We start from the raw sequence: 49,931 nt of genomic DNA on the forward strand, positions 1-49,931 counted from the left end.
CACTAAATATTATAGAACCAATAATTAAACCAGAATGGTTATCCCTACTCCGAGGAGTGGGGATTTTTTTTTTGCAAAATAGGAAATACTTTACAAAACTAATTTAATTAGTTTATAATCTAATTAAATTAGTTTATTGGGAGTGATAAAGTTGAAGGTTACTAAGTATGGAAATTTGTATCAAATTACCTTTTTGCCAATGCTTTTTCCAATTAATGCTTTTTTAGTTGAAGAAGAAGAGTATTTTATTGCTGTGGATGTGGGGGTAAAGAATTTTATTCCTGCATTTAGAAAAATAAGCCAGTTAGTTGGAAAACCAATTCATATGCTTTTATTGACTCATGCTCACGGCGATCATGTCAATGGTGTTCCCGCGTTTAGACAAGCATTTCCGAATGCGACAATTGGTATATCGAAGAGAGATGCTCGGTTGCTGAATAAAGATTTTACTTTAACGGAAAAAGAAGGTAAGGAAAAAATAAAAGGGGGCTTTCCTAAAGAGAAAATTCCGATTGATTTCACATTTGTTGAACAGGATAGTTTTGGTTCACTTGTAGTTATTTCCAGCCCAGGGCATACGCCTGGTTCAGTTTCTTTTTATGATTCAAACAGAAGAATGCTGATTGCTGGCGATGCGTTTCAGGAAAGAGGCGGGCTGGCAGTAAGTGGTGACTTTCGATGGCGTTTTCCTTTTCCTGCACTGGCGACTTGGGATAAAAAAAGAGCATGGTCTTCTGCCAAAAAATTAGCAGAGTTAAAGCCAAAATTAGTAGCAGTTGGTCATGGAAATACGCTGGTTGAGCCTATGGAAAAAATGCGAGAAGCGATTATGCGAGAGGAAAGAAAACTGTATGGGAAAAAAGATAACAACGGATAAAATACTAATAACCGCTATTGATTTAATCAATCAAAGAGGGGTAGATCAACTGACTTTAAAAGAGGTTGCCGCAACTTTAGGAATAAAGCCCCCCTCTTTGTACAATCATTTTGCGAATCTAGAGGCACTGATTGATTCAATCGCATTAAAAAGCATGACGGAACTTTATGACTTGTTAGTGACCGATATGATTGGATTGGCTGGAGTGGAGGCTCTGGAAAAAATTGCATTTACTTATCGAAACTATGCTAGGACACATCCGGGACAATACGAAGCTATTCAGCGTGTGTCCTTGTGGAAAAGTACAAAGACAATAGAATTATCTGAGAAATTGGTTCGGCTTTTTGAGAAAATCGTGCAAAACTATCTTCCTTTTGAAACGGAACAAATTCACTATATTCGCACTTTTCGCAGCTATCTGCATGGGTTTATTCTCTTAGAACTAGATGGCTCATTTGGAATGGAACAAGATATCGAAGAAAGTTTTAAGTATGGTGTAAATCAGCTATTAAAAAGTTTACAAATAAAAACACAGGAAAAAATTAGGAAATAAGAGAAGGACGGATACTATGCGAAACATAAAATTAACGATGGAATATGATGGGAAACGCTATTTGGGATGGCAAAGACTGGGAGATTCGGAGAAAACGATCCAAGGCAAGATCGAGAATGTTTTGACCCAAATGACCGGAGAAAAAATTGAGATCATTGGTTCAGGACGGACAGATGCCGGGACCCATGCTCGCGGACAAGTAGCAAATTTCAAATCAGCAACTACCATGACCGAGGCAGAGATGCTCGATTTTTTAAATCGGTATTTGCCTAGAGATATCGTGGTAAAGAAAGTCGAAGAAGCATCCGAACGATTTCATGCCCGCTACAATGCTTCTGGAAAACAGTACAGCTATTATGTATGGAATAGTCCGATTCCTTCTGCCTTTGAGCGAAATTACAGCTTTCATGTTCCACAAAAATTGGCGATCAATAAAATGAAGGAAGCCTGCGAAAAATTAGTAGGTACTCATGATTTTATCGGCTTTTCAGCACTTAAGAAAACTAAAAAATCAACGATCCGGACGATTCGCCAAATTTCAATTCAGCAAGAAGGCGGTCTGCTACACTTCACTTTTGAAGGAGATGGCTTTTTACACAAAATGGTCCGAATTCTTGCTGGAACTCTTATAGAAATCGGTGCGGGAAATATGGATATAGAAGCAATCGACGAAGTTTTTGAAACGAAGATTCGAAAAAATGCGGGAGAAACTGTGCCGGCACAAGGCTTGTTTTTGGATGAAGTATTTTATCATTGATAGAAGTATTGATTGCATCTCGTGTAGAAAGGAAGCGTAGAGAAAGTGAATGGCGCAAATCTGCCACTGGCTCAGCAAATAGCCTTGTTAGAAAAAATTGTAAAAGAAAATACCTTGTTGTTTCCGCTCCTCCAAAAGCTTGCCCAACTTGAACTTCCCAATTATTATGTCGGTGGCGGCAGCATCGTTCAAACGGTTTGGAATCATCTCTATAACAAACCGCTTCATTATGGTATTAAGGATATCGATATCGTTTATTTTGACGAGGATTTAAGGGAAGAAAAAGAAAAAGCTATTATGGCGATGCTTCGAAAAACAATTGGTGACTTCCCGGTAAAAATCGATATTGCAAATGAGGCAAGGGTTCATTTATGGTACGAAAAGGCATTCGGGTATCCGATTGCACCTTACGAAAGTGTCGAACAGGCAATCAGTACATGGCCGACGACCGCCACATCTGTAGGAATACGATTGGAGAAGGGGCAATTTGTCATCTTTGCACCATTTGGATTAAATGATTTGTTTTCGGGAACGATTCGTCCAAATAAGACCTTGATTTCAGAAGCAATCTACCAAAAAAAAGCCGAAGCTTGGCATCAGAAATGGCCAGAAACAATGGTACAAAAATGGTGAGTACTCGTTTTTTGTATAATTAGTAGCTGTTTTGGGCGTTTTCCTGCGCCATTGAGGGGGATTTTTTCTGCAAGAAAAACAAATTGCTGTCTTTGCTTTTTTGGCGCATAATGCCAGTAGATAAAAGTAGGGGGATAATTTCATGACGAAGACTCGTTTGGAAGCCATTACTGATGGCGTGACAGCAATTATCTTAACATTAATGGTTTTGGAATTACGGGCACCGATGACGACCAATTTGAAAGGGCTTTTGGACTTAAAAGAAGTGTTCATGACCTATACCATCAGTTTTATTTATATCGTAATTATTTGGAATGCCCACCATTATTTATTCAGTCGCGTAACAAAAATCAATCGAAGGATTATTTGGGCGAATTTTTTCTGGATTTTTTGGCTGTCTCTATGTCCTTTTGCGACAAGTTGGGTCAGTCGTGATTTTTCTGCCTTTTGGCCGGAATTTGTGTATGCAGTAATTTTTGCCATGTGGACATTTTCTTTTGCTCTAATCGGTTATGCGGCTGGAAAGGCAAATTCAAGAGTGAAAATAGCCCGCAAGCGAGATTGGCGCAATCGTTTGTCAATTGCGATCAATCTCCTTTTGCTGACGATTGTACCTTTTTTTCCTCCTGTTGCATTGATTGGACGTGGAATCGTCGCATTGTTTTGGGTTTTACCAGAAGGTTGGTTTATTCAAAAGAAGAATTAATTTTTCCTCGCCTTCCTATGTAAAATCAAGTATGCTAAATATAATCAAACAATTTGTTAAAGAATTTTTTCAAGGGGAATTAGTGAATGAAGAAAAAAATTTATTTTTTGTGTACTGGAAATTCTTGTCGAAGTCAAATGGCAGAAGGATACGGGCATCTGTTACTGCCTGCCGAGGAAGTAGAAATCCGCAGTGCCGGTATCGAAACTCATGGATTGAATCCACGAGCAGTCGCCGTCATGCTGGAAGATGGTGTGGATATTCGGCAGCAGACTTCTGATTTGATTGATCCGAATTATTTTGCCAATGCGGATTTGATCGTGACCTTGTGTGGTGATGCCAAGGATAAGTGTCCAGTAATCCCCCAATCCGCTACCCATCTGCATTGGGATCTGCAAGACCCGGCACGAGTGACCGGCTCAGAAGAAACGATTATGGAAGCTTTTCGCGAAACCAGAGACACAATCAAAGCTCTGGTCGCTGGATTAAAAGATTAAAAAAACGGGAAAGCTCGAAGTTGAGCTTCCCGTTTTTTTGTTAGGCGCCTTCCACCATATCACGTTTTTTATATCCAACGTAACCTAAAAGGATCAGAACCAAACTGATCGCAGTAATCGTGAGGAAGGTAGGCGCATCAAATTTTTCCAATGGCATTTGAGGTATCCAACTTTGGATAGCCGTTTTCATAAACCAATCAGGCAAATCCAAGATGCCGCCAAAATAATTCAGCATGAAGGAATAAGCAAGGTAGGCATAAATCAATTTTCCAACTTTAGGTGCCCAGCCTAGCGCAAGAGCAGCAAGACCTGCGCAGAATAAAACAGCAGGATAAAAATTAAATCCAGCAGCTAAAAAGTCCCCCATGTCCATGGAAGCACCATCTCCCATAGCCGCAAGTGCGGTACCGCCTAAACTACCGGCACTCAACAAGACACCAATCACGCTGGCGATAAGTGCCAAGGCAATTGTGGTCCAGTATAATTGTCCACGGGTGATCTTTGTTGAATACAGTTGGCTTAGATGCAGACGAACTTCTTCTGCAAATAGCTTGTTGATGATTGCAACTGGTAAAATCGTTGCTAAACCAGTCAGCACAATCATGATTGTACCGGTAAAGGATTCTTCAATCGAAGCTCCGGTTGCAGCAAACATTTGTTTCATCAAGTCGTTGCTTTCAAGGAAGGTTTGCATATCACCATAGATTGAGCCATAAGCAGCCCCCATGATAACAAAAGCAATCAACCAGCTAATCGTTACACCTTTGTTCAGCTTGATAAATAAGCCGTGAACAGAAAGCAGTGATTTTTTCGCGGTTGCCCGACCTTCTCGTTCAGGAAGATAACCAGCATTCATGTCACGACCTCCTTCAAGAGCAAAGGCGAGAAGGACCATCACCAGAATAAAAAGCAATCCCCAAAGCAATGGCAACCAATTATTTTCAGTAAAAGGATAGGTGAGATAGGTCCAGCTCATTGGGTTAAAAGCGGACAAATCTAGATTGGAAACATCGGTCCCCGCCCGCACAATGTACAACAAGCCGACGATACCAAGAGAAGCACCCGTTGCACCGGAAGAAGTCGGCATGATTTGCGCCATGACTAAGGCGATGACCGCCCCAAGGACACCGGAGAAGGCGATGGACAAACCGAAAAGTATCGCGCCGGTAGTTGTGATGGAATCCACACCGAAGCTGATCATTGCGCCGCTGATGACAACTGCCATCAAAAGATTGATCAAAATTGTTTCTGCTAAAACCGCTAACGAATTTGCCTGACGTCCTACACGGAAGGAGCGCACCAATTCAGTAAGACCTAAATCTTCTTCTTTGCGGGTGTGACCCACAACATGCAAGGCGGAAATAATCATTGCAAATAATCCACAAAACAGCAGCATTTCATGAGCGTACATGGCACCAATCGTGTAATCTGCCCCGTTTGTGATCGGTGTTGGACCTACCATCGAGATCATTGCCGGATTTTGCATGGTTTCAAACATACCGGCAGCACCTTGCCCTTTGGCGATTTCTTCAAAAGCAGGAACATATGCTCCGGAAAACAACCCAATTCCCAAAACCCAAAAAATAATTTTTTTCCAGTCACGTTTTAGGTACTGTACAAAAAGTACGCCCCAACGTGCAAATTTTTCATTCATCTTTTTTTCCTCCGTTCCACCACTTAGCCTTCATAATGACGCATGAATAAATCTTCAAGCGTTGGCGGCACTGATTCAAATTTTTTCACGCCTAATTTAGCAGCAGCCAGCAAAATGTCATTGATATATTGATTATCTGCTGAGAATTTAGCCTGGTGCTCTTTTTGTACAAAATCGTGGACACCTTGCAGAGAAGCTAAAGAAGACACATCGCCGTCTGCTGTTAAAGTAACAGTAGAACGGGTCAAGTGGCGCAATTCGTCCAGTGTACCTGTTTCCACCACTTTTCCTTGGCGGATAATTACGACTTTGTCAGCCAGACGTTCTACTTCACTTAAAATATGAGAGGAAAGCAGAATCGCTTTGCCGGCGTTTTTAATTTTTTCCACTTCATCTTGGAAGACTGCTTCCATTAGAGGATCAAGTCCGGAAGTTGGTTCATCAAAGATATACAAATCAGAATCAACGGACAATGCGGCAATCAAGCCGACTTTTTGACGATTTCCTTTTGAATATCCTTTGGCTTTTTTCTTAGGATCTAATTCAAAACGTTTGATCAGGTGATCCCGTTTGGCTTTGTCCCCGCCGCCATGAAGTTTAATGAACAAATCAATGATTTCGCCACCAGTCAGATTTCCCCAAAGAGCGACATCTCCGGGAACATAAGAGATTCGTTTATGAATATCCAAACTATCCTTCCAAACATCTTTGCCAAAGATTTCTGCCGCTCCGCCGTCACGATTGATAATGCCCAGTAACGTCCGGATAGTTGTTGATTTTCCTGCACCATTTGGTCCGATAAACCCAACCACTTCACCCGCACCGACTGTAAAAGAAACATTATATAGTGCTTGGAACTTTCCAAATTTCTTTTGCAAACCTTGTACTTTCACAATTTCTGCCATAACCCTATAACTCCTTTTTATTTCCAAATTTATAACGTGCTTTCCGGTTTGTCCCAAGAGAAAGATAAACAAAAAGAAAAATTATTGCGATAGATAGTTTATTTTCTTGCTTATTTTCCGTTGTTTTAAACTAAAGTTCATTTACAAGGTAGATAATATTCCTTTTTCATCGGATAGTCAACGGAAATACTATAAAAATAAAACTATTTTTCGCTTGATAGTTTATAACTTACTATATATAATAGGAATAGAAAACTTATGGACGAAATTAATGTTTAAAACCTTTATTTTATATCCATTAAATAGAAAGTTGGCATTCAAATGAATGGCTTTGAAAAACGAACGGAAGAAAAGAAGCAACAAGTGTTACATGCGACCTTTGAGCTGATGAATTCAAACACAGGAATCGAAAATGTGACGGTTGAAGAAATCGTCAAACAATCTGGAGTCAGCAAGGCGACGATTTTTAAGTATTTTGGTAATAAGGAAAACTTGATCAGCGAAGTATTCAAGGATTTTTTGAATCGGATGGGAGATACTGCCCGGCAGATCATGAAGGAAAACCGACCTTTTGAAGAAACGATTATTGCTATGAGTAAAAATAAGATTCATTTTTTTGAGAAGGTGAATAAACGATTTTATATCGATTTGATGGACCATGTCACTCAAAAAAAAGATGATGATCTCTCCACCTTGATGGAAGAATATAGTAAGGAAAGTTTTACGATTATGTTGGATCTTTTTCATCGGGGACGAAAAGAAGGCAAAGTTGCCTTGAAATATTCAGATGAATTTCTGTTGCTGTATTTTGAAGCTTTGGTGGAGGGAATTTCCAATCCACGGATTTATGCAAAAATCATGCCTTATACGCAGGAATGGACAGAAATGATTTTAAAGGGTATTGCACCGGACGAAGGGTAAAACAAAAAGGCGAAAACATTCTCGATTTTTCTTAGAGAGTGTTTTCGCCTTTAATTGTTACGAATCGTTTCTGAGAACAACCACCAGCCCGTTAGCATTGCTTTTCCCTGAGTTCGATTTGTTTGACACGACCGCCGATGCGTTGTGCAAACAGCTCTGATTGTCTTTTGTCAGAAAAAATCATCAGCTTTTCTGGCGACTTGTCCCGCGTACGATGACCGTCTTTTGCGATATAGCCGTGAAAGACTTTGACTGCATACATCCAGGTTCCCCCTTTTCTTTAGATTACTTCATATTATAGGAAAGCGGTTGAAAATATGCAAGATGTCTGCCTGTTATTTCTATGATATGCGCTTTTTTTAAGGTTTTTTGAAACTTTCAGAAAAAAATCAGTGCAATTTTGCGTATGTCGCAAAAATTTGGTGCATTTCCGGCTGGGTTTTCTTTAATTGAATTAGACGACCAGTTCCTCGATTCAAAAAACAGTGTTCACTGGTACCGGTGGTCAGAAGTTGTTCTTTAGTATTGTAAATCTCGTAACGAAAATCCAATCGAGTACCGGTATAGTTTTCGACAAAAATTGCAATGCGAATTGAATCACCGTAGCGAATCATCTGCTTGTACTGACAACTGACCGCTAAAACGGGAACGATGATTCCGGCGACTTCCAATTGTTGATAGGGCAGGTGTAAATAGTCCAACAATGCTACGCGGGCTTCTTCAAACCAGCGAATGTAATTGGAATGGTGAATGATCCCCATCTGATCAGTTTCGTGATAATGAGGGGTACGGACATAACCGGGATATAGATTCATAGGTGATTTCTCCTTAAGCAGGACAAGCAAAGCTCAGCTGCAGTTTTTAATTGTCTTTCATTTAGTTTAAAGCAAGTTGGCAAAAAGAAAAACCTTGTTTTGAAAATTTCCATGAAACATCTTGACATTTCTAGTATAATTTAGTAGGTTAATGGTAATATGAAAATCGCTGAAAGAGAAAGTACGTTGCAGGCAGCTTTCAAGAGAGAACTAGCGTGGCTGAAACTAGTTTAAGGGTTGCAACAGAAGGACGCTCTGGAGATGAACGGGAGAAAAGCCGTTCCGTGTGCAAACGTTATTTGCTTAGAGGAAGACAGCTTGCTGTTTTCAAATTTAGGTGGTACCGCGTATGACAGTCATTCGCCCTTGTTCAATGAACAGGGGCGATTTTTTTATTGAAAAAATTTGCCGACACGTTTTTTACGAAGACACTGTTCGCAGGTGCGTCTTTGGCATAAGACAATTAATAGGAGGAAGAAAAATGAGTTATCAACGTCCAAAAGGAACCAATGATATCTTGCCGGGAGAATCAGAAAAATGGCAATTTGTAGAAGAAACAGCCCGTTTGTTGTTTCATGATTACCAGTATAATGAAATTCGGACACCGATTTTTGAACATTATGAAGTGATCGCCCGCAGTGTTGGCGACACGACCGATATCGTATCAAAGGAAATGTATGACTTTTTTGATAAAGGAGAACGTCATGTGACCCTGCGCCCAGAAGGTACAGCGCCCATCGTCCGTTCTTTCGTGGAAAATAAATTATATGGTCCAGAATTTGCAAAGCCGTTTAAAACTTTTTACATCGGCCCGATGTTTCGCTATGAACGTCCGCAAAAAGGGCGTTTACGTCAATTTCACCAAATCGGTGTCGAAGCATTCGGTAGTGAAAATCCGGCGACGGATGTAGAAAGTATGGCGATGGCTTTAGATTTCTTCAAACAACTAGGTATTCAGCAAATTCGTTTAGTCATCAATTCATTAGGGGACAAAGAAACTCGGGCAGCCTATCGACAAGCTTTGATTGATTACTTGATGCCTCATAAAGCAGAGCTTAGTGAAGATTCACAGCGTCGGTTAGAGGAAAATCCATTGCGGGTCTTAGACAGCAAAGACCGACGGGACAAACAATTTGTTGCGGACGCACCATCGATTTTGGATTATTTGAGCGAAGATGCCCGCAAGCATTTTGACCAAGTAGTACTGATGCTGGATGCGTTAAATATTCCTTACGAAATTGACAGCAACATGGTTCGGGGATTGGATTATTACACCCATACGATTTTTGAAATCATGAGTGACGCACCGGGAATGGGGGCACAGGCAACGATTTGTGCCGGCGGACGTTACGATCAATTGGTAGAAGAATTAGGGGGACCTGCGACACCAGGCTTTGGTTTTGCCATCGGAATCGAACGGGTCTTGTTGACCTTGGCGGCAGAAGAAGTCGTTGTGCCGGCATTGAATGAGTTGGATGCCTATGTTGTCAGCATTGGCGAAGCAACAAATGTGGAAGCGTTGAAGGTTGTCCAAGCCATCCGTAATTTTGGTTTTTCTGCTGATCGGGACGTGATGCAGCGTAAAGCCAAGGCACAATTTAAAACAGCCGACAAAGCCGGTGCCAAATTGGTCTTGACTTTGGGTGAAGATGAATTGGCAAAGGGCGTTATCAATGTCAAATCAATGGCTAGCCGAAAAGAAGAAACCTTCCCGTTAGTTGATATTTATCAAAATTTTGATGATGTTTATGATGAAATGAGTTTACTTGAAGAAAAATAGTCGTCAGAGTCACTGACACTATCGGAAATTTACCACCAAAAAGGAGCAAATGAAATGGCAAAACGTACAGTATATTGCGGTCTGGTCTCAGAAGAACAAGTAGGTCAGACAGTTACATTAAAAGGTTGGGTTCAAAAAAGACGGGATTTAGGTGGCGTGATTTTTATTGATCTGCGAGACCGTGAAGGCATCGTTCAAGTTGTTTTCAATCCGGAAAAATCAAAAGATTCATGGGAAATTGCAGATAAATGTCGGAGTGAATACGTGATTGAAGTGACCGGTGAAGTCATGCATCGGTCACCAGAAGCAATCAATCCTAAGATGGTAACAGGTCGTTTTGAAGTAATGGTTTCTCAAATCACAATTTTGAACAAGGCAAAAACACCGCCATTCATGATTGAAGACGATCAAAAGGTCAATGATGAAATTCGGATGAAATATCGTTATTTGGATTTACGCCGACCAAAAATGACGCAAAATTTGATTTTGCGGAATAAAACAACGCAAGCCATCCGTCACTATTTAGATGAAAACGACTTTTTGGATATTGAAACGCCTTATTTGGCAAAATCAACACCAGAAGGCGCACGGGACTATTTGGTTCCTTCTCGTGTCCATGCCGGACATTTTTATGCGTTGCCACAATCGCCACAGATTTTCAAACAATTATTGATGAATGCCGGCTTTGATCGTTATTATCAAATCGTTCGCTGCTTCCGTGATGAAGATTTGCGGGGAGACCGACAACCGGAATTTACCCAAGTGGATATTGAAACGACCTTTTTAACAACAGAAGAAATTCAAGAGTATACGGAAGGCCTGATTGCCAAAGTGATGAAGGACGTAAAAGGAATCTCCGTTACCTTGCCTTTCCCTCGGATGACTTATGATGAAGCAATGGGACGTTACGGCAGTGACAAACCGGACACCCGTTTTGGGATGGAATTAATTGATTTAAGCGACGTAGTGAAAGAGGTTGATTTCAAAGTTTTCCAAATGGCCTTGGAACATGGCGGCGTTGTTAAAGCGTTGAATGCAAAAGGTGCAGCTTCCCGTTATTCTCGTAAAGATATGGATCAATTAGGACAATATGCCAGCCAATTTGGTGCTAAAGGATTGGCTTGGTTGAAGGTTGAAGAAGACGGCTTGAAAGGCCCAATTGCAAAATTCTTAACGGAAAAACAAGAAGCCATCATCCAAGCAACCGATGCCGAAGTCGGCGACTTGCTGATGTTTGGTGCGGATAGTTTTGGTATCGTTTCTGCAACATTAGGCGCAATCCGTACCCGAATGGGGAAAGAATTAGGCTTGATTGACACGACAAAATTCAATTTCTTATGGGTAACTGATTGGCCTCAATTTGAATACGACGACGAAGCAAAACGCTACGTTTCTGCTCACCATCCATTTACGATGCCAAAAGAAAGCGACATTCCGTTATTGAGTACCGATCCGGCTAAAGTGTATGCAGAAGCTTACGATATCGTGTTAAACGGATATGAACTTGGCGGCGGCTCATTGCGGATCCACACCCGAGCTATTCAAGAAAAAATGTTTGAAACACTGGGCTTTACCAAAGAAGCGATGGAAGAACAATTTGGTTTCTTATTGGAAGCGTTGGATTACGGCTTCCCTCCTCATGGCGGAATCGCTTTGGGACTTGACCGTTTTGTGATGCTGTTAGCCGGTGAAGAAAATATTCGAGAAGTGATTGCCTTTCCTAAAAACGGAAAAGCAGTTGATCCAATGTCTTCTGCACCAAGTACTGTAGCACCTTTACAATTATTTGAGCTAAATATCGATGTTACGTCAATCGAAGAAGAATAAGTTTTTATGAAAAGGACGACTTTTATTAGTTGTCCTCTTCTTTTTGCAGAAAATTTTCGTATAATATAAGGAGAATGTTTGAAACGAGGGCCCGTTTTCCATGAATAAGCTATTTAAATTTTTACCCCATCCCGATTATGCAACAAAATTTTCCTATTCGATCGTGTATGCTATTTTGGCGTCGATCTCAGTGAATTTTTTTTATCAGCCGGGAAATATTTATTCCAGTGGAATCACTGGAGTAGCGCAGATTTTGACGACATTGTCGAAGGATTTGATTGGGATTTATATTCCCGTATCTGTCACTTTGTTGTTTTTGAATATCCCGTTGTTTTTCTTGGGCTGGTTTAAAATTGGTCATAAATTTACGATTTTTACTGGCATCACGGTTGTTTTGACATCGATTTTCATGCAGATTATGCCGGAAGAGGTATTGTCGGATGATCCGATTATTTGCGCAATTTTTGGTGGGGCAATCATGGGAGCGGGCATCGGTTATGCCTTAAAGAGTGGTCTGTCTTCAGGAGGTCTGGACTTTATCAGTATCGCCATCCGCAAAAAAACGGGCGGCACAGTTGGCTCCATCTCGATTTTTTTTAATTTGTTTATCATGTTGGCTGCCGGAATTTTATTTGGTTGGCAGTATGCCTTATACAGCGCGTTGGCTATTTTTGTCAGTGGCAAGGTAACAGACGCTGTTTTTACCAAACAGAAAAAAATGCAAGTAACGATCATCACCCGTTATCCGGATCGCGTGATTCATACAATTCAGCATCGGATGCGGCGGGGAATCACGATTATCAATGAAGCAGAAGGCGCCTATCATCACGACAAACAAACGGTGTTGCTGACGGTCGTTACCCGTTTTGAACTGCCGATGCTGCGTAATGCCATGAAGGAAGCTGATCCAAAGGCCTTCGTCAGTATCGCTGAAAATGTACAGATTTTGGGTCGTTTTTACGAAGAAGAATTATAAGGAAAATTTTTTCTGTAGGTCACACAACTTCACCCTTCGCCAAAATCGAACAAATGTTTAAGTTTTTACGAAAGTGTTTGAAATTCTTTAAAGAAATGTGCTATTTTTCATAGGAATATGGCATGATGAAAAAGCATACCTATTGGGGAAAACGGGGAATCAAAAATAGCTGATTTTAGCCGTAAACAGAGGTATCAAGACTAAAAAAAGGAAAAGTTGGAATGTAGGATGCAGCAAAAAAAACGACTAAAAAAAAGCCGCTACATCACAGGATTTGACGGAATCCGTACCCTTGCTGTGATCGGCGTCATTTTTTATCATTTATTACCAACAAGAATGCGGGGAGGTTATTTAGGAGTACCCGTATTTTTTGCGGTATCAGGTTATTTGATTACAGACTTACTCAGGCAAGAATGGGATCAAAACGGTAAAATTGCTTTGTGGCAGTTTTATGTTCGTCGAATGAAGCGGCTCTACCCGGGGCTGGTCTTTTTGATGGTCACAGCAACGGCATATATTACACTGTTTCAACGGAATTTATTGAATAATTTAAAAGGAATTTTTTCCAGCAGTTTGCTGTACTTCAATAATTGGTGGCAAATTCAGCACGGGATGTCCTATTTTGACCGCTTTGCTAATGAGTCACCCTTTACCCATATCTGGTCACTGGCAGTGGAGGGACAAAACTATCTTGTTTGGCCTTTGCTCTTTGTCCTACTGATGCTGCTGGTAAAAAAACGACGCTACATTTTTTATACGGTGTTTGCTTTATCTTGCGTTTCCGCAATTTGGATGGCCGTTAAATTTGTACCGGGAGCGGATCCTACACGGGTTTATTATGGTACGGATACGCGAATGTTTTCCATCTGGTTGGGTTCTGCGCTAGCATTTATCTGGCCCAGCACACATTTGAAGGAAGAAATTCCCCGACAAGCCAAACGCCTGCTCAATTCGGTGGGGATTGTTTCATTTCTCCTTTTAGTGACAGCCTTCTTCTTTTTAGATGCCCACTATACTTTTGTGTATTATGGCGGGATGTTTTTGATTAGTTTGTTGTGTGTGCTTTTAGTGGCAGTAGTTGCACATCCTGGTGCCAGTTTGAACAAATGGTTGACCAATCCGGTTTTCAGCTATATTGGCAAACGCAGCTACGGCATCTATCTGTATCAGTTTCCAGTGATGATTTTTTATGAAGCAAAAATCAACAGTATTGCCGAAAATGTTTGGTTGCACACCTTGATTGAATTAGCTTTGATTTTTGGAATCAGTGAGTTAAGCTACCGCTTTATTGAAAATCCATTGCGTCGCTTTGACTATCGCAAGAGTTGGCAAGTTGTCAAAGGCTGGTTCAAAAAACCATTCATCAGTTGGCAAAAACCTTGGTTAGTGCCGGGAATTGCCGTTTTAGTGGTTGCCATTGTGGGGTTAGTGATTGCGCCAACAAATTATGTGGACGCAGATCAAAAACAACTGCAAGAAAAAATCGCAGCAAATAAAGAGGCGGCTGAAAAATCCAAACAGACCAGCACGACTGCTTCTTCGGAAGAAAATCAAAATCTGACAGAAGAACAAAAAGCACTGACGCAAAAGTATGGATTGACACAAGCACAAGTTAAAAAAGCACAATCGATGGACTTAACGGCTTTTGGTGATTCGGTTATGCTGGATGCTACTACCGATCTAAAAGAGATTTTTCCAAAGATTATTGTTGATGCGGATGTCGGACGACAGCTTTACGAGAGTGCCGATTTAGTGAAGCAGTTGCGAGAAGACGATTTGCTAAAGGAAAATGTCTTGATTGGTTTAGGCACGAACGGTTCTTTCACTGAAGCACAATTTGATGCCTTCATGAAAGAAATTGGTGACCGCAATGTCTATTGGATCAATGTTCGAGTTCCGACACAACGTTGGCAAAATGAAGTCAATACGATGCTGGAAAAAATGGCGAAGAAATACAAAAATATTACACTATTGGACTGGTATGGACTGAGCAATGAGCAGGAAGACTGGTTCTATAATGACCGGGTCCATCCCGATGCGGACGGTATGATTGAATACTGCAAACTGGTTTCGCAAACAATTTTAAAATAAAAAATGGAGTCCTTTTTGAACCGTCCTCACTTAACGTTGCAGGGCGGTTCATGGAAGGGCTCATTTTTTATCGGCAAATTTTCGCATCCAAAGAGGCAACTGGCGACTGATTTCAGTAGGGAGTACTACATAATTTTTCTCTGCCAAGCTGTCGCCAATCAAGCTGTGAAGATATACCGCAGCGCCAATCGTTTGTTCATCTGACGGAAATTGTGCTAAGAAACCGGCAATCATTCCCGCTAAAGTATCTCCCATACCGCCGGTAGCCATCGCCGGATTACCGAGAGGATTTGTATAAATCTGGTCCGCTGTATAAATTTCTGTGCGGTGACTTTTCAACACGATGGTGGCACCTAGTTTTTGTTGGGCTGCCTGATTTTTTTCTGGTGTTTGTTGGGCAATCTTTAAACCGCTGAGACGTTGCCATTCCATTTGATGGGGCGTAAAAACGACTCGGGCAGGATTATTTAAGGGCAGTGGATCGGCCGCAAACAAGGTAATTCCTGAACCGTCGATAATCAGCCATTGTTCATTTTGTTTTTGAAGGACGACCTGCAAGAGTCTTTTACTGAAATCAGACAGACCTAAACCGGGACCAATGACGACAACATCAGCTGTTTCAAGCAATTCAGTGACTTCTTCCTTCCAATCGACCACCATTACTTCCGGCAAACGGCTGTGCAGCGAGGAATGGTTTTTGGTAGCTGTCACGACGGTTGTTAGTCCGGCACCAGCATGGACACAGGCTTCTGCGGACATGATGATTGCACCACCGTATTGCGAGTTTCCTCCAATCAGGACAACACGCCCATAATCACCTTTGTGACTTTCCGATTGGCGGGGACGAATCACTTTCGTCACTTGTTCTTCTGTTAATTCGATCATTTTCACGTGCTCCCTTCGTTTCCTTCATTATACCGAAGATCCAACAAACGGGAAATATTTCGAAAATTGGCACGATTCTTTTTCAATTCTTAAATAGAAATGGTATCATGGAACACGAAGGCATTTTTTGAATGCCAGTACCGTCTTCGCTTTTTGAAGAGGTAGATGAACAAGGAGGAATGGATATGACAATCGATTGGCAAAAAGAAGTCGATGCAAGAAAAGACGACTTATTAAAGGATCTTTTCGATTTATTGCGCATCAATAGTGAACGTGATGACGCGAAAAAAACAGTGGATGCGCCTTTTGGTCCTGGACCACGGGATGCGTTGCTGCACATGCTGTCTTATGGGGAACGTGACGGCTTTACGGTAAAAAATGTGGACAATTACGCGGGACATATTGAATTTGGCGAAGGTGCTGAAACGTTGGGAATCTTCGGACACATGGATGTCGTTCCCGCTGGAGACGGTTGGGAAACAGATCCTTATGAACCAGTGTTAAAAGATGGCAAAATCTTTGCACGCGGTTCTTCTGATGACAAAGGACCAAGCATGGCAGCTTATTATGCGTTAAAAATCATCAAAGAATTGAATCTGCCTTTATCTAAAAAAGTTCGTTTTGTTGTGGGTAGTGATGAAGAATCCGGTTGGGGAGATATGAACTATTACTTCCAACATGAAGAAAAACCCGATTTTGGTTTTTCACCTGATGCAGAATTTCCAATCATCAACGGGGAAAAAGGAAACGTAACCCTTAAACTACATTTCAAAGGAGAAAATGCGGGAGAATTTACACTGCATTCTTTTACTTCCGGACTACGAGAAAATATGGTTCCTGGAACAGCAACAGCAAAACTTACAGCTTCTTCAACGGAAGCAGCATTAGAAATGGAAACTGCTTATCTAGCTTATTTGAAAGAAAATCCAGTTTCTGGAACGATTACGACGGAAGACGCAGAAGTATCCATTGAGTTAGTCGGCAAAGGGGCACACGGTGCGCATCCTGAAATTGGAATCAATGCGGGAACCTTCTTGGCAGCCTTTTTAGATGGCTTTGCTTTTGGTGGACAAGCCAAAGACTTTGTACATGTTTTAGGAACAGTCGCTCATGAAGACTTTTATGGAGAAAAATTAGGCGTTGCTTACGAAGATGAAAAAATGGGCAAACTAACGATGAACGCTGGTTTAATCAGCTTTGTTGAAGGAAATGACGATAACGTGACGACCTTGAATTTCCGTTATCCAAAAGGTATGACGGCAGAAAAATTAGTTGTAGGTGTGACAGCTACGGCTAAAGGAGCGGTTGTTTCTCAAGGAGATCGCAACATGCCCCCTCACTATGTACCACAAGATGATCCATTGGTAGCAACTTTGTTGGCTGTTTATGAAGAACATACTGGTGAAAAAGGCTTTGAACAAATTATCGGTGGCGGAACCTATGGCCGTTTATTAGAACGAGGCGTTGCTTATGGTGCCATGTTCCCTGGATATACCGATACAATGCACCAAGCCAACGAATTTATGGAACTAGATGATTTATTGCGGGCAACCGTGATTTATGCAGATGCTATTTACAGATTAGCAAAATAATTGAAAAAAACTTTCCCAATTAATTTGGGAAAGTTTTTTTATCTCTATCTAATTAATAAAAAATTTTCAGCTTGCCGTTAAGAATACATTGCTGTCTAGAAGACCACCATCATTTTTTAAAATCAAGGTATGAAGTGTTTGATTAAAATCAAGGATGGGATTTTCTCCAAGAAAGACTGTTTCATAGTCAGAAGTGAAGACTGAAAAGCGGTCGTTATCTAGTTGTTGGGTAAATGGGGACACTGGTGCATCAACCAATACAAGTTGAAAACGATCACCAATCATACAACAGCCGGCAGCTGATGAAAATTGATTGGAGCCATCGTTTAAAGTGAGTAAAATACTCTTTTTTTCTTCCTGTTTTGTTTCCAAAAAAGCTTGTGCGGTTGGAGTAATGGTTAATTTCAAGAAAGATTCCTCCTTTTTCGACTGTCGGTAGTGAAAGGGGCAGCCATGATTTGAGTATAGTTGGTGACTGGTTTTTTGTGAAATACTTTGCCTGACAGAAAAAAAACCACCGGGAGTTTTTGTCCACAGCGGTTTTATCAATAGTCAGGTTAATTTTTTAAGCGTTGGATATCCAATACCGTTCCAGTTTGGGCATCAGCTAAAAATTCGTAGGTAATCAATTGCCCGTCTTCTAAGCGGGTGATTCCTCCCGTGTAGCCTTGAGAGTGAACGGCAAATTTGCGCAAAGGTTGTTTTTCAAAATTAATCCATGAGCCTTCAATGGGTCCTTCTTTTAAAAATGCTCGTTTCACGGTGGTCAAGACGTCATCCGGTGAAAGAAGCTGCTTGTTTTTGAACCATAAGGCAGAGGCGACGCCACCTACTAGACCCATACTCATCCCTAATGCTAGGCCGCCTTTAAAATAATTAAATTGATTGTCATTGTCCATAGGTGTTCCTCCTTATGTCGAAAACTGCGATAGTTTGTTTTGTTATTTGAAGGGTTCACTAGTATTTTACCATAAAAATAAAAAATGTTTAGAGGAGAGGCACTTGTTTTTCTGATTTTGCGCTATAATGAAAGGTGTTTTTCAGAAGGATGAAGAAAAAGAAGCAAGGGAGGAATTACCTGAATTTCAGGTGAGCATTTGATGGAAGAAAAAACATTTCAACGGATCAAAGAATTGACTGAACTCCAAGGAACCAGTGGATTTGAACAAGAGGTCCGCACCTATATGCGAGAAAAAATCACTCCATTAGTAGATGAGGTACAACAAGACGGCTTGGGAGGGATCTTTGGGATTCGTCATCACGAAGAAGCCGATGCAAGACGGGTGATGGTAGCGGCACACATGGACGAAGTCGGGTTTATGCTGACACAAATCACCGAACGTGGGTTGTTTAAAGTCGTTCCTCTAGGTGGTTGGAATCCGTATGTTGTTTCTGCGCAACGATTTACGTTAAAGACAGCTGGCGGGAAAAATTATCCTTGTATCTCCGCATCAATTCCACCACATTTATTGCGGGGAACAGCCGGACAAAAAGCATTGGAAGTAACGGATGTTTTATTTGATGCCGGATTTGAATCAAAAGAAGAAGCCGAAAGTTTCGGTGTTAAACCGGGAGATACGATCGTCCCTCAAGTTGAAACGATCAAAACAGCGAATGGCAAAAATATTATTTCAAAAGCTTGGGATAATCGCTATGGCTGTACGGTGGTGTTGGAAGCACTAGAAGCGTTGCAAAAGGAAAAACTTGGGCACACCCTGATTGCTGGGGCAAATGTGCAAGAAGAAGTCGGTTTGCGAGGGTCAAAAGTGGCAACTACAAAATTCAAACCGGATTTATTTTTTGCCGTTGATTGTTCTGCGGCAGATGACACGGTTACGAAAAACGGCACATTCGGGCATCTGGGAGACGGCACGTTGATGCGTATTTATGATCCAGGCTTGATTATGCTGCCACGTTTGAGAGAATATTTATTAGATACAGCTGAAAGCAACCATATCCCATATCAATATTTTGTTTCAAAAGGCGGTACAGATGCTGGGGCTGCTCATCTTTCAAATGAAGGGATTCCAAGTACGGTTATTGGTGTAGTGGGACGTTACATCCATACCCATCAAACGATGTTTAGTATCGCTGATTTTGACGCCGCACGGGAAATGCTGATCCAAACATTGAAAGGCTTGGATCAATCCACAATCGATACGATTATTCAAGGTTAAAATAAAAACTGTGATTCCTCATGATTTTGTTGAGGAGTTGCAGTTTTTTTAATTTAAAGGAAATTACCTTGTATTACACCGGATTTTGATTCGAAAATAAATAAGAAAAATGGATACTTTTTATTCTTTATAATGAAAATAATTGAAGATATAAGCATAATTTTTGCGGTAATTAGAGAACAAAGGTAACATAATAGATGTAAGAAAGAAACAATAAAGGAGGAAAAGATTATGCATTGGTTATGGGTATTGATTGTCGGCGCTATTATTGGATTAATCGCTGGTGCTATTACAAATAAAGGCGGATCAATGGGCTGGATTGCAAATATTGTCGCAGGTCTAGTTGGATCGGCTGTCGGACAGGCATTGTTAGGAACTTGGGGTCCGCAAGTTGCAGGAATGGCGATTGTTCCGTCAATTATTGGCGCGGTGATCGTAGTTGCTGTCGTTTCCTTTATTTTGGGACGTTCAAAAAGCTAATTTTTCACAGCCAACCTGAAAGTCTGGAGCAAAGTGCTTCAGGCTTTTTTTGTAGTCGAAAAGTAATCCAAAATAATGTAAAAATTTTTGTTTTGCGGGTATACTTGTGAAATCAGTAAATGGAGGAATGAAAATGAAGACACGAGCAATTGTAATCAATCATTATGGAAACGAAGAACAACTGGTAGAGGAACACGTTTCTTTGCCGGAAATCAAAGAGAATCAAGTTCTACTAAAAGTTAAAGCCTCAGGAGTGAATCCTATCGATTGGAAATTACGGGAAGGATATCTAGCAAAAATGTTTCCTTGGCAATTCCCTATTATTTTAGGTTGGGATGTTGCCGGCGAAATTGTGGCAATTGGGGATAAGGTAACTAAGTGGGAAGTCGGCGAGGCAGTTTTTGCTCGTCCTGACACGACACGTTTTGGTACCTATGCAGACTATACAATCGTTGATGCTGAGCTATTGGCGAAAAAACCAGAAAACACTTCTTTTGCTGAAGCCGCGGCAGTACCCTTAGCAGGATTGACAGCGTATCAAGCTTTATTTACCCATGGTCAGCTGCAAGCAGGAGAAACAGTGTTGATCCATGCCGGGGCTGGTGGTGTTGGTCTCTTTGCCATCCAATTGGCAAAACAAGCTGGGGCACGGGTTATTACAACAGCCAGTGAGCAGAATCGTACTTTTTTAAAAGAACTAGGTGCAGATCAAGTGATCGATTATCGTCAGGAAGATTTTTCTGAAGTTCTTCAAGGAATCGACCTTGTGATCGATACGATGGGCGGCGAGATTCAAGCCAAAAGTTTTCATGTTTTGAAACCTCATGGCCGTTTGATTTCAATCGTTGGTATTCCACCGCAAGAAGATGAAAAGCAAATCACTGCCAAAAGTATTTGGTTAAAACCAGACGGCGTACAACTGCAACTTCTTGCTGATCTATTGGAACAAGGAAAAATCCGCAGCATTGTCGGACAGACATTCCCATTAACAGCAACGGGTGTGAAACAAGCCCACCAATTAAGTGAGACACACCATGCAAAAGGAAAAATTGTTTTGGTGAATGAATAAGGAGAAGATTGACTCATACAATCAAAAGCCAATCCCTTGAGGAAATCATCCAATTGAAACCAAAGACAGCAGTCGATCCAGCGACTGCTGTCTTTTTTTGAAAAGATGACTGGAAAGCGATTTCTTCCCGATTTGTTGCGAGAAATATGCAAGAAATCATGATAAAAGCGGATAAAAACTAATGAATTTATCATGTTGTTTTTTTATCAGTCGATTATAATATAAGCATTGTTAAAAGAAAGGACTAATATGATGGAAGTGAAACAGAAAAAACGTGATTTAACTAAAATGAAAACACCCCACACCTATGTCATTATTTTTATCGTTGTCGTTGCGGCGTGGTTGTTGACATTTGTTGTTCCTGCTGGGAAATTTAGTACTACTGAAGTTCAATACAAAGATGCGAATGGCGAAACAGCTTCTCGAACAGTTTTGCAGCAGTCAACGTTTCGGTATGACTATCCTTTAGACAAAGAATTTGTTTTTGACAAATTAGAAGACTTGGCACAAGATCCACAAGAATTAGAAAAATTGGAAATATCCGAAGCAGATGTACAGACGGTTCTTGACGAAGGAGAAAAAAGTTTAAGTCAAGAAAAATTGGATGGTATCGCTCTGACCGATGATGCCTTGTATGATTTGTATGGGGATAAAATTTATGATAAATCGGAAAAACTTCACAAAACCGCAAAATTGTGGGGGACCGATGATTTTGGCGGCTTTGGCTTTTTGAACTTTGTATTTGAAGGATTAGTTTCCGGTGACAAGTACGGCTCGGCTGTCGGTATTGCCGCACTGATTTTAGTAGTCGGCGGTGCTTTTGGGATTATTATGCGAACAGGAGCCATCGATGCAGGAATTTACGCTTTTATCTCAAAGACCCGCGGAATGGAAAAATTTGCAATTCCGCTGTTGTTTTTTGCCTTTTCACTAGGGGGAGCAACTTTTGGGATGGCAGAAGAAGTTATTCCTTTCTCGATGGTGATGGTGCCTTTCGTCATAGCATTGGGCTATGATTCCATCGTTGCGGTTACCGTAACGTATGTCGCTTCTCAGGTAGGGAACGCGACTTCTTGGATGAGCCCCTTCAGTGTTGCAGTAGCACAAGGAATCGCAGGTATTCCAGTGCTATCTGGAGCAACCTTCCGTTTGATTATGTGGGTGGTAGTTACTGCGTTGTCAGCGGGCTATCTGATGATTTATGCTGAACGAATTCGGAAAAATCCACTGCGTTCAGAAGTTTACGAATCAGATGAATATTTCCGTAGCCACATTGAAAAAACAGCGAATGAAAACAAACCATTCTTATGGGGACATAAGCTGATTTTATTGGAAATGTTAGCCGTTCTTGTCTGGATTATTTGGGGCGTAACGCAAAAAGGCTACTACATTCCAGAAATTGCCTCTCAATTCTTTGTTATGGGCTTAATTTCCGGAATCACTGCGGTTTTATTCAAACTAGATATGGGCTGGAATGACATTGCCAAAAGTTTCCAAAATGGTGCTGCTGATTTGGCGGGTACGGCAATTGTCGTAGGGATGGCAAAAGGAATTCTGTTAGTTTTAGGCGGTTCCGATGCCAATGTTGCTTCGGCATTGAATACGATTTTGCATAGCATCGGTGGCTTATTAACCGGTGTACCGGCGATGATCGGTGCTTGGGTAATGTACATTTTCCAAAGTTTATTCAATTTAGTCGTTACCTCAAATTCAGGACAAGCTGCTTTGACCATGCCGATTATGGCACCTTTAGCAGACTTGATTAATGTACCACGACAAATTGCCGTTTTGGCGTATCAATTAGGTGCCGGTTTTGTGGATGCCTTCACGCCAGTTTCTGCAAGTTTGATTGGTGTGCTAGGTGTGGCACGGATTGAATGGGTGAAATGGGCGAAATTCCAAATCAAAATGCAAGGATTCTTCTTTGTTTTAGGAACCATCTTCATCATGATTGCTATTGCGATTGGTTTACAATAAATGACTAATGAGACAGTTTTCGCTGAGTTTGGCGAAGCTGTCTTTTTTGTGGCGAAAACTTAGTGAAATCTTGCTCATTTCGTACTATAATACCCCTAGTTGAGAAATCTTCTCACTTTTCTTGAAAGGAAGATGTACATGAAAACAATCGATTTTTCCCGTTCATTATTTGACTTAGTTTCAGAATTTCCTGAAATCAAAGATATTATGTATAGCATCGGCTTCGAAGCCATCACCAAACCGGGAATGTTACAGACGGCTGGACGTTATGTGACGATTCCTAAAGGTGCACAAATGAAAAAAATTCCTCTTGAAACTGTCGTGGCAGCTTTTGAAGCACAGGGATTTACTGTGGAGGGAGCAAAATGATGGAACCAACAGCAAAAAAACGGCAGGAGCGGATCGTAGAAATTCTTTCCCTTTTGCATGAAGGTGGCTCTTTTGAAGAAGCCAAACGATTATTTAACGAGGAATTTGACGGCGTGGATGTGACAGAAATCACTGCCGCAGAAAAAGCCTTGATCCAAGGGGGCTTGAATCCCAGCGAAATCCAACGCTTGTGCAACATCCATGCAGCCGTTTTTAAAGGATCGATCAATGAGATTCATCGCTCCAACTATGACCATGAACAACCCGGGCATCCCGTCCATACGCTAAAATTAGAAAATCAAGTCTTACAGTCCTTGCTGACAGATGAAGTCGATGGCGTGTTAGCAAAAATCAAAAAAGGAGATTGGTCACAAAAAGATCGTCTGCTTTTGGCATTGACGGATCTCTTACAAATCGACAAGCATTATGCACGCAAAGAAACCTTGATCTTTTCTTACATGGAAAAATACGGCATCAGCGCACCGCCAAAAGTAATGTGGGGTGTGGACGATGATATCCGAGACATGATTAAAAACTTGATCCAAATGTTGCAATCGGAAAAAACCGCCTTCAATCCTTTGTCAGAAAAATGGGCTGCCGTAAAAAATGAAATTGAAGAAATGATTTTTAAAGAAGAAGAAATTATGATCCCGATGACTTTAGATGTATTTAGTATGAAGGATTGGGAAAAAATTGCCGCTGATAGTTTTGATATCGGATTTGCCTTTATTCCAGAACCATTGCCTTGGAAAGCCAGTCAAGAAGCACTGGAAAAAGAAGCAGAAAGAGAACCGGCACGGCAATTAGCTATCAAGCAGGCAAAAGAAACCACAGACGGAATTGCTGCCGGTTTAGCTGCCGACGGGCAAGCAGAACCGTTGGAAACCCATTATGACTGGGAAGACCAGACCTCGGCAGATACAGTCGTTTTACCAACGGGTGTCTTGCAGTTAGAACAAATGATTGCAATGTTTCAAGTTTTGCCAGTGGATTTAACATTTGTCGATCAAGAAGATCGGGTTCGTTTTTATTCAGAAGGAAAAAGTCGGGTCTTTCCTCGAACTACGTCGGTTATTGGTCGAGAAGTCGTCAATTGTCATCCTCCAAAAAGCATGCACATCGTTCAACGAATCTTAGATGATTTTCGTTCAGGCGCTCGAGATCATGCAGATTTTTGGATCGACATGCGGGGTAAAAAAATCTATATTCGTTATTTTGCTTTGTATAATGAAGCCAAAGAATATTTGGGTTGTTTAGAAGTGACCCAAGACGTGACAGAAATCCAAAAATTAGAAGGTCAGAGCCGTTTGCTGGATGAAGAAAAACAACCCTCCAACGATTGACAGACGAGACAATAAATCGTATCGTTAACAGTAAGAAAGGGGTTGCATAAGAAATGTATTTAGCAAATCCACAACGGTATAAAAAAATGGTTTACAATCGTGTAGGCAATTCTGGTTTGAAATTGCCAGCGATTTCTTTAGGGTTATGGCACAATTTTGGTGATACTGATCCGTTGGCAAAACAGCGGGAAACGATATTAGGGGCGTTTGATATGGGAATCACCCACTTCGATCTTGCCAATAATTACGGTCCGCCAGCCGGCTCAGCCGAGGAAAATTTTGGTAAGATATTCCGGCAGGAGTTAAAAAGTTATCGGGACGAAATGATTATTTCTTCAAAAGCGGGATATTACATGTGGGAAGGACCTTATGGTGAATGGGGATCAAAAAAATATTTGACCGCTAGCTGTGACCAAAGTTTGCAACGGTTGGGATTGGATTATGTGGATATTTTTTACCATCACCGTCCAGATCCTGACACACCAATGGAGGAAACGGCCCATGCATTGGATCTATTGGTTCGTCAAGGTAAAGCATTGTACGTCGGTGTTTCAAATTATTCGGCGGAACAAACGAAAAAAATGGCAGGCTTGTTAAAGGGATTGGGCACACCGTTTATCATTCATCAACCCCGCTACAATATGTTTGATCGATGGATTGAAGATGGATTGACTACCGTTTTAGAAGAAGAACAGCTAGGTGCTATCGTCTTCAGTCCGTTAGCACAAGGTCTACTGACGGATCGTTATCTGCATGGAATTCCTGAAGATTCCCGTGCCCATCGTTCTGACAGTCCATTTTTGACAGAAGATAAAGTCGAAGGAACCCTTTCCGTCGTTCGCAAGTTAAATGCAGTAGCTGAAAATCGGGGACAAACCTTAGCGGAAATGGCTCTTGCGTGGAATTTGCAGCAAAAAACAGTGACCAGTGTACTGGTGGGTGCTTCCCGGTTGAGTCAGTTACAAGACAATGTCAAAGCGTTGGATCATTTGGCGTTTACTCCAGATGAATTAGCAACCATTGATCAACTGTTAAAAGAAATGAAGTAACAAAAAGCGGCGGATTTTTTTCGCCGCTTTTTTCGTGAGCATGAAAATCTTTGTGAAAATAGAAACAAAATGAGGTATAATGTGCTAGGAAATAATTATTTATAGGAGGATGAAAATGAAAGCACTAATCGTATTTGCACATCCAAAAAAAGAAAGTTTTTCACATGCTTTGGTAGCAACCCTTGAAGAAGCATTGAAGAAGAAAGGGTATGAAGTCAACGTTCGAGACCTGTACCAAATGAATTTTAATCCGGTTTTATCTGGACCAGATGCGATCCATATCGAGAATGGAAAATTTGTCAGAGACAATGAGACGTTTCCTGAAGATGTTCAAGTGGAACAAAAATTTATTGAAGAGAGCGATTTGTTAATTTACGTTTTCCCAAGCTGGTGGAATGGCATGCCGGCAATCATGAAGGGCTATGTAGATCGGGTTTTCCAACACGGATTTGCCTACAGTTTTGAATCAGACGAACCGAAAAAACGCTTTGCTGGAAAACGGGCATTGTTCTTTACCCCAACAGGTCAACCACAAAACGAAGACGGCAGCGATTCACCAATCGATCGTGCAATGAAGACGGTCACTTCAGAATGGATGTTCAACAGCAATGGAACCGAAGTGATCGATCACGTATTTTATGGTCGAGTTCCTTATAAAACGCGGGAAGAATTAGCCGAATATTTGGCAGATGCCCAACGAAGAATTGAAGAGCTGTAAAAAATGAATTGGAAAAAGTTTGCGGGAATTGGGGTAATTTTAGGACTGTTGATTGGTTTGACTGCTTGTGCCGCGGGAGCGGATACGAAAAAAGAGAACGTCCAAGCAGATAGCGACAATCAAGAAAAAATCATCAATATGATGGAGATCAATGAGATTTCTTCCATGGATTCTGGCAATGCGCTGGATGGGGGCAGTTTTATTGCTATCACACAGGTTATCGAAGGACTCTATAATTTAGATGACGAAGACAATATTATTCCCGGTGTTGCGGAAAAATTGCCGGAAATTAGTGAAGATGGCTTAACGTATACCGTTTCCCTTCGAAAAAATGCTACTTGGTCAAACGGTGATCCGGTAACAGCTCACGACTTTGTCTATGCTTGGCGCCGGGTAGTCACGCCGTCTTTTGGCTCACCAAGTTCATTTTTATTGGCAGATATTAAAAACACCTCCAAAATTTTAGAAGGAAAAGCTGAACCGGAAACCCTTGGTGTTGAAGCAAAAGATGATTATACCTTGTTGGTTACCTTGGAACATCCGGTGGCTTATTTTACCTCAGTGATGACTTTTCCAACCTTGTTTCCACAAAACCAAAAATATGTGGAAAAACAAGGAGAAAACTATGCTTTGGATAGCGACCATCTAATTTATAATGGACCTTATCGTTTAGCTGAATGGAAACACGGCAATCAAAAATGGGTTTATGAAAAAAATGATCACTATTGGAACAAAGAACAAAGCAATGTCAAGGCAGTCAATATCCAAGTTGTTAAAGATACGAATTTAGCTGTCAATCTGTTCAAAGATGGACAACTGGATCGGGCAGTCCTTTCCGGTGAGTATGCCAAACAATACAAAAAGGATAAAAACTACACGACTCAGCTTGATTCTTGGGTCCATACACTGGAATTGAATCAAAAGAAAGAGGATAAAGCAACGATCTTTGCCAACAAATCGATTCGCCAAGCTATTGGCCTTGCCATTGATCGGGAACACATTGCCAATACACTGCTGGATAATGATTCCCGAGCTATTTATGGCTTAATTCCAAGTGAATTCGTGAAAAATCCAGAAAGTAACGAAGATTTCCGTAAAGAAAGCGGCGATATTCAAAGTTTTGATGTTGAAAAAGCCAAAACCTTGTGGCAAAAGGGCTTAAAAGAGTTGGGAGAAAAAACAGCTACCCTTCAACTGTCTGCTTCAGATCAGGATGAGAACAAAGCAATCACGGAATACTTGCAGTACACCCTACAGGAAAACCTGCCGGGCTTAACTGTCGAAATTTCTTTGGTTCCGGAAAAAAATCTGTTGGATAAAAAACAATCCCATGATTTTGATTTGATGCTGACACGCCAAGGTCCGGATTTTCAAGATCCTACCACGTATCTGAATACCTATCAAACAGAAGCCTTCAATAATCCTTCTGTTTATAGCAATGAAACCTATGATAAATTATTGGCGCAAGCCCAGACAGAATCCAATCAATTGGAAACCCGTTGGCAAACGTTGATCAAAGCAGAGCATACCTTGTTGGAGGATGCAGCAGTAATTCCAATCTATCAATCTGCTAACACAGCTTTATTGCGGGACAATATCACAGGAATGATCCATCACTTGTTTGGACCGCCAAATTTCTACGGAAAAATTATGTTGAAATAGAAAAAAACCGATACTGATTTCAGTATCGGGTTTTCTTTATCCTAGAGTAAAGGCATCAGCCAATTGACCCAAATCCAGCTTAAAGGCATGATCAAAATCATGGCTGGAATCATATCGGCAATGGGGAACATTTTTAGTTTGACCATTCGAAAACCAGTTGCCAACATCAAGAATCCGCCACAAGCTTTGAAGTCGAAAATCATATCCGGCGTTGTCAGTGGGAAGACGAATTTTGCCGCTAAAAAAAGAACATAGAAAATTAAAAATTGTGGAATCGCAATGACTGAAACTACATAGCCCAAATTACAGGCAAAAATCGCAGCAGTGAAGAAATCTAAAATCGATTTGGAAATCAAAATCGTACTGTCGCCAGTCATTCCTGCGTCCAAACTTCCATAAATACCGGTTCCGCTAGCACAAAAAAGAACGATTACGGTCACAAGCGTATTGATGAATTCTTCGTGAGACATCGTTAAATTTTCATTTGGAAAGAGTTTACTAATAGGCTTTTGCATCAGCATGGCCCCTTTGTTGATGTATTCCCCCAAATGAATCGCTAACCCGATTCCAGTACCAATGACTAAAGCAAAGATAACCGCCGGCATATATTTCATCGGTGCAATGGCAAAAATTCCCATTCCCATCGAACAAACACCGAAAATCATCGTGATCTCCGTTTTAAATTTCTCCGACAATTTGTTTCCTAAAAATCCGCCCGCTAATCCGCCAAAGACAACAGACAGGGCGTTGATAATAACACCAGTTGGCATGTAATTGCTTCCTCCCTTATAAATGAATAACTGCTTACTTGCGGGTTCATTTTACCAATCAAAGATGGTTTCGCCAATTCAAAATTCGTGCTAAAGTATTCTCAAATGGAATAGAACGGAAGCGAAATAATGGACATCAATAAACTGCAAGCCTTCATTGATTTGACGAAAACCTTGAGCTACACCGAGACGGCAGAACATCTTTTTACTACCCAAGGCAATATTTCTAAACAAATTTTGAATTTAGAAAAAGAATTAGGCGTAGAATTATTTCAACGAGAGCATCGAAAAATCCAATTGACCGAAGCGGCTAAACTTGCGTTGCCTTTTGCTCAATCTATCGTGGAGCAATCTGAAAAATTACAGGAGACTTTGGCAGATTATGAAGCAGAAACCAATCTGGCGCTGCATGTGTTTACCATTCCGACGATGCCAAGTTATCGCGGCTTTGCGAAAATCACGGATTTTTTGAAGAAGCATCCGGAAATCAAAATCCAATTGACCGAGGCGGAGAGTTTTGAGCTTTTTCCTGCACCGTTGGAAGGAAAGAACAACATTGTTTTTGCTCGAATCTTTGGAGAAAAAGCAGACACGTGGGAGTGGTTGATTACAGAACAGGATCGATTTGTCGCTGTTTTACCAAAACGACACCCTCTGGCAAAGGAAAAGGAACTACCTCTCGTTGCGTTGGCACAGGAAAATTTTTTGCTTTTGGGAAAAGAAACCAATCTGTATCTTCCGGTAATGGAAATGTGTAGGCAAGCGGAAATCAATCCTACTATCACATATGAAGGTACCCGAATCGACTTGATTTTAACAATGGTTGCCAGTGAACTAGGTATTACCTTAGCGATGGAAAAAACGGTTCTCAATCTTCTTAACGAAGAATTAGTGGCAATTCCGGTGACCCCGAACCAAATCAGTTCGCTTTGCTTTGTGCGAAAAAAAGGAGAACATTCCAAAGCCTCCAATCTGTTTTGGTCCTATTTACAAGAACAGTAAATTAATATTCCGTTTTGGAATGTATTCTTCCGGAAGTTGAATTGTTTGCGACAGCGGGAACTTTTACAATGATGATGAGTTAAGGAAAGGGGAAATCATCATGACACAAGAACCTTATGATTTAAGAAAAGTTCTCGCTGAACTAAAAGAACTGCCGGGACAATACCATGAGACAGCAATCGAAATTGATCCGGAGGCAGAATTATCCGGTGTTTACCGCTATATCGGTGCGGGAGGAACCGTCAAACGTCCAACACAAGAAGGACCAACGATGATGTTCAATAAGATAAAGGGATTTCCTGACAAACGGGTGCTGATCGGTATCATGGCCAGCCGCAAACGTGTAGGGGAAATTTTTCATCACGATTATAAAACCTTAGGACGTTTATTGAAAGATTCAGTAGAAAATCCTGTGAAGCCAGTTAAGGTCGCCAAAGCAGACGCACCCGCACAAGAAGTCGTTCATCTAGCTTCTGATCCGGCATTTGATATTCGCAAAATTTTGCCAGCACCAACCAATACGGAATATGATGCCGGACCATACATTACGATGGGTGTCGTTTTTGGCTCTGATCCGGAAAAAACCATGAGTGATGTAACAATCCATCGAATGGTTTTGGAAGACAAAGATACAATTGGTATGTATATCATGCCCGGTGGTCGACATATTGGACATTTTCAAGAGCAATTTGAAAAATTAAACAAACCAATGCCGATCACGATCAATATCGGACTTGATCCTGCCATCACAATTGGTGCAACCTTTGAACCGCCTACCACGCCTTTAGGCTACAATGAATTATGGGTTGCCGGTGCCCTGCGGCAGGAACCTGTGCAATTGGTTGATGGGGTTGCGGTGGATGAAGTGGGCATCGCGCGGGCAGAATTTATTATTGAAGCCGAAATCATGCCAAATCAACGAATGCAAGAAGATATCAACACCCATACTGGTAAAGCGATGCCGGAATTTCCTGGTTACAACGGAGATGCCAATCCTGCTGTTAATGTCGTCAAGGTTAAAGCAGTGACCCACCGCAAGGATCAACCAATCATGCAAACAACCATCGGTCCAAGCGAAGAACATGTGTCAATGGCTGGTATCCCAACGGAGGCGAGCATTTTAGAATTGGTGGATAAAGCAATTCCCGGAAAAGTTGTCAACGTGTACAACCCTCCTGCAGGTGGCGGGAAATTAATGAGTATTTTGCAAATTCGCAAAGAAAATCCTGCCGATGAAGGAATTCAACGACAAGCCGCAATTTTGGCTCTCTCAGCCTTTAAAGAATTGAAAACCGTCATTTTGGTAGATGAAGACGTGGATATTTTTGATATGAATGATGTGATGTGGACTTTAAATACCCGTTTCCAAGGAGATCAGGACATTCTTGTTTTGCCTGGGATGCGGAATCACCCTCTTGATCCTTCTGAGTTGCCGGAATACGATCCAAAGTCGATTCGGGTACGGGGGATGAGTTCCAAAACAATTCTTGATGGAACCGTTCCTTTTGATATGAAAGATCATTTTATCCGTGCGCAATTCAAAGAAGTTGCTGATTGGAAAAAATATCTGGACTAAGACTACAGATGGAAAATGCCGCAACTTTTTGCTGCGGCATTTTTTAGAAGGGAGTAAAACAAATGAAGAAAATCGTAATTGGAATCACCGGAGCATCAGGAACAATCTATGCACTTGACCTAATCAAAAAATTAAAGGCGATTCCTGATGTTGAAACGCATGGAATAATCAGCTCATGGGCGAAAGAAAACCTCAAGCTTGAAACGGAAATGTCATTGAAAGAGGTAGAAGGTTTGTTGGACTATCACTATTCCAACAAAGATTTAGGAGCGGCGATTGCCAGCGGTTCCTTTCTGACCGATGGCATGGTGATCGTTCCAGCGAGCATGAAAACAGTAGCTAGCCTTTCCATCGGATTAGCAGACAATTTAATTACTCGTGCCGCAGACGTTGCCTTAAAAGAACAACGAAAACTGATTTTAGTTCCACGAGAAACACCGTTAAACGCAATCCACTTAGAAAATTTAACGAAGCTTTCACGATTAGGCGTGCAAATCATTCCGCCGATCCCAGCTTTTTATAATCAGCCAAAAACAATCCAAGATTTGGTGGATCATCACACCATGAAATTGTTGGATGCATTAGGCATCGCCAATGACAGTCAAGGAAGATGGGGTGGCGATGAGTAAAGAATTTCAAGTTTCTGCCGAAAAGTATACAATGAAAATCAGCGCAACGGTGAGAAACAAAGATTTGCTACTTCAGTTGACTGGGGGGGATTATCCTCATATTGGTACTGTGACGACATTTTCAAAAGATATTTTACCCGAAACGCTTCGTTTTCCCAGCCATGACGGACGATTTCACAAAGACGATCGTTTAGCACAGGTCATTGTACCTATGATCCAAGCGCTGTTGCCGGGAAACTGTGTTCTGTTGTCTGGTGTTCATGTGGATCAAATCACCCAAGCACAAATTGCAGTATCTTTTGAGATGGCTGCACAATTGGGAGAGCAGCTTCAGCAATGGTTGTCCACAAACCCATTTTTTGAGAAAGAACCTCAGTATTATCAAAAAACGAAAAACCGCAGTAAAAAAATCCGTCAAACAAAAAGTTTGCGGATTTCTTTGCGTTTAGCGCCTTTAATCCAGATACATCACCCCGGAAATTTCCAAATCGAAGCCACACTTTTGATAAAAAGCGGCGGTCTCTTCATCCGTTGACAAGGTCAGAATGCCCAATCCTCGTTGTTTGCTTTCGGTGATTAATGCATGAATCAATTGTTTTCCAAGACCTTTTCCCTGATGAGCAGGATGAACCATGATGTCTTCCAGATATCCGTGTTCCAATCCCATACCACAAACATAGCCGAATGCTACTAATTTCTTTGTCGTAGTTTCTCGGATGCCAGCATAAAAATTGCAACGTTCAAAAAGTTGGGGATAATCCTGCGGTCGACCGCCCCACCCGATACTTTCACGTAAGGCGGGAACTTCAAAAGGTTGGATGGCAGAATTGAGTGCTAAATGATACGGCATAAATTCCCTCCCAAAAAATCATTTTTTTAATTGTAGCATTTTTTTGTCTTTAGCGACAGCAAGTGTGGAATTGCTTTATATAATAAAAAATGATACAGATTAAAAACAGTTGCTTTTCGATAAACATAGATGTTTAAACAAAAAAATCTGTGCTGTATAGTTGACATATTTTTGAAAAATAGTACAGTAGTAAAAGTAGTGTCAATCTGACAAGAAAGGAATTCTTTGAGATGTATTATTATGTGATGCCTTCTCACGATATTCGCCGGAATTTAGCGACAGAACAATATTTGTTGGAACAAGAATTTGATGAACCATTGGTATTATTTTATATTCAAGAACCCTGTATCATTATCGGGCGGAATCAAAATGCGTTGGAGGAAATCAATCAACGCTTCGTTCGAGAAAAGGGGATCACGGTGACACGTCGTTTGTCTGGTGGCGGGGCAGTTTATGACGATTTGGGAAATGTTAGCTTTAGCTTTGTGACCAAAGCTGATGGGAATTTTGGAAACTTTAAAGAATTTACCGAACCGATTTTAAGAGCCATCCATAAATTAGGCGCAACCGGAGCCACAGTCAGCGGACGCAACGATCTGATGATTGACGGCAAAAAATTTTCAGGCAATGCCATGTATAAGAAGCGGGGAAAATTATTTTCTCATGGTACTTTGATGCTGGATGTTGATTTGGATGTTTTGCCTCAAGCATTGCAGGTTGCCAAGGATAAAATCGAATCAAAAGGCACCAAATCAGTTCGTAGCCATGTGACCAATTTGCGTCCTTATTTGTCTGAAAACTATCAGCAACTAAGCACCGAAGAATTTCGTGACGAATTGTTGAAACAATTATTTTCGGTGGAAGATGTCACTCAAATTGCGGACAAGCAGATTCAATTATCGACAGAAGACGAGCAGGCAATTGATCAGTTGGTGACAAGTCTTTATGGCAATGAAGCGTGGATTTATGGAGAAGCACCTACCTACACGTTGCAACGGCGTCGTCGGTATCCGGCAGTGGGAATCATCGATGCCCGTTTGACAGTGGCTAAAGGAAAAATCACGGATTTGATTTTTTACGGTGATTATTTTGGTCAAAAGGAATCCAGTGAGTTGGCTGCATTATTTATTGGGAAAGACTACCGAAGACCAGCTTTGGCACAGGTCATTGAACAGATTCAAGCGGATCAGTATTTCAGCCATTTGACTAACGAAACGTTGTTGGATTTATTGATTGAATAGGAAAAAGTTGAAAGATGGACTAAAACTATCAAGGAGACCATTATGATCGAACTGAAAGGTATCGCAAAGGAATACAATCAGCAGTTGGTGTTAGCTCCGCTGGATTTGACGATTGCTCCCCATGAAATTTTTGGAATCGTTGGTGAAAGTGGTGCGGGAAAATCCACGCTGTTAAAAATAATGAGCCTGTTGGAAACGCCTTCTGAGGGATCGCTTTTTTTAGAGGGTAAAGAAGTAGCGAAACTGGACCAAAGAGCAATTCGTCAATTGAAACAATCGATTGGCATGGTCTTTCAGCAATACCATTTACTCTATAATCGTACGGTGTTTGAAAATATTTCTTTGCCGCTAAAATTATTGGGACGTGAAGAACCGCAAAAAGTCAAAGAGTTGTTGCATTTTGTCGGATTGCAGGAAAAAGAGACAGCTTATCCGCGGCAGTTGAGCGGGGGACAAAAACAACGGGTGGCAATCGCTCGAGCGTTGGTAAATAATCCTAAGATGATTTTGTGTGATGAACCTACTTCAGCTTTGGACGAAAAAAGCACGGCGGATATTTTGGAACTTCTAAAAAAAGTGCATCAAGAATTTCAACCAACTATCGTTTTTGTCAGTCATGAATTAGCTGCAGTCAAGGCCTTGTGCCAGCGAGCAGCAATTTTGGAAGCAGGAAAGTTAAAGGCAATTACTCCAGTTAAAAATCTTTCACTGCAAAGTACAGACAGCTATGAAGAGCGAGTGATTGCGAGGTTGCAGGGATGAATTATTGGGAAAGACTCAATGAATTTCGACCGGAAATGTTCCAAGCTATCGGGGATACATTGATTATGATGGGCATTGCGATGGCAGCGTCACTGCTTGTCGGTCTGCCGATTGGCACCTATATTTTTCTTTCACGAAAAAAAGGGGTGGTACCTAATAAAGGGGTGTACTGGGTGCTGAATTTTTATGTGGATATCGTCCGCTCCTTTCCGTTTTTATTATTTGTCGTCGCTTTGATTCCGTTGACCAGACTTGTCATGGGAACAGCTTTTGGCACCTATGCCGCTGCTTTTCCTCTAAGTTTTGTCGGAGCAGCGATTTATGCTCGTTTGGTGGAACAGGTCCTGTTGGATGTACCAGCAGAGATTTTGGAATTAGCGGCTTCTTTAGGGGCTACCCGCCGCCAGTTGTTGTTGGAATTTTTATTTGTGGAAGCCCGCAGTGGATTGGTTTTGAGCTTTACTTCTGCCTCCATCAGTCTGGTTTCGTATTCCACAGTCATGGGAATCGTGGGTGGTGGAGGAATCGGTGATTTTGCGATTCGTTACGGCTATCAGAATTATGAATACGACATCATGTACACAACGATCGTCATCATGATTCTCTTTGTTTTTGGGATTCAACTTTTGGGCACCACAATCGCCAGAAGAATCGATAAGCGAAAATAACTCCTCCTCTGTTTGTCTGCTAATTTGAAACAGGGATAGAGGATTTACTAAAAAAATTAAAGGGGTAAAAAATAGATGAAAAAAATCGCAGTAGGAATCGCAGTTTTGGGAGCAGCACTTTTATTAGGTGCTTGCGGCAACAACAGTAATAAAAGCAGTGAAGAGAAAGTCATCAAAGTAGCAAGTCAAACGTCACCAATGACAGATGTGGTAAAAAAAGCCGCAGAAGTCGCTAAAAAAGAGGGTTGGGATATTCAATTAGTCCAAGTTAATGACAACATACAATACAATGAACTATTGAAAAATAAAGAAGTAGATGCTAACTTTGCACAACATGAACCCTTCATGGAAAAATTCAATGAAGAAAAAGATGCCAATCTAGTCATGATTCAAAAAATTTATGACGCAAAAGTTGGCTTCTATTCAAAAAATTATCAAGATATCGCTGATTTGCCGGATGGAGCAACGATTGCGTTGCCAAACGATGTCTCCAATGAAGGTCGGGCATTGGCAATCTTAGCGGATGCGGGCTTAATCGAATTGAAAGCAGATGCCGGCTTCAATGGAACTCTTAAAGATGTCGTGGAAAATCCCCACAATTTCAAGTGGTTGTCGGTGGATCTTTTAAATCTTGCGGAAGCTTACAATGAAAAAGATGTGGCAATGGTCTATGATTACCCAACATATATCGCGAAAATTGGGTTGAAACCAAGTGATGCTATTTTATTGGAAAAGAAAATCGACAGCCGCTTTGCGATTTCTTTAGTCGCACGGGAAGACAATCAAGATTCCGCAAAAATCAAAGCGTTGAAAAAAGCCATGACCAGCCCTGAAGTTCACGAATTTTTAGAAAAAGAACATCAGGATACATTGATTCCTTCCTTTGATTAAAAAAATCTGTATGCATCAAGAGGTGCATACAGGTTTTTTTGTCTATCCAGAGCCTAAGGTCTTCACAGTAGAGAAAACTATGGTACAATTCGAACTAACAAGGTAAGAGGGGTGTTGTTCTCAATGGACTATAAAGAATTTGATCCAGAATTATGGCAAGCAGTCGAAAATGAATTTACACGACAACAAAACAATTTGGAGCTGATTGCCTCGGAAAATATTGTTTCAAAAGGGGTATTAGCGGCACAAGGCAGTGTATTGACCAATAAATATGCTGAAGGTTATCCCGGTCGTCGGTATTATGGCGGTTGTGAATACATCGATGTCGTTGAAAATTTAGCAATCGATCGAGCGAAAGAATTATTTGGCGCCAAATTTGTCAACGTGCAGCCGCATTCCGGCTCACAAGCTAACACGGCAGCCTATTTAGCCTTAGTGGAACCCGGCGACACCATCATGGGGATGGATTTATCCGCAGGGGGACATTTAACTCATGGTTCACCAGTTAATTTCAGTGGTAAAACGTATCATTTTGTCAGCTACGGTGTTGATCCAACAACGGAAGTGATCGATTATAATGTCGTACGGATTTTAGCTCGGAAACATCAGCCTAAATTGATTGTTGCAGGTGCCAGTGCCTATTCCCGCACCATCGATTTTGCAAAATTCCGTGAAATCGCTGATGAAATCGGTGCAAAACTAATGGTAGATATGGCACATATCGCCGGGTTAGTTGCAGCAGGCTTGCACCCATCACCCGTTCCTTATGCAGACATCACGACCACCACTACCCATAAAACTTTACGCGGTCCACGGGGCGGAATGGTTTTGACTAATGACGAAGCATTAGCGAAAAAAATCAATAGCGCTGTTTTCCCTGGTATTCAAGGGGGTCCACTAGAGCATGTGATCGCCGGAAAAGCAGTTTCCTTCAAAGAAGCACTGGCACCGGAATTCAAAGAGTATGCGCAACAAGTCATTACGAATGCTCAAGCAATGGCTAAAGTTTTCAATCAAGCCCCAGAAGCTCGGTTGGTTTCTGGCGCAACGGACAATCATTTGCTATTGATCGATGTGCGTGATTTTGAAATGAACGGCAAAGAAGCCGAAGCCATTTTGGACAGTGTAAATATTACCGTTAATAAAAACTCAATTCCATTCGAATCATTGAGTCCTTTCAAAACCAGCGGAATTCGTGTGGGGACACCGGCAATTACTAGTCGTGGATTTAGTGAAGAAGATGCAGTTGAAGTAGCAAAATTGATTGTAAAGGCATTACGTGCCAAAGAAGACCAAGAAGTTCTGGCACAAGTAAAAGAAGAAGTGAAGGCTTTAACAGATAAACACCCGATTTATCAATAATCGGCAGACAAAAGGTGAGGCACCATTCAATGAATGGTCCCCGCCTTCTTTTGCGGAATTTTTAGCAAATTTAGAAGAAATGTTGTTTCTCTTCATTATTTGCTTTAAAATAGAAGAAAACTAAAGGAGAATCATCATGGGCAAATTTCAAGTAATCGACCATCCACTCATTCAACACAAACTAACTATTATTCGGGAAAAAAATTGCGGAACAAAAGTTTTCCGTGAAGTTGTCAATGAAATCGCCATGTTAATGGCTTATGAAGTTTCTCGTGATATGCCATTGGAAGATACGGTAATCGAAACACCAATCGTCAAAACTACACAAAAAACGTTAACAGGGAAAAAAGTTGCCATCGTTCCGATCCTACGTGCCGGAATTGGAATGGTAGACGGTATTTTGGAATTGATTCCAGCAGCTAAAGTTGGACACATTGGCTTGTACCGGGACGAAGAAACTTTGGAACCTCATGAATATTTTGTAAAATTACCAGAAGATATCGATTCTCGTCAGCTATTTGTTGTTGACCCGATGTTGGCAACTGGTGGTTCTGCAATCATGGCAATCGATGCCCTGAAAAAACGCGGCGGTTCAAACATTAAATTTGTTTGTCTCGTAGCTGCACCAGAAGGCGTCAAGGCCTTACAAGAAGCTCATCCAGATATTGATATCTACACGGCAGCTTTGGATGATCATTTGAATGAACACGGCTATATCGTTCCTGGACTTGGCGATGCCGGTGACCGTTTATTTGGAACAAAATAGGTTTTGTAACGAGTGATGAAAAAATTCCTGTCGGAGAATTCGGCAGGATTTTTTTTGGATAAGCGATAATAAAAAAAGAGCCAGCAAATCTTAGAAGCTAAGATTGCTGACTTTCTTTTGTTATGCCGGCTATAGGATTCGAACCTACGACCCCCGCGTTACGAGTGCGATGCTCTACCAACTGAGCTAAGCCGGCGTGACACAACAAGAATTATAGAAAAAAAAAGGTGGTTTGTAAAGAGAAATGTAGTAAAAAAAGAGTTTATTAGCAAAATTTCTGCAAATTTTCACAAAGTGTGCTATAATGAATATATATAAAGGGAGGTTTTGTGAATGGCAACGTTTGGTAAATTTGATGCAACAGTAATTCCTTCTGAAGCTGGAGAAGGGTTTTTAGTAGACACTCATGTGAAATTTTCAATCTATGGCAAACCGCAGACAGGGACCGTTACAAAGCAGCTGAAAAATTCTGCAGTAATCGAATTGGATGAAACTCCTGACAATCAACAGTTACTTACGCAAAGCAATGGTGTGTTAATCATCAATTATAAACATATGAAAAAGATTTAAACTTGATCACCGATTTTTTTCGGTGATATTTTTTTAGTGAAATTATACGGTCTGACTTCAATCAGTCCGCAAACGGTATTTCTAAATTTTTTCTGAATGAAGGACGGGATGTCTTTCTTTTCTGTAACAACACCTCTATAATGATAAGGTGTATCTTTGAAGGAAAAGAGAGGAATCATGGAAAAAAAACGATCAACTTCGACCGACAGCCGTATTGATTATGGCGTGATTTTGCCGGTCTTTCTATTATGTTTAGTCGGCCTTGCTTCGTTATACGTGGCGTTGAGCCAAGACCCCACCGGGCAAAATGTACTGCAAAAAATGGCGATCCAAAGTTTGTGGTACGTTATAGGAACCATTGCAATTATTGTTATCATGCACTTGAAATCAAAATGGATCTGGAAATTAACCCCGTTTATCTACGGACTGGGTTTAGCCGTTATGTTGGCGCTGTTGCGATTTTATGATAAAGATTTAGCCAATGTGACCGGTTCAAAAAACTGGTTTAAGTTCGGCTCCTTTACTTTTCAGCCGGCAGAATTAATGAAAATCGCCTTTATTTTAATGTTGGCATTAGTGGTTACCTCCCACAATGTCAAATATCGAAATCGTAATTTATCGACGGATGGTTTTTTGATTGGCAAGATGGCGTTGGTGTCATTGCCGGTCTTGGGATTAGTAATGTTGCAAAAAGATTTCGGAACGATGCTAGTCTTTTTGGCTATTCTAGGCGGTGTGTTTTTAATGTCAGGAATTTCCTGGCGAATCATTATTCCTGTTGTGGCTCTCTTTGTGGTCATTGGTGGCGGGACCATCTACCTGGTAACAACAGAAACCGGTCGGGAATTATTGTACAATATCGGCTTTAAATCTTATCAATTTGCCCGAATCGATTCCTGGATCAATCCTTTCCATGACACATCTGGACTAAGTTATCAACCGGCACAAGGCTTGTTGGCGATTGGGTCTGGTGGAATGTTTGGAAAAGGATTCAACGTCAGTGATGTCTACGTTCCGGTAAGAGAATCCGATATGATTTTCACGGTTATTGGAGAAAATTTTGGTTTTATCGGCGGCTCTTTTGTAATTTTACTTTATTTTATTTTGATTTACCGCATGATTCGGGTGTGTTTTGATACCAACAACGAATTTTATGCCTACATTGCCAGCGGGATCATTATGATGATTCTCTTTCACGTATTTGAAAACATCGGCGCGAACATCGGGCTGATGCCGCTGACGGGAATACCTTTACCCTTTATCAGCCAAGGGGGATCTTCGATTTTAGGAAACATGATCGGAATTGGGTTGATTTTATCGATGCGGTTTCAAGCAGAAACTTCGAAGGAAGTGAAAGAATGAATCTTTATTGGTACCCCAAATGCAGTACCTGCAAAAAGGCAAGAGCCTGGCTGGATGCCCATGAAATAGAGTATCAACTGATTGATATGATTCAACAACCGCCGACTGCCGAGAAGCTGGAAGGCTGGATGAAGGAAAGCGGCTTGCCAATTCGTCGCTTTTTTAACACAAGTGGTGTAAACTATCGTCAGCTAGGATTAAAAACTATCGTGCCGACCCTCAACATGCGAGAAGCTTGCGAATTGTTGGCAACAGATGGTATGCTGATCAAGCGTCCCATTCTGGAAAAAAATGGCAAAATCCAAGCCATTGGATTTAAAGAAATTGATTTTGAAGGAGCAGCGAAAGAATCATGGAAAAGAAATGTCTAAAGAAAAAAGATAATTTGTGGGTGCTGTTTAACGGCAGCGAATATTGTGTCGGATTGACGAAGGAAGCGCAGGATGAACTTGGAAAAATCACCTTTGCCTCTTTACCTAAAGTAGGGAAATTAGTGAAACAAGGGGAAGCATTGCTGGAAGTTGAAGCAGAAAAAGCTGTCAACGAATTTCCAAGTCCTTTGTCAGGTGTCGTTTCTTCCGTGAATGAAAAAGTTGATGCATCCGTGGATATCTTAAATGATGAAGACGAAATGAATGCCTGGATCGTCGCTTTTAAAGACGTTGATCCAGCCGAATTTGATAAACTTTAAAATTATTTTCAGAAAATAATTGACACATGTAAGGTACGTTGTTATAATTTCATCAATAATTGAAAGCTTTGAAAAGAAGAGTACATGTCACTAACGTTCACAGAGAGCCCGGAATTGCTGCAAACGGGTAACGAAAATGAGATGGAAGATGGTCTTTGAGCGGATGAAGTGAGTCTAAGGACTAGCTTGATACGGGGGTGCCCGTTAACGCACAACGGTATGCGAGAAACAGTCAAGTACCGGATAAGGTTATTGTTGTAAAACAATAACGAATCAAGGTGGTAACACGAAAGATGATAACTTTCGTCCTTTGTATAGAAATATGCACAAGGACGGAAGTTTTTTTGTTTAGAAAATACGCTAAAGGAAAGATGGGAAGAGCATGTCATTGATTCAATTGACGCATGTCAAAAAAACATTTGAAGGCAAAAATGGCCGAATCGACGCGGTCAATGATGTTTCTTTAACGGTTGAACCGGGAGATATCTACGGCATTGTAGGATATTCCGGTGCAGGAAAAAGTACATTGGTGCGATTGCTCAATGGACTAGAACTACCAACTGCCGGCGAAGTAATCGTCAATAAGCAAAACATCCTTGCACTGAAGAACAAAGAATTGCGGGCATTTCGAAAGAACATCGGAATGATTTTCCAGCACTTCAACCTGCTGTGGTCACGAACGGTCATCGAAAATATCGAATTGCCATTGGAACTTGCAGGACTTGGGAAAGCTGAGCGAAAACAAAAAGCAGAAGACTTATTGCAATTGGTGGGTTTGCAGGGAAGAGGCAATGCCTATCCATCGCAATTATCCGGTGGGCAAAAGCAACGGGTCGGAATCGCCCGAGCGTTGGCAAACGATCCGCAGATTCTATTGTGTGATGAAGCAACAAGTGCCTTAGATCCCCAAACAACCGAAGAAGTCTTGGAACTACTGCAAGACATCAACCAAAAATTAGGATTGACGATTGTATTGATTACACATGAAATGAATGTGGTTCGTAAAATCTGTAATAAAGTAGCCGTCATGGAGCTGGGAAAAGTCGTGGAAGAAGGATTGGTCGTAGATGTCTTTCGTCATCCGAAACAAGAAGTGACGAAACGATTTGTGCAACAGGACTTCAAACCACGGGAAGATCCGGAAGAATTGTTGGAGGAATTTATCGCTGAAAATCCAACTGGACGTTTAGTGACCTTGACCTTTAATGAAGACAATGCCAATGAACCGGTAATTTCACAAGCGATTCGACAATTTGATATTGATATCAATGTGGTGTACGGGAAAATCCGTCAGGCAAAAGAAGGCTCATTCGGTTCCTTGACCGTCCTGCTTTCAGGAGAAGATCAGGCAGTCGATCAAGCAATTACCTTTTTTGCTGAACAACAAGTGGGCGTGGAGGTGATTCATCATGGATAAAGGATTTATGGAAACCTATTTCAATCTGGAAATGATTGACTGGAATACAATGAAACAAGCCTTTTATGACACTTTGTTCATGACAGTGATCTCAACGATTTTAGTAGTGATTATCGGATTGCTTCTTGGTTTGGCTCTGTATTCTCTGGGAAGAAAGCAACAAACTTCTGCCAGAATTTTTTATAATTTGATCTCCATCATCAGCAATATTTTCCGTTCCACTCCATTCATGATTTTGATGGTCTTGATTATTCCGTTTACGATGATTTTAGTTGGAACAATGTTGGGAGCTAAAGCAGCAATTCCCGCATTAGTTTTATCCGCAGCACCATTTTATGCTCGGTTAGTAGAGATTGCCTTTCGTGAAGTCAGCCCCGGTGTATTAGAAGCTGCCGAAGCAATGGGTGCCAATTATTGGCAGGTGATCCGAAAAGTATTGATTCCAGAAAGTGTTCCGGCACTGATCTCAGGAATCACAGTGACAACAATCTCGATGATCGGTTACACGGCAATGGCCGGAGCAATCGGTGCCGGTGGTCTTGGTGCACTGGCATGGCAGGAAGGGTTTCAACGTGGAAACTACACAGTAACAATGGTAGCCACGATTATTATTTTGATTATTGTGTTTATTGTTCAAGGAATTGGTGATTTCTTGACGAAAAAAACCGATAAGCGTTAAAAAAAGGGAGGAAACAGGATATGAAAAAGATTTTTGGATTAGCAACAGTATTATTAGTAACAGCGGGATTAGCAGCATGTGGAAACGGCGGAAGCAGTACTGACGGCTCCTCAGCAGCAGAAGAAAAGACAACAACCTTAACAGTAGGCGCTTCACCAACTCCTCATGCGGAAATTTTAGAAGCAGCGGCACCATTATTGGAAAAAGAAGGCATTAAATTAGAAGTCAAAAAATTTGATGACTATATCTTGCCAAATAAAGCGTTGGAAAACAAAGACATTGATGCCAACTATTTCCAACACATTCCTTACTTGAACAAAGAAATCAAAGACAACGGCTATGACTTTGTCAATGCCGGAGCCGTTCACATCGAACCAATGGGCTTGTATTCAAAAACATTGAAAGACATCAAAGATTTGAAAGACGGTGCGACCGTTATCACATCCAACTCTGAATCTGACTGGGGCCGTATCTTGACGATTTTCCAAGATGCTGACCTGTTGACCTTGAAAGAAGGCGTTGATCCAGAAACTGCTACTTTTGAAGATATCGATGAAAATCCAAAAAACATCGAATTCAAGCACGATATCAACCCAGAATTGCTAGCAACAACCTACCAAAACGAAGATGTTGATTTGGTAGCCATCAACGCAAACTTTGCTTACGGCATCGGTTTGAATCCGAAAAAAGATGCCTTGTTAGTTGAAAGCGACAATTCTCCATACGTTAACGTGATTGCTGTTCGTAGTGGCGATGAAAACAAAGATTCCATCAAAAAATTAATCGAAGCCTTGCACAGTGACGAAGTGAAAGATTTTGTTGATGAAAAATGGCAAGGGTCTGTCAAAATCGTTGATGCTGACGCAAAATAATTCTTAACAAACGAACGAAATCTTTCTGACGGAGAGATTTCGTTTTTTATTTTAGAAATATTCTTATAAAAAAGAAAAGTTTATCACGAAATAGCGCGAAAATGCCAGATCTTAGCAGTGGATCATTGAACTTCATTCTCAATTAGTCTAAAATGAGTGAGAATGAATGATTATTGGAGGAATACATTATGTCAGTCTTAGAAGTGAAAGATTTACATGTATCGATTGAAAATAAAGAAATCTTAAAAGGCGTCAATCTAACGCTGAAAACTGGTGAAATTCATGCCATCATGGGACCAAACGGCACAGGAAAATCCACCTTGTCTGCTGCCATCATGGGCAACCCCAACTACGAAGTTACCCAAGGAGAAGTGCTTCTTGACGGTGAAAATATTTTGGAAATGGATGTTGACGAACGGGCACGCCTAGGTCTTTTTCTGGCGATGCAATACCCAAGTGAAATTCCGGGAATCACCAACGCAGAATTTATGCGGGCAGCGATTAATGCCAAACGGGATGATGACCATAAAATGTCGGTTATGGAATTTTTAAAAAAATTAGATAAAAAAATGGACTTGTTGAATATGCCGGAAGAAATGGCAGAACGCTATTTAAACGAAGGGTTTTCTGGCGGGGAGAAAAAACGCAACGAAATTTTGCAATTATTGATGCTGGAACCAAAATTTGCGATTTTAGACGAAATCGATTCCGGTTTGGATATTGATGCTTTGAAGGTTGTTGCAAAAGGTGTCAATGAAATGCGGGGAGATAATTTTGGTTCTCTGATTATCACCCATTACCAACGTTTATTAAATTACATCACACCGGATGTTGTTCATATCATGATGGATGGTCGTGTGGTATTAACAGGAAATGCCGATCTTGCCAAACGGTTGGAAGCAGAAGGCTACGCCGGAATCAGCAACGAATTAGGTATCGAATACAGCGAAGAAGAAGCATAGAGGGGGCGAGAGAATGAAAGAATTCAAGAACTATCTTGATGACGTCAAGGTTTTTTCTGCATTGAAAGAAGAACCAGACTGGATGCTCGCTTTGCGACAAGCTGCCTTGGCACAAGTCGATGAACTGGCTTTGCCCCATATTGAACGTGTGAAGTTTACCCGCTGGCCGTTGTTTACTATCAGTCAAGCAGCGTTACAAGGAGAAAAAAGTGCCCAATCGCTGGGAGCAATTCCTAGTTTTGATGAACTGGATAACCATCCGATGCACATTCAAATCGACGATATTCCAGTCTTTGAACAACTTTCTCAAGAGCTTGCAGATAAAGGCGTGATTTTTACTGATCTATTTACAGCAATGCAGGAATATCCTGATTTGGTGCAAAAATATTATATGACCAAGGCTGTTCCTTTTGATGAAGATAAACTGACAGCAGCGCATGCAGCATTTATGAACAGCGGTGTGTTTTTATATGTACCAAAAAATGTCGTGATTGAAGAACCGATTGAAGCAATATTTTACCATGCCGGCAGTGATGCAGCGCATTTCTTCAAACATATTTTAATCGTAGCAGAAGACCATAGTGAATTCAGCTATTTGGAACGTTTTTCTACTATGGGAGAAGAAACAGAAAAAATTTCTGGCAATATCGTTGTGGAAGTTATTGCAAAGCCGGGAGCAAAAGTAAAATTTGCGGCAATTGATCAATTAGGAAAAAATATCACTACTTACATGAATCGTCGTGGCTATTTGATGCAGGATGCGTCGATTGACTGGGCCATTGGGGTGATGAATGATGGGGATGTAATCGCAGATTTTGATTCTGACCTGGTGGGTAACGGCTCCCATGCAGAATTTAAAGCTGTTGCGATTTCTTCTGGTCGTCAAACTCAAGGTATTGATACACGGGTCACCAATAAAGCCCCGCATTCCGTGGGACATATTCTCCAACATGGCGTTATTTTGGATCACGGCACACTGACCTTTAACGGTATCGGTCATATCATCAAAGGAGCAAAAGGCGCTGACGCCCAACAAGAAAGTCGGGTATTGATGCTGTCTGATCATGCTCGCGGGGATGCCAATCCTATTTTATTGATTGACGAAAATGAAGTTGTTGCCGGGCATGCAGCCAGTGTCGGTCGGGTCGATCCAGAGGAAATGTATTACTTGATGAGCCGCGGCTTGCGAAAAGAAGATGCCGAACGATTGGTGATTCGCGGGTTCTTAGGTTCTGTAATCACTGCGATTCCTGTCAAAAAAGTCCAAGAAGAATTAATTGACGTTATCGAAGGGAAGTTGAACGCATGATTGATGCCCAAAAACTTCGAAAAGAGTTTCCTATTTTAAATCAAAAGGTCAATGACGAACCATTGGTCTATCTAGATAATGCCGCAACAACGCAAAAACCGGAAGCTGTTTTACAAACGCTAACGGATTATTACCATCAGGACAATGCCAATGTTCATCGGGGCGTCCATACCTTAGCGGAGCGGGCAACACATGCCTATGAAGGGGCTCGCGAAAAAGTCCGCCAATTTATCCATGCCAAAGAAACTGCGGAAGTCCTGTTTACGCGGGGAACGACAACGAGCTTAAATTGGGTAGCCCAAAGCTTTGGTGATTTTTTCATTCAAGAAGGCGATGAAATCGTCATTTCTTATATGGAACATCACTCCAATATTATTCCATGGCAACAACTTGCCAAACGAAAGAATGCAAAGCTTGTGTATATCGACATTACACAAGCAGGCTTTCTTGATATGGAAGATGCAAAACGAAAAATCACTGACAAAACGAAGATCGTTTCAATCGCCCATGTTTCGAATGTATTAGGTGTGATCAATCCGGTGGCTGAGTTGGCACAACTTGCTCATCAAAAAGGAGCGGTCATGGTGGTGGATGGTGCGCAGGCAGTTCCCCACATGCCGGTAGATGTGCAGGCATTGGATGCGGATTTTTATGCGTTTAGTGGACATAAAATGTGCGGACCCACCGGTATCGGTGTATTATTTGGAAAGAAAAAATGGTTGGAAGTCATGGAACCGGTAGAATTTGGTGGAGAAATGATTGATTTTGTCCGACTACAAGACAGTACATGGAAAGAATTGCCGTGGAAATTTGAAGCCGGGACTCCAAATATCGCCGGGGGCATCGCTTTAGGAGCAGCCATTGATTATCTTTCGGTCCTCGGTTTGGATCAGATCCATGCGTATGAAGCAGAGCTTGTGGCTTATGTATTGCCAAAGCTGCAGGCAATCGAAGGTCTGACTGTTTTTGGACCGCAAGAGGCTGCTAAACATACCGGGGTCATTGCCTTTAACCTAGAGGGCCTACACCCTCATGATGTGGCAACTGCTTTAGACATGGAAGGCGTTGCTGTACGGGCAGGACATCATTGTGCACAACCTTTACTGCAATATTTGAAGGTTCCGGCAACAGCTCGAGCAAGTTTTTATTTTTACAATACGAAAGAAGATGCCGACCGATTAGTTGAAGCAATCTACGCGACAAAGGAGTTTTTCCAACATGGCACTCTCTAAATTAGATAATTTATACCGACAAGTTATTTTGGATCATTCCAGCCATCCTCATCATCATGGTTCTTTGGCAAAAGCAGATCAAGCGGTGGAGATGAATAATCCAACGTGCGGAGATGTGATTCACTTGGAACTTGCAGTGGAAGATGGCATTATTACGGGTATCGCTTTTGACGGTAGTGGCTGTTCCATCAGTACCGCCAGTGCTTCCATGATGACGGATGCAGTTCTTGGAAAAAGTGTAACAGAAGCCGAAGAACTGATTACTGCTTTTTCAGAATTAGTGCAAGGCAATGAAACACCAAAGGAAGAGGAGTTGGGAGAAGCGGCCGTCCTTAGCGGAGTGGCAAAATTTCCAGCTCGAATCAAATGTGCAACACTTGCTTGGAAGGCATTGGGTCAAGCAGTAGAATCAAATGGTGTGGCAGAAACAGGTCATCTCCATCAACCAGAAGACAGCGATCACGTGTGAGAAAAAAAGCAGCAAATTAGTAGTGGAAATCGGTTGAACATACTTTCAACCAAAAAGAGCGAGGAGTGAGAACATGGGAGTTCCTGAATTAGAAGAATATAAATTTGGCTTTCATGATGATGTAGAACCAATTTTCAGCACAGGTACGGGTTTGACAGAGGAAGTCGTTCGTGAGATTTCACGAGTCAAAGAAGAACCGGAGTGGATGCTGGAATTTCGGCTAAAATCACTGGAAGCTTTTCATAAAATGCCTATGCAAAAATGGGGTCCGGATTTATCCGATATTGATTTTGATGCGCTGAAATATTATCAAAAATCCAGTGAGAAACCAGCACGTGACTGGGAAGATGTACCAGAAAAAATCAAAGAAACTTTTGAAAGAATTGGTATTCCAGAAGCAGAACGGGCCTATTTGGCTGGAGCTTCAGCACAGTATGAATCAGAAGTGGTTTACCACAATATGAAGGAAGAATTTACCAAATTAGGAATTGTCTTTACTGATACCGATTCGGCACTTAAAGAATATCCTGAATTGTTTAAAGAATATTTTGCAAAACTTGTACCGCCTACAGATAATAAATTGGCGGCATTGAACTCAGCGGTTTGGTCCGGTGGAACCTTTATTTATGTGCCAAAAGGTGTCAAAGTGGATGTGCCGATGCAGACCTATTTCCGAATCAATGGAGAAAATACCGGGCAGTTTGAACGAACATTGATCATTGTAGATGAAGGTGCCAGCGTCCATTACGTGGAGGGGTGTACTGCACCGACATATTCCAGCAATAGTTTGCATGCGGCAATCGTTGAAATTTTCACCCGCAAAGATGCTTACTGCCGATACACTACGATCCAAAACTGGTCCTCAAACGTGTACAACCTAGTAACCAAACGGGCGAAAGCCTATGAAGGAGCAACCGTTGAATGGATTGATGGTAACTTGGGAGCAAAAACGACAATGAAATACCCAAGCGTTTATCTGGATGGAAAAGGCGCACGGGGTACTATGCTGTCAATCGCATTTGCCGGCGCCAACCAAATCCAAGATACCGGCGCAAAAATGATCCACAACGCACCGAATACCTCCAGCTCAATCGTTTCTAAATCAATCTCTAAAGATGGCGGCGAGGTTAATTATCGCGGACAAGTTACCTTTGGCAAAAAGAGCAGCGGCTCGATGTCCCACATTGAATGTGACACGATTATTATGGACGAACTGTCAAAATCTGATACGATTCCCTTCAATGAAATCCACAACAGTCAAGTTTCATTGGAACACGAAGCCAAAGTCTCAAAAATTTCCGAAGAGCAGCTCTTTTATCTAATGAGCCGTGGACTTTCCGAATCAGAAGCCACTGAAATGATTGTCATGGGCTTTGTCGAACCCTTCACCAAAGAACTACCGATGGAATATGCGGTGGAACTGAATCGATTGATTAGTTATGAGATGGAAGGGTCGGTAGGCTAAGAAATAGATGTTTCCCTAAACCTTTATATATCAAGGGTTTAGGGGATTTTTTTGGCTCTTTGTCAAATAGTGT

Annotated in this window: 51 protein-coding genes, 1 tRNA gene, 1 pseudogene and 2 other annotated features; of the genes and pseudogenes, 43 read left to right on the plus strand and 10 right to left on the minus strand. The window is 41.3% G+C overall.

Features of this window, described 5'->3' with window-relative positions; all coding sequences use genetic code 11:
* Nucleotides 1-151: 151 nt before the first annotated feature.
* The 6 genes from BAU16_RS00110 to arsC all read left to right on the plus strand — a co-directional run bounded on the left by BAU16_RS00110 (nucleotide 152) and on the right by arsC (nucleotide 4,023).
* Nucleotides 152-877 (plus strand): MBL fold metallo-hydrolase, encoded by a 726-nt coding sequence (locus BAU16_RS00110; RefSeq protein ID WP_048604390.1) that lies wholly within the window; start codon nucleotides 152-154, stop codon nucleotides 875-877.
* Nucleotides 852-1,430 (plus strand): TetR/AcrR family transcriptional regulator, encoded by a 579-nt coding sequence (locus tag BAU16_RS00115; protein ID WP_048604389.1) that lies wholly within the window; start codon nucleotides 852-854, stop codon nucleotides 1,428-1,430. Before BAU16_RS00110 ends, BAU16_RS00115 begins: the two co-directional genes overlap by 26 nt.
* A gap of 16 nt (nucleotides 1,431-1,446) precedes the next feature.
* Nucleotides 1,447-2,187 (plus strand): tRNA pseudouridine(38-40) synthase TruA, encoded by a 741-nt coding sequence (truA, locus tag BAU16_RS00120; RefSeq protein ID WP_048604388.1) that lies wholly within the window; start codon nucleotides 1,447-1,449, stop codon nucleotides 2,185-2,187.
* A gap of 45 nt (nucleotides 2,188-2,232) precedes the next feature.
* Nucleotides 2,233-2,820 (plus strand): nucleotidyltransferase family protein, encoded by a 588-nt coding sequence (locus tag BAU16_RS00125; RefSeq protein WP_237579190.1) that lies wholly within the window; start codon nucleotides 2,233-2,235, stop codon nucleotides 2,818-2,820.
* Between the two features lie 142 nt (nucleotides 2,821-2,962).
* Nucleotides 2,963-3,526 carry a TMEM175 family protein gene (locus BAU16_RS00130; RefSeq protein WP_137604781.1) on the plus strand — a complete coding sequence of 188 codons (564 nt, stop codon included), beginning with the start codon at nucleotides 2,963-2,965 and terminating at the stop codon, nucleotides 3,524-3,526.
* A gap of 86 nt (nucleotides 3,527-3,612) precedes the next feature.
* A complete protein-coding gene (gene arsC / locus BAU16_RS00135) occupies nucleotides 3,613-4,023 on the plus strand; it encodes an arsenate reductase (thioredoxin) (RefSeq protein ID WP_048604386.1) in 411 nt (136 codons plus the stop codon).
* A gap of 40 nt (nucleotides 4,024-4,063) precedes the next feature.
* Here arsC and BAU16_RS00140 read toward each other — a convergent pair whose 3' ends face one another.
* Both BAU16_RS00140 and BAU16_RS00145 read right to left on the minus strand, forming a co-directional pair.
* Complete coding sequence (locus BAU16_RS00140; RefSeq protein ID WP_137604780.1) at nucleotides 4,064-5,677, minus strand: ABC transporter permease; 1,614 nt, start codon at nucleotides 5,675-5,677, stop codon at nucleotides 4,064-4,066.
* A gap of 23 nt (nucleotides 5,678-5,700) precedes the next feature.
* Nucleotides 5,701-6,582 carry an ABC transporter ATP-binding protein gene (locus BAU16_RS00145; RefSeq protein ID WP_137604779.1) on the minus strand — a complete coding sequence of 294 codons (882 nt, stop codon included), beginning with the start codon at nucleotides 6,580-6,582 and terminating at the stop codon, nucleotides 5,701-5,703.
* Between the two features lie 321 nt (nucleotides 6,583-6,903).
* Between BAU16_RS00145 and BAU16_RS00150 the strand changes: the two genes are divergently transcribed.
* The gene (locus BAU16_RS00150) at nucleotides 6,904-7,503 is read left to right on the plus strand and encodes a TetR/AcrR family transcriptional regulator (protein WP_048604383.1); all 600 of its coding nucleotides are present in this window, start codon (nucleotides 6,904-6,906) and stop codon (nucleotides 7,501-7,503) included.
* Between the two features lie 91 nt (nucleotides 7,504-7,594).
* On the opposite strand, the gene BAU16_RS13495 is transcribed toward BAU16_RS00150, so the two are convergent.
* Nucleotides 7,595-7,765: a hypothetical protein gene (locus BAU16_RS13495; protein ID WP_171000770.1), complete on the minus strand. Its 171-nt coding sequence runs from the start codon at nucleotides 7,763-7,765 to the stop codon at nucleotides 7,595-7,597.
* Between the two features lie 127 nt (nucleotides 7,766-7,892).
* Nucleotides 7,893-8,318 carry an acyl-CoA thioesterase gene (locus tag BAU16_RS00155; protein ID WP_161526140.1) on the minus strand — a complete coding sequence of 142 codons (426 nt, stop codon included), beginning with the start codon at nucleotides 8,316-8,318 and terminating at the stop codon, nucleotides 7,893-7,895.
* A 160-nt stretch (nucleotides 8,319-8,478) separates the two neighbouring features.
* Nucleotides 8,479-8,689 (plus strand) — a binding site (T-box leader).
* A gap of 110 nt (nucleotides 8,690-8,799) precedes the next feature.
* Between BAU16_RS00155 and hisS the strand changes: the two genes are divergently transcribed.
* From hisS to BAU16_RS00175, 4 genes are all read left to right on the plus strand, one after another.
* The gene (hisS, locus tag BAU16_RS00160) at nucleotides 8,800-10,098 is read left to right on the plus strand and encodes a histidine--tRNA ligase (RefSeq protein WP_137604777.1); all 1,299 of its coding nucleotides are present in this window, start codon (nucleotides 8,800-8,802) and stop codon (nucleotides 10,096-10,098) included.
* A 54-nt stretch (nucleotides 10,099-10,152) separates the two neighbouring features.
* Nucleotides 10,153-11,925: an aspartate--tRNA ligase gene (aspS, locus tag BAU16_RS00165; RefSeq protein WP_048604380.1), complete on the plus strand. Its 1,773-nt coding sequence runs from the start codon at nucleotides 10,153-10,155 to the stop codon at nucleotides 11,923-11,925.
* 100 nt (nucleotides 11,926-12,025) lie between these two features.
* Nucleotides 12,026-12,901 (plus strand): YitT family protein, encoded by an 876-nt coding sequence (locus BAU16_RS00170; RefSeq protein WP_048604379.1) that lies wholly within the window; start codon nucleotides 12,026-12,028, stop codon nucleotides 12,899-12,901.
* A gap of 228 nt (nucleotides 12,902-13,129) precedes the next feature.
* A complete protein-coding gene (locus tag BAU16_RS00175; RefSeq protein ID WP_161526141.1) occupies nucleotides 13,130-14,992 on the plus strand; it encodes an acyltransferase family protein in 1,863 nt (620 codons plus the stop codon).
* Nucleotides 14,993-15,052: 60 nt separating this feature from the next.
* Here the strand turns inward: BAU16_RS00175 and BAU16_RS00180 are convergent, their stop codons facing one another.
* On the minus strand, nucleotides 15,053-15,877 hold the full coding sequence (locus BAU16_RS00180) for an NAD(P)H-hydrate dehydratase (protein ID WP_161526142.1): 825 nt from the start codon (nucleotides 15,875-15,877) through the stop codon (nucleotides 15,053-15,055).
* A 185-nt stretch (nucleotides 15,878-16,062) separates the two neighbouring features.
* On the opposite strand from BAU16_RS00180, the gene pepV reads away from it, so the two are divergent.
* On the plus strand, nucleotides 16,063-17,469 hold the full coding sequence (pepV, locus tag BAU16_RS00185) for a dipeptidase PepV (RefSeq protein ID WP_161526143.1): 1,407 nt from the start codon (nucleotides 16,063-16,065) through the stop codon (nucleotides 17,467-17,469).
* 66 nt (nucleotides 17,470-17,535) lie between these two features.
* Here the strand turns inward: pepV and BAU16_RS00190 are convergent, their stop codons facing one another.
* On the minus strand, nucleotides 17,536-17,877 hold the full coding sequence (locus BAU16_RS00190) for an iron-sulfur cluster biosynthesis family protein (protein ID WP_231586078.1): 342 nt from the start codon (nucleotides 17,875-17,877) through the stop codon (nucleotides 17,536-17,538).
* Nucleotides 17,878-18,026: 149 nt separating this feature from the next.
* Nucleotides 18,027-18,368: a hypothetical protein gene (locus BAU16_RS00195; protein ID WP_161526144.1), complete on the minus strand. Its 342-nt coding sequence runs from the start codon at nucleotides 18,366-18,368 to the stop codon at nucleotides 18,027-18,029.
* Nucleotides 18,369-18,569: 201 nt separating this feature from the next.
* On the opposite strand from BAU16_RS00195, the gene pepA reads away from it, so the two are divergent.
* The 9 genes from pepA (at nucleotide 18,570) to BAU16_RS00240 (ending at nucleotide 28,313) form a co-directional block, all read left to right on the plus strand.
* The gene (pepA, locus tag BAU16_RS00200) at nucleotides 18,570-19,646 is read left to right on the plus strand and encodes a glutamyl aminopeptidase (RefSeq protein WP_048604374.1); all 1,077 of its coding nucleotides are present in this window, start codon (nucleotides 18,570-18,572) and stop codon (nucleotides 19,644-19,646) included.
* A 231-nt stretch (nucleotides 19,647-19,877) separates the two neighbouring features.
* Nucleotides 19,878-20,126: a GlsB/YeaQ/YmgE family stress response membrane protein gene (locus tag BAU16_RS00205; RefSeq protein WP_048604373.1), complete on the plus strand. Its 249-nt coding sequence runs from the start codon at nucleotides 19,878-19,880 to the stop codon at nucleotides 20,124-20,126.
* A gap of 133 nt (nucleotides 20,127-20,259) precedes the next feature.
* On the plus strand, nucleotides 20,260-21,195 hold the full coding sequence (locus tag BAU16_RS00210) for an NADP-dependent oxidoreductase (protein WP_048604372.1): 936 nt from the start codon (nucleotides 20,260-20,262) through the stop codon (nucleotides 21,193-21,195).
* A gap of 252 nt (nucleotides 21,196-21,447) precedes the next feature.
* Nucleotides 21,448-23,172 (plus strand): putative basic amino acid antiporter YfcC, encoded by a 1,725-nt coding sequence (gene yfcC / locus BAU16_RS00215; RefSeq protein WP_442896813.1) that lies wholly within the window; start codon nucleotides 21,448-21,450, stop codon nucleotides 23,170-23,172.
* 138 nt (nucleotides 23,173-23,310) lie between these two features.
* Entirely contained in the window at nucleotides 23,311-23,541 is a 231-nt protein-coding gene (locus BAU16_RS00220) for a DUF1858 domain-containing protein (protein WP_048604371.1), read from the plus strand.
* Nucleotides 23,541-24,884, plus strand: a complete 1,344-nt coding sequence (locus BAU16_RS00225) for a DUF438 domain-containing protein (RefSeq protein ID WP_048605303.1) — start codon at nucleotides 23,541-23,543, stop codon at nucleotides 24,882-24,884. Before BAU16_RS00220 ends, BAU16_RS00225 begins: the two co-directional genes overlap by 1 nt.
* Nucleotides 24,885-24,937: 53 nt before the next feature.
* A complete protein-coding gene (locus tag BAU16_RS00230; RefSeq protein WP_048604370.1) occupies nucleotides 24,938-25,933 on the plus strand; it encodes an aldo/keto reductase in 996 nt (331 codons plus the stop codon).
* Between the two features lie 115 nt (nucleotides 25,934-26,048).
* Nucleotides 26,049-26,651: an NAD(P)H-dependent oxidoreductase gene (locus BAU16_RS00235; protein WP_048604369.1), complete on the plus strand. Its 603-nt coding sequence runs from the start codon at nucleotides 26,049-26,051 to the stop codon at nucleotides 26,649-26,651.
* A 3-nt stretch (nucleotides 26,652-26,654) separates the two neighbouring features.
* On the plus strand, nucleotides 26,655-28,313 hold the full coding sequence (locus tag BAU16_RS00240; RefSeq protein ID WP_161526146.1) for a peptide ABC transporter substrate-binding protein: 1,659 nt from the start codon (nucleotides 26,655-26,657) through the stop codon (nucleotides 28,311-28,313).
* Nucleotides 28,314-28,354: 41 nt separating this feature from the next.
* Here BAU16_RS00240 and BAU16_RS00245 read toward each other — a convergent pair whose 3' ends face one another.
* Nucleotides 28,355-29,083 carry a DUF554 domain-containing protein gene (locus tag BAU16_RS00245; RefSeq protein WP_048604367.1) on the minus strand — a complete coding sequence of 243 codons (729 nt, stop codon included), beginning with the start codon at nucleotides 29,081-29,083 and terminating at the stop codon, nucleotides 28,355-28,357.
* Between the two features lie 129 nt (nucleotides 29,084-29,212).
* On the opposite strand from BAU16_RS00245, the gene BAU16_RS00250 reads away from it, so the two are divergent.
* The 4 genes and pseudogenes from BAU16_RS00250 to BAU16_RS00265 all read left to right on the plus strand — a co-directional run.
* Entirely contained in the window at nucleotides 29,213-30,085 is an 873-nt protein-coding gene (locus BAU16_RS00250; protein ID WP_161526147.1) for a LysR family transcriptional regulator, read from the plus strand.
* Between the two features lie 100 nt (nucleotides 30,086-30,185).
* The gene (locus tag BAU16_RS00255; protein WP_048604365.1) at nucleotides 30,186-31,661 is read left to right on the plus strand and encodes a UbiD family decarboxylase; all 1,476 of its coding nucleotides are present in this window, start codon (nucleotides 30,186-30,188) and stop codon (nucleotides 31,659-31,661) included.
* Nucleotides 31,662-31,723: 62 nt separating this feature from the next.
* The gene (locus BAU16_RS00260; protein ID WP_048604364.1) at nucleotides 31,724-32,290 is read left to right on the plus strand and encodes a UbiX family flavin prenyltransferase; all 567 of its coding nucleotides are present in this window, start codon (nucleotides 31,724-31,726) and stop codon (nucleotides 32,288-32,290) included.
* Nucleotides 32,283-32,675 (plus strand): annotated as a pseudogene (locus BAU16_RS00265) (amino acid decarboxylase); the annotation flags it as partial. The gene BAU16_RS00260 and the pseudogene BAU16_RS00265, both read left to right, overlap by 8 nt.
* Nucleotides 32,676-32,744: 69 nt before the next feature.
* Here BAU16_RS00265 and BAU16_RS00270 read toward each other — a convergent pair.
* Complete coding sequence (locus BAU16_RS00270) at nucleotides 32,745-33,140, minus strand: GNAT family N-acetyltransferase (protein ID WP_161526148.1); 396 nt, start codon at nucleotides 33,138-33,140, stop codon at nucleotides 32,745-32,747.
* A gap of 230 nt (nucleotides 33,141-33,370) precedes the next feature.
* Between BAU16_RS00270 and BAU16_RS00275 the strand changes: the two genes are divergently transcribed.
* The 6 genes from BAU16_RS00275 to upp all read left to right on the plus strand — a co-directional run bounded on the left by BAU16_RS00275 (nucleotide 33,371) and on the right by upp (nucleotide 38,830).
* Nucleotides 33,371-34,381 (plus strand): lipoate--protein ligase, encoded by a 1,011-nt coding sequence (locus BAU16_RS00275; protein WP_161526149.1) that lies wholly within the window; start codon nucleotides 33,371-33,373, stop codon nucleotides 34,379-34,381.
* Between the two features lie 42 nt (nucleotides 34,382-34,423).
* Complete coding sequence (locus BAU16_RS00280; protein ID WP_161526150.1) at nucleotides 34,424-35,143, plus strand: methionine ABC transporter ATP-binding protein; 720 nt, start codon at nucleotides 34,424-34,426, stop codon at nucleotides 35,141-35,143.
* Complete coding sequence (locus BAU16_RS00285; RefSeq protein WP_161526151.1) at nucleotides 35,140-35,811, plus strand: methionine ABC transporter permease; 672 nt, start codon at nucleotides 35,140-35,142, stop codon at nucleotides 35,809-35,811. The genes BAU16_RS00280 and BAU16_RS00285 overlap by 4 nt, the downstream gene beginning before the upstream one ends.
* Nucleotides 35,812-35,886: 75 nt before the next feature.
* Complete coding sequence (locus BAU16_RS00290) at nucleotides 35,887-36,702, plus strand: MetQ/NlpA family ABC transporter substrate-binding protein (protein ID WP_161526152.1); 816 nt, start codon at nucleotides 35,887-35,889, stop codon at nucleotides 36,700-36,702.
* A 123-nt stretch (nucleotides 36,703-36,825) separates the two neighbouring features.
* Nucleotides 36,826-38,064, plus strand: coding sequence for a serine hydroxymethyltransferase (glyA, locus tag BAU16_RS00295; RefSeq protein ID WP_137604760.1), 1,239 nt, complete (start codon nucleotides 36,826-36,828; stop codon nucleotides 38,062-38,064).
* Nucleotides 38,065-38,200: 136 nt separating this feature from the next.
* Nucleotides 38,201-38,830 carry a uracil phosphoribosyltransferase gene (gene upp / locus BAU16_RS00300; RefSeq protein ID WP_137604759.1) on the plus strand — a complete coding sequence of 210 codons (630 nt, stop codon included), beginning with the start codon at nucleotides 38,201-38,203 and terminating at the stop codon, nucleotides 38,828-38,830.
* Nucleotides 38,831-38,953: 123 nt separating this feature from the next.
* On the opposite strand, the gene BAU16_RS00305 is transcribed toward upp, so the two are convergent.
* Nucleotides 38,954-39,026 (minus strand) — tRNA-Thr (locus tag BAU16_RS00305).
* Between the two features lie 137 nt (nucleotides 39,027-39,163).
* Between BAU16_RS00305 and BAU16_RS00310 the strand changes: the two genes are divergently transcribed.
* The 12 genes from BAU16_RS00310 (at nucleotide 39,164) to sufB (ending at nucleotide 49,858) form a co-directional block, all read left to right on the plus strand.
* Entirely contained in the window at nucleotides 39,164-39,400 is a 237-nt protein-coding gene (locus BAU16_RS00310; protein WP_048604355.1) for a hypothetical protein, read from the plus strand.
* A 177-nt stretch (nucleotides 39,401-39,577) separates the two neighbouring features.
* The gene (locus BAU16_RS00315) at nucleotides 39,578-40,762 is read left to right on the plus strand and encodes an FtsW/RodA/SpoVE family cell cycle protein (protein ID WP_161526153.1); all 1,185 of its coding nucleotides are present in this window, start codon (nucleotides 39,578-39,580) and stop codon (nucleotides 40,760-40,762) included.
* Nucleotides 40,759-41,133: an arsenate reductase family protein gene (locus BAU16_RS00320; protein WP_048604353.1), complete on the plus strand. Its 375-nt coding sequence runs from the start codon at nucleotides 40,759-40,761 to the stop codon at nucleotides 41,131-41,133. Before BAU16_RS00315 ends, BAU16_RS00320 begins: the two co-directional genes overlap by 4 nt.
* The gene (locus BAU16_RS00325) at nucleotides 41,115-41,453 is read left to right on the plus strand and encodes a glycine cleavage system protein H (protein WP_048604352.1); all 339 of its coding nucleotides are present in this window, start codon (nucleotides 41,115-41,117) and stop codon (nucleotides 41,451-41,453) included. The genes BAU16_RS00320 and BAU16_RS00325 overlap by 19 nt, the downstream gene beginning before the upstream one ends.
* Before the next feature lie 59 nt (nucleotides 41,454-41,512).
* Nucleotides 41,513-41,767, plus strand: a binding site (T-box leader).
* 68 nt (nucleotides 41,768-41,835) lie between these two features.
* Nucleotides 41,836-42,870 carry a methionine ABC transporter ATP-binding protein gene (locus BAU16_RS00330; RefSeq protein ID WP_137604758.1) on the plus strand — a complete coding sequence of 345 codons (1,035 nt, stop codon included), beginning with the start codon at nucleotides 41,836-41,838 and terminating at the stop codon, nucleotides 42,868-42,870.
* Nucleotides 42,863-43,549, plus strand: a complete 687-nt coding sequence (locus BAU16_RS00335; RefSeq protein ID WP_048604350.1) for a methionine ABC transporter permease — start codon at nucleotides 42,863-42,865, stop codon at nucleotides 43,547-43,549. Before BAU16_RS00330 ends, BAU16_RS00335 begins: the two co-directional genes overlap by 8 nt.
* 20 nt (nucleotides 43,550-43,569) lie before the next feature.
* Entirely contained in the window at nucleotides 43,570-44,421 is an 852-nt protein-coding gene (locus BAU16_RS00340; RefSeq protein ID WP_048604349.1) for a MetQ/NlpA family ABC transporter substrate-binding protein, read from the plus strand.
* Between the two features lie 188 nt (nucleotides 44,422-44,609).
* A complete protein-coding gene (gene sufC, locus BAU16_RS00345) occupies nucleotides 44,610-45,383 on the plus strand; it encodes a Fe-S cluster assembly ATPase SufC (protein ID WP_048604348.1) in 774 nt (257 codons plus the stop codon).
* Nucleotides 45,384-45,396: 13 nt separating this feature from the next.
* Complete coding sequence (sufD, locus tag BAU16_RS00350; protein WP_161526154.1) at nucleotides 45,397-46,692, plus strand: Fe-S cluster assembly protein SufD; 1,296 nt, start codon at nucleotides 45,397-45,399, stop codon at nucleotides 46,690-46,692.
* Complete coding sequence (locus BAU16_RS00355) at nucleotides 46,689-47,924, plus strand: cysteine desulfurase (RefSeq protein ID WP_161526155.1); 1,236 nt, start codon at nucleotides 46,689-46,691, stop codon at nucleotides 47,922-47,924. Before sufD ends, BAU16_RS00355 begins: the two co-directional genes overlap by 4 nt.
* Nucleotides 47,911-48,393: a Fe-S cluster assembly sulfur transfer protein SufU gene (gene sufU / locus BAU16_RS00360; protein WP_161526156.1), complete on the plus strand. Its 483-nt coding sequence runs from the start codon at nucleotides 47,911-47,913 to the stop codon at nucleotides 48,391-48,393. The genes BAU16_RS00355 and sufU overlap by 14 nt, the downstream gene beginning before the upstream one ends.
* 73 nt (nucleotides 48,394-48,466) lie before the next feature.
* Nucleotides 48,467-49,858, plus strand: a complete 1,392-nt coding sequence (gene sufB / locus BAU16_RS00365; protein WP_048604344.1) for a Fe-S cluster assembly protein SufB — start codon at nucleotides 48,467-48,469, stop codon at nucleotides 49,856-49,858.
* Nucleotides 49,859-49,931 lie beyond the last annotated feature (73 nt).

Origin of the sequence: Enterococcus sp. JM9B (genome assembly GCF_009933265.1) — a bacterium.
Lineage (GTDB): Bacteria > Bacillota > Bacilli > Lactobacillales > Enterococcaceae > Enterococcus_C > Enterococcus_C songbeiensis.

Bases quoted from the DNA above. Each gene is read 5' to 3' on its own strand.
- BAU16_RS00115 (WP_048604389.1), top strand. From the start codon at position 852: ATGGGAAAAAAGATAACAACGGATAAAATACTAATAACCGCTATTGAT.
- truA (WP_048604388.1), top strand. From the start codon at position 1,447: ATGCGAAACATAAAATTAACGATGGAATATGATGGGAAACGCTATTTG.
- BAU16_RS00130 (WP_137604781.1), top strand. From the start codon at position 2,963: ATGACGAAGACTCGTTTGGAAGCCATTACTGATGGCGTGACAGCAATT.
- arsC (WP_048604386.1), top strand. From the start codon at position 3,613: ATGAAGAAAAAAATTTATTTTTTGTGTACTGGAAATTCTTGTCGAAGT.
- BAU16_RS00140 (WP_137604780.1), bottom strand. From the start codon at position 5,677: ATGAATGAAAAATTTGCACGTTGGGGCGTACTTTTTGTACAGTACCTA.
- BAU16_RS00145 (WP_137604779.1), bottom strand. From the start codon at position 6,582: ATGGCAGAAATTGTGAAAGTACAAGGTTTGCAAAAGAAATTTGGAAAG.
- BAU16_RS00150 (WP_048604383.1), top strand. From the start codon at position 6,904: ATGAATGGCTTTGAAAAACGAACGGAAGAAAAGAAGCAACAAGTGTTA.
- BAU16_RS13495 (WP_171000770.1), bottom strand. From the start codon at position 7,765: ATGTATGCAGTCAAAGTCTTTCACGGCTATATCGCAAAAGACGGTCAT.
- BAU16_RS00155 (WP_161526140.1), bottom strand. From the start codon at position 8,318: ATGAATCTATATCCCGGTTATGTCCGTACCCCTCATTATCACGAAACT.
- hisS (WP_137604777.1), top strand. From the start codon at position 8,800: ATGAGTTATCAACGTCCAAAAGGAACCAATGATATCTTGCCGGGAGAA.
- aspS (WP_048604380.1), top strand. From the start codon at position 10,153: ATGGCAAAACGTACAGTATATTGCGGTCTGGTCTCAGAAGAACAAGTA.
- BAU16_RS00170 (WP_048604379.1), top strand. From the start codon at position 12,026: ATGAATAAGCTATTTAAATTTTTACCCCATCCCGATTATGCAACAAAA.
- BAU16_RS00175 (WP_161526141.1), top strand. From the start codon at position 13,130: ATGCAGCAAAAAAAACGACTAAAAAAAAGCCGCTACATCACAGGATTT.
- BAU16_RS00180 (WP_161526142.1), bottom strand. From the start codon at position 15,877: ATGATCGAATTAACAGAAGAACAAGTGACGAAAGTGATTCGTCCCCGC.
- pepV (WP_161526143.1), top strand. From the start codon at position 16,063: ATGACAATCGATTGGCAAAAAGAAGTCGATGCAAGAAAAGACGACTTA.
- BAU16_RS00195 (WP_161526144.1), bottom strand. From the start codon at position 18,368: ATGGACAATGACAATCAATTTAATTATTTTAAAGGCGGCCTAGCATTA.
- pepA (WP_048604374.1), top strand. From the start codon at position 18,570: ATGGAAGAAAAAACATTTCAACGGATCAAAGAATTGACTGAACTCCAA.
- BAU16_RS00205 (WP_048604373.1), top strand. From the start codon at position 19,878: ATGCATTGGTTATGGGTATTGATTGTCGGCGCTATTATTGGATTAATC.
- BAU16_RS00210 (WP_048604372.1), top strand. From the start codon at position 20,260: ATGAAGACACGAGCAATTGTAATCAATCATTATGGAAACGAAGAACAA.
- yfcC (WP_442896813.1), top strand. From the start codon at position 21,448: ATGGAAGTGAAACAGAAAAAACGTGATTTAACTAAAATGAAAACACCC.
- BAU16_RS00220 (WP_048604371.1), top strand. From the start codon at position 23,311: ATGAAAACAATCGATTTTTCCCGTTCATTATTTGACTTAGTTTCAGAA.
- BAU16_RS00225 (WP_048605303.1), top strand. From the start codon at position 23,541: ATGGAACCAACAGCAAAAAAACGGCAGGAGCGGATCGTAGAAATTCTT.
- BAU16_RS00230 (WP_048604370.1), top strand. From the start codon at position 24,938: ATGTATTTAGCAAATCCACAACGGTATAAAAAAATGGTTTACAATCGT.
- BAU16_RS00235 (WP_048604369.1), top strand. From the start codon at position 26,049: ATGAAAGCACTAATCGTATTTGCACATCCAAAAAAAGAAAGTTTTTCA.
- BAU16_RS00240 (WP_161526146.1), top strand. From the start codon at position 26,655: ATGAATTGGAAAAAGTTTGCGGGAATTGGGGTAATTTTAGGACTGTTG.
- BAU16_RS00245 (WP_048604367.1), bottom strand. From the start codon at position 29,083: ATGCCAACTGGTGTTATTATCAACGCCCTGTCTGTTGTCTTTGGCGGA.
- BAU16_RS00250 (WP_161526147.1), top strand. From the start codon at position 29,213: ATGGACATCAATAAACTGCAAGCCTTCATTGATTTGACGAAAACCTTG.
- BAU16_RS00255 (WP_048604365.1), top strand. From the start codon at position 30,186: ATGACACAAGAACCTTATGATTTAAGAAAAGTTCTCGCTGAACTAAAA.
- BAU16_RS00260 (WP_048604364.1), top strand. From the start codon at position 31,724: ATGAAGAAAATCGTAATTGGAATCACCGGAGCATCAGGAACAATCTAT.
- BAU16_RS00270 (WP_161526148.1), bottom strand. From the start codon at position 33,140: ATGCCGTATCATTTAGCACTCAATTCTGCCATCCAACCTTTTGAAGTT.
- BAU16_RS00275 (WP_161526149.1), top strand. From the start codon at position 33,371: ATGTATTATTATGTGATGCCTTCTCACGATATTCGCCGGAATTTAGCG.
- BAU16_RS00280 (WP_161526150.1), top strand. From the start codon at position 34,424: ATGATCGAACTGAAAGGTATCGCAAAGGAATACAATCAGCAGTTGGTG.
- BAU16_RS00285 (WP_161526151.1), top strand. From the start codon at position 35,140: ATGAATTATTGGGAAAGACTCAATGAATTTCGACCGGAAATGTTCCAA.
- BAU16_RS00290 (WP_161526152.1), top strand. From the start codon at position 35,887: ATGAAAAAAATCGCAGTAGGAATCGCAGTTTTGGGAGCAGCACTTTTA.
- glyA (WP_137604760.1), top strand. From the start codon at position 36,826: ATGGACTATAAAGAATTTGATCCAGAATTATGGCAAGCAGTCGAAAAT.
- upp (WP_137604759.1), top strand. From the start codon at position 38,201: ATGGGCAAATTTCAAGTAATCGACCATCCACTCATTCAACACAAACTA.
- BAU16_RS00310 (WP_048604355.1), top strand. From the start codon at position 39,164: ATGGCAACGTTTGGTAAATTTGATGCAACAGTAATTCCTTCTGAAGCT.
- BAU16_RS00315 (WP_161526153.1), top strand. From the start codon at position 39,578: ATGGAAAAAAAACGATCAACTTCGACCGACAGCCGTATTGATTATGGC.
- BAU16_RS00320 (WP_048604353.1), top strand. From the start codon at position 40,759: ATGAATCTTTATTGGTACCCCAAATGCAGTACCTGCAAAAAGGCAAGA.
- BAU16_RS00325 (WP_048604352.1), top strand. From the start codon at position 41,115: ATGGAAAAGAAATGTCTAAAGAAAAAAGATAATTTGTGGGTGCTGTTT.
- BAU16_RS00330 (WP_137604758.1), top strand. From the start codon at position 41,836: ATGTCATTGATTCAATTGACGCATGTCAAAAAAACATTTGAAGGCAAA.
- BAU16_RS00335 (WP_048604350.1), top strand. From the start codon at position 42,863: ATGGATAAAGGATTTATGGAAACCTATTTCAATCTGGAAATGATTGAC.
- BAU16_RS00340 (WP_048604349.1), top strand. From the start codon at position 43,570: ATGAAAAAGATTTTTGGATTAGCAACAGTATTATTAGTAACAGCGGGA.
- sufC (WP_048604348.1), top strand. From the start codon at position 44,610: ATGTCAGTCTTAGAAGTGAAAGATTTACATGTATCGATTGAAAATAAA.
- sufD (WP_161526154.1), top strand. From the start codon at position 45,397: ATGAAAGAATTCAAGAACTATCTTGATGACGTCAAGGTTTTTTCTGCA.
- BAU16_RS00355 (WP_161526155.1), top strand. From the start codon at position 46,689: ATGATTGATGCCCAAAAACTTCGAAAAGAGTTTCCTATTTTAAATCAA.
- sufU (WP_161526156.1), top strand. From the start codon at position 47,911: ATGGCACTCTCTAAATTAGATAATTTATACCGACAAGTTATTTTGGAT.
- sufB (WP_048604344.1), top strand. From the start codon at position 48,467: ATGGGAGTTCCTGAATTAGAAGAATATAAATTTGGCTTTCATGATGAT.